Below are 48,017 nucleotides of genomic sequence, written 5' to 3'. Positions count from 1 at the left end.
TAGCTTACAGGCGTATCTGAAGTAAAATAAATATATGCAGCAAGCTGATTATCGGCCGGTGCAAGTTCAGTTTTAACATAAGTAATTGTCATGATTGTATTCCTTTTGGTTCATTCAATGAGATATAGATACGTTTTTTGGTCAGGATCATACGTTGTCGCCAATAGAAATAGCGAACATATAAATTAGTACTGTGATAATTAAAAACAGATTTGTATTAATGCTCCTCCTCTTATAAACTACGCTGAGTAAACAGGGATGTGGTTAATCATCCTGCAAATGCTGGTGTAGCGTATTCTCTACGAGAATAGATCTGCTAAATATACTAGATACTATTCAGGGTACATCTTTCGTGAGAGTTGGAAATGAACGCCATCCTTTATCTCAGTCCAATTTCCACCCCATTCGACATCAACATCCAACTCCTTGGCTGCCTGAAACACAGCCGTTGCAATGGTCTGATAATGTTTAAACTCCCATGATGCTGTACCATTGATAACGGCGAATACATCGACGGCGTGCCCCGTTAAATGCCTGCTTTTTGATATTAATGATTTTCCTGATGCCAATAGCTCAAGCTGCCGTTTTTGGTTTCTTAACCCTTCTGAAATACCGAAATCAATAGGTGATAATTTCAATGCCTTCCTCATCACAGCAGAAAGGTCCTTATGTACGTCTTTAAGATTATTTTCAGTAGTTTTACTAAATTCATGATTTATCATCATTATCTCCAGATATTTTTTTCCAGTAATAATTAAGGGCAACAACACCCATTGCACCTGATATACCGCTGACTGCAAGCGAAGTATGAAATACGGTTCCAAGACTTTGTGACATCAATCCAGAAAGTACGCCGGTAAATCCTGAAACAACTATTTGTGTTAATGCCGAAAATAAACTCCTTCCCGATTGGCCAGACTTTACGTCAAGGAGATATCTAACAAGGCCTCCCCACGCGCCGAATAATATTATGTAAATCCAACTAAAAAATGCATTTGATGATGGGTCTTTCCATGGCAAAACAATTACCTCCAAAGGTTGTATAAGTAAAAAATTACCGCATGATGAGATTATTTTTTCGTAACAGAACTATTGCTTTTGCTATGTAGTAAATAATAAACGTTGAGTGCTCCCATTTTGTGATGAATATCACACGGAATGTAATTAATAGCTTTTGTCGATCGATTTATGAATAATGATAGCTATGTGTTATTGGTGTTGATAATTCTATTTATTAGTGGAATGCATAATGGGGCTAGCGGGAGAGGGCGTAATCCAATAGCAAAACGACTACCGGGTTTCAGAAGGGAATTATGCTGTAACCGTAACGCTATGACCCGTGACGATTTTGCAGTACCTGCGGGTTTTCATCGCGCCGTCGCACGCCTGAGCGACATATCAACACAGATAATCTCGTGCGTTGCACTGTCTGCGGCCAGATGGATACGGATACTCGTCTAACGCAATTCTGGATTCTTTTTGATTGAGCGATATTTGAGATACCGAAGGAGTGAACCCACCTGGATTGGCAGGCAGCTATAAACCATGGGAGTCGGGAAAGTTTGTCACACTAACTTATTGAAATCTGGCCATATAAGTATTCGTAAGTAAGTCTGAAAACAAAAAGCCCACTTAAGTTTCCTTAAGCGGGCTTCTTAAATTTGGCTCCTCTGACTGGACTCGAACCAGTGACATACGGATTAACAGTCCGCCGTTCTACCGACTGAACTACAGAGGAATCGGTGTGGAGGCTTATCTTAGCGGCGAAAAATTTTTTGTCAAATCCCATTTCCCCCAATACGTATCAATTGGTGTTTCTCTCGGCACTTTGTTGCATTTACAGACATTTTATATGGAAAAAACTTTGCAGCTTTTTTGATTCTCCCTCATCATTTGAAATGAGGTTTCAACTTTCTTCATTAAGGTCCACTTTGAACGTCTCCGCTGCCTTACACCAGGTCGTTTCCCGCACGCCCTGGTACGCCAAACGCAAGAGCTATAAAGTTCTTTTCTGGCGCGAAATCACCCCGCTTGCCGTGCCCATTTTTCTGGAAAATACCTGTGTACTCTTAATGGGGGTACTGAGTACCTTCCTGGTTAGCTGGCTGGGCAAAGAAGCTATGGCAGGTGTTGGTCTCGCTGACAGTTTCAATATGGTCATCATGGCATTTTTTGCCGCTATCGATCTGGGTACCACGGTAGTAGTAGCCTTTAGTCTGGGGAAGCGTGACCGTCGCCGAGCCCGAGCAGCGGCCAGACAGTCGCTGGTGATTATGACAATTTTTGCCGTCGTGCTGGCCGCAGTCATTCACTATTTTGGTGAACAGATTATTAATGTCGTTGCCGGAGAAGCGACACCTGAGGTCAAAGCGTTGGCGCTAACGTATCTGGAACTGACGGTGCTCAGTTATCCTGCGGCAGCCATTGCATTGATTGGCAGTGGAGCGCTACGCGGTGCCGGAAACACCAAGATACCGCTGCTGATTAACGGCGGTATGAACATACTGAACATCATCATCAGTAGCATTCTTATCTACGGCATTTTTTCCTGGCAAGGACTGGGGTTTGAAGGCGCTGGGCTGGGGCTGACTATTTCTCGTTATATCGGTGCCGTCGCCATTATCTGGGTATTGATGATTGGTTTTAACCCTGCGCTGCGTATTCCCCTGAAGAGTTATTTTAAGCCGTTGAATTTCCCAATTATCTGGGAGGTGATGGGAATCGGCATTCCTGCGAGTATCGAATCGGTACTGTTTAACGGCGGTAAGCTGCTTACGCAGATGTTCGTCTCCGGGATGGGGACCAGTGTTATTGCAGGTAACTTCATCGCTTTCTCTATTGCGGCGCTGATTAATCTGCCTGGTAACGCTCTGGGATCTGCCTCCACTATTATTACCGGTCGGCGTCTGGGAAATGGACAAATTGCCCAGGCAGAAATTCAGTTGCGGCACGTATTCTGGCTTTCCACGATTGGTTTGACCGCCATTGCTTGGCTAACCGCGCCCTTTGCCGGATTAATGGCCTCGTTCTATACCCACGATCAGGATGTAAAAGAGGTCATAGTCATTCTGATTTGGCTCAACGCGGCGTTTATGCCGATATGGGCTGCATCCTGGGTTCTTCCGTCCGGGTTTAAAGGGGCACGTGATGCCCGTTTTGCGATGTGGGTTTCCATGCTGGGAATGTGGGGCTGTCGTGTGGTGGCAGGTTACACCCTCGGAATCGTCTTAGGTTGGGGTGTTGTCGGCGTCTGGATGGGGATGTTCTTCGACTGGGCAGTACGCGCTGCGCTGTTTTACTGGCGCATGGTCACTGGGCGATGGTTATGGAAATATCCACGATCGAAGCGAGAAAAGTGTATAAAACAACCCATTGCGTCTGAATAAACGCCGAAATGAGGAAAAATTCGGCAAACGATCGTATTTATCCATTCAGGCTTTGACAACGTGGACGGGCATCGCTAATATTCGCCCCGTTCACACGATTCCTCTGTAGTTCAGTCGGTAGAACGGCGGACTGTTAATCCGTATGTCACTGGTTCGAGTCCAGTCAGAGGAGCCAAATTTAAGAAGCCCGCTTAAGGAAACTTAAGCGGGCTTTTTGTTTTCATGCTTTTGATTCCCTCCTTCATCGCACCTTGTGCGAATGTCTGAAACTGACTTTTTTCACAGTTAATCCGGATATTGCGCGGGTAATTGACTTTCCCGAACGACGGGCGCAAATGCAAAAATCATCACCAGCATGACCGCCATTCCTGTGTACACAACAGGAAAACTTGTCATTTCAGCGATATAACCCACAGGTGCTGGTGCCAAAAGTGTGCCAAGGTATCCGATTGTTGTTACGATACTCATCCCCGTGTTGGTGGATATTTTGGGTTGGTTTCCAGCAGCAGAAAATGCGACAGGGACCAGGTTGGCGATACCTATCCCGGTAATCGTGAAAGCGACAATAGCCTGCCAGGGGTGGTTGGCCATTGCAGCCGCAAGAAGGCCAGTCGCTGCTAGCAGGCTGGATAAGCGCAGAACAATTACTGCACCGAAGCGATTACGGATGGCATCCCCTGTAAAGCGAAAAATGGCCATAGTCCCTGCGAAGCACGCAAATGCCAGACTCGCCGTTGCAGTTGTTGCATTGAGGTTCTTCAGTAAGTAGCTTGACGACCAGTCAACGACCGCACATTCAGGGATCATTGCGAGCAGTGCTATAACACCAATTAAATAAATGGTGCATGAGCGAGGCGGGTGTTTCTTACTAATTGTTCGCTCTATTTTATTTTCGCTGTCTTTAATTATGTATGGATATACTGATGATGTTATCACTAAGGACATAACACTAATTAAATATACATGTACAAGAAAACCAAATTGTTTAACCAGATATCCACCAATCAGACCAGAAATGAAAAGACCAATGCTCCAGAAACAGTGACATGAAGAGAGTACAGCACGAGATAAGGCCTTTTCTACTGCCACCGCATTCGAGTTCATCGCAACATTCATCGCCCCGATCATGGCCCCAAGAAAAAATAATGCGGGTGTGAGTAGGAAAAGATTGGAGGCTACGCCGAGAGGAATGAGGGCCATTGATGCAGCAATGGAAAAAATACGCACGATACGCCGTGAACCATATTTTTCCATTGCCATACCTGACAGCGGCATCATGAATAATGCGCCAAGCCCGAAGATGAGAATCAAATGGCCTATCACTTTATCCGTGATGTGGAAACGTGAAACAAGCTGGGCAATTTGCACCGCCCAACCGCCTGTCACGAATCCATTGATACAGAACAGTGTTGCAATCGCCCAGCGTCCCTTTAGCGCTGTGTTCATGTGTTCATCCTTTCAATACAGCCGAAGATGGAGATTTCTTCCCGATGACCAAAACATGGCCCGGACAAAATGAAATCGCGGTATCTCCGTCCAGTCTTGGCATCACTTCAACCCTGGTAAAGTCAGGAATAGCAAGCTTAGCGCCGCACGTTGTCAACTCAACACCACCGATTCCAACGCAAAAAGCGCCTGCGGCAACGGCTGATGTGACGCCACTTTTAGAGTCTTCAAACACGATTGTGTTCTCAGCGGGCAGGCCAAGACGTTCAGCGGCGAGAAGATACGGGTCCGGGAAGGGCTTTCCCCGGACTACGTCATCACGTTCAACAATAACGGAAATGCAGGACTGGACCTGGAGCATAGCCGTTACACGATCGATTTTCTCTCTCCAGCCGCTGGTGACAATGCCTACCGTAATTCCTGCTGCATCCAGCGAGGTGATAAGTTGGGCAACGCCGGGGATAGAATTGTAGTCGGCAGTATTTTCAACATGAATAATATGAGCCTGAACTTTTTGCTGGTCAATAAGCGGCAGGTCACTGAAAAGCGCCTGGATAGTATGTGGTCCTGGCTGTCCGTGAATATGTTTAACAATATCTTTATCGGATATTGTCTTGCCATACATTTTAGCTGCTTCGCGCCAGGCTTTTTCTATAACTTCATTTGAATCAATAAGCACGCCGTCCATATCAAATAATACGGCAGCAGGTTTGTGGGTAAGATTATACATATTCCATTTCCTTATTATTCATATTTCGTGTTTGGCTTAGACTGGATGCAACAACGATTTGCCCCAAAGAAATACCCCCATCATTCGTAGGTACACGTTGATGGCAATAAGCGTTAAGCCCAGCCGCTTGTAATCTGTCCAGGGTATTGATCAGCAGGAATTCATTACAAAAAACACCCCCGCTCAATACAACTTGCTGGGTTTTTGCGTGGGTAGACAGTTGACAACAGACTACGGTAATAATCTCTACGAGAGTTGAGTGAAAGCGGCGGCTTAATTCAGGCAAGTTGAGGGGCAAGGAGGTCAATGCCGAAACCAAATCTTGTATCATCGGGCGATAATCCACTTCGACATGATTATCGTATTCCACGAGAGCGAAGCCAAAGGGTTTTGCCATATGAAGGTCGTGCTGCAATAGTGCTTCTAATTCAATGGCTGCCTGCGCTTCATACTCAATATGTGTACATACCCCCATTAACGCAGAGATGCCATCGAATAGCCTGCCTATGCTACTGGTGACGGGAGAATTGATCCTTCGTACTGCCATTTTGGTGAATACATTGAGCTGCTCAACCGATAAAGTATCCAGTACAGGAATAGGCAGATTGGGGACATGTTCAGCGTAAATTTCCGTTAATAACGAAATTGCCACCCTTATAGGTTCTTGAACTGCACTGTCGCCTCCGGGTAAGGCGATGTGGCGAAGATGCGCTGCGCGTTCAACACTCTTTGTGTCCCCAATAAGGAATTCGCCACCCCAGATTGTGCCATCCGTACCGTAGCCCGTGCCATCGAAAATTACCCCAATAGTTTGACCGCTGAGCCCATTTTCCGCCATGCACGATGCCATATGAGCATGGTGATGCTGCACCTGGATGACCCGCAATTGTGATTGTTCCAGTGCGCTGCGCGTTGAGCGAAATGCCGGATGGAGATCGCAGGCCACAATAGTTGGTTCAATATCGAGAAGCGTTTGCAGATGTTTAATACACGCAAGGTGCGATTTAAAGGTCAGATCATTTTTGAGATCGCCAATGTGCTGACTCATAAATACCTTATTATCTCTGGATATGCTGACGGTTGTTTTGAGTTCAGCGCCAAGTGCAATGATCGGATCGATAGCAGAGGAAAGATAGATGGGGTAGGGGGCGTAACCTCGCGAGCGACGAAGGTATGACAGGTGGGAATCTCTGCCGTCATGACGTGTCATAACACGGACCACGGAATCATCGACACGTGTATGAATATCACGATCGTTCAGAATAAAATAATCCGCAATGGCGCTTAACTGAGCAATTGCGCTTGCATTATCAAATACGATGGGATGGCCTGAAGTATTACCACTGGTCATGACCAGTGCTGGCATTGTTGCATCTTCCAGCAGCAAATACTGAAGGGGGGTTGATGGAAGCATGATACCAATATTGGGGTTGTGCGGCGCGATGATATCTGGAAGAGCATGTGGGCGCTTATGCAGCAATACAATAGGGCGTTCTACGCTTTCCAGAAGGGCTTTTTCATGGGAATTAATAGTGGCAATGCGTTCAGCGTTTTCGACATCTGCTACCATAATGGCAAACGGCTTGGCATCTCTGCGTTTGCGCATTCTCAATTGTTGAATGGCATTCTCATTATTCGCATCCACAACCAGATGAAAACCACCAAGGCTTTTGACTGCCACGATAGCCCCTTCACGTAACCTTGCGATTGCGTAGCTGACAATATCTTTTGTGGCTATTATCGACCCATTATGAGATCTCAGTTCCAGTTTAGGTCCGCATTCCGGGCAAGCATTAGGTTGCGCATGGTAGCGGCGGCTTTCAATGTCTTCATATTCATGTTTACAGGCTGAACACATCGTGAAGGTACGCATAGTCGTTTGTGAACGATCGTAAGGCATCGCCTGGATAATTGAATATCGAGGCCCGCAATTTGTGCAATTAATAAAAGCGTATCGAAAACGTGAGTTCCAGGGGTCCAACATTTCGTTAAGGCAATCACAACAGACATTAGAATCTGGCGGAATAATAGTATCCATTCTCGCGTATTGAAGACTCTTACGGATACTGAACTCTTCGTAACGGTGATCGGTCTGTTCCCGCTGCACTTCCTCAATGCTAATGATGCGGGCCATCGGAGGAGGGGTTGCTACCAGTTCATTAATGAACTGGGTTATATTTCCAGATGTGGCCTGTAATTCAAGTAACACACCTTCTGAGTCATTGAGCACCCAACCTGTGGCTTCGAAGGTTCGAGCCAGTCGATGTACAAAAGGGCGAAATCCCACCCCTTGTACAATACCGCAAATGCGATAACGCCGGGTTTCCCAAGCGCCGCATTGCTCAGCAGAGTCTTGGAAGTTCTGCACCATAGAGCTCCTCTATTGTAGATACCTTTCCATCCGGTTCGAGCATGCGGACTTGCGCTCCAGGTGTGGTAAGTACTTCTCCAATAATTGCTGCCTTTTGACCGAGAGGATGAGCCTGCAATAGTTTGACGACTGTTTCTGCAATGTCGGATTCGACAAATAAACAGAGGCATCCTTCGTTGGCCAAATTAATGACGTCGACACCGAGCATATCGGCAGCCATCGCTGTTTCAGGTTGGATGGGTAAGGATTGTCGAACGCAACGAATCTCATGATTTGCGGCGCGGGCATGTTCATGAAGCACTGCAGAGAGTCCGCCGCGAGTTACGTCCCGCATTGATGCTATTTTTTCGACGGGAACGGCGTTGAGGAGCTGGCGAATCATGTGGTTCAGCGGCGCGCAGTCGCTGAGAATATTTCGTTCAAACCCAAGACCTTCGCGTATTGATAACAGATGAATTGAGTGATTCCCGATATCGCCACTGAGTATTATTTTCTGTCCAGGACGAACGTTTTTAATTGAAACAGGCGTTTTTTCGATAACACCAACACCAGCAGTATTGATAAACAACCGATCGGCCTCGCCCTTGCCGACAACTTTGGTATCTCCGGCAACAATTTTGACGCCTGCGGCAATGGCGGTATCGCGTACTGACTCAATAATGGTGAGCAGTTCGGATATCAACATACCCGCTTCAATAATAAGACTAAGTGTCAGATACAGTGGGCGTGCGCCGCTCACAGCAAGATCGTTCACGGTACCGCAAACAGCAATTTTACCAATATCACCATTCCCAAAGATGAGGGGAGTGACAACAAAAGAGTCAGTGGTAAATGCTATCTTCTGGGAGGGGATCTCAAGGATGGCGCTATCTTCCATCATGCCCAGATAGGTCTCACCCAGAATCTCAGCGATTTTCTCAACCAGTTCGCGACTAAGTCGGGCTCCTGTTCCATGGTCCAGGACAACCGTTTCTGCGGATAATGCCGTTGGCGCTAATTGGCTCTTCATGCGGTTTTCCTTTCGTCACGTTCAGGAAGATCATCATGTTTTGCTAACAGCGACAGAATTTCAGTTGAGGAGGCAATGGTCGCGCAGTAGCTGGAGAGCCATTCCAGAGCACGATTGGTGTCGTCCGTTGAAGGGGCAAAAACACAATCATCAGGAACCCAGACATTGTATCCGCGGAAAAAAGCATCAGCGGCAGTGGTTTGAACACAGACATGCGTTTGCAAACCCGTCACGATTACCGTTTTTACGTTTAGTTTTTGCAGTGTTTCGTCGAGATTATTGTTGAAGAAACCGCTATCCCTACCTTTGACAACAATAAGGTCGGAAGGATGGTAAATACTGCTGATTATTTGGTTTTCAGGGCGACCTGCGAGGGCGGGAATACCGGCTTCGCGATTTTTATAGCGGCGTTGTACAGCGGGATCGTTGGGATCATTAATAAGCTGCAAATGTATTACGGTCTGATGTAGGTTTCTTATTCCGTCAAGGAAGTGATTAAATCTAACGAGTTTTTGTTCTAATTCTTGGGGTGAACGGGTTATTTTATATGTAAATTCATACTGCAAATCATTTGTTAAAACGGCTACATTTGGCATATTTATATCCATTTGTATATTTATAATGTTGATTAATGTGAAGAAAATCAATGTAAGTTATCGATGAATACCGATATTTATCACCTTCTCTTGCTATAATGTGCTGGTTAAGGGTACTTGTATAATTCCATTTTTTTCAAGGTTCTATAAATGAAAGGAATAGATGTAAAACTGCTGCGTGCTTTTGTGACATTGGCAAAAAAAGGAAGTTACAGTAGCGCAGCAAAAGCACTTTTTCTGACGCAGCCGGCACTATCAAAGCAGATACAGATGTTGGAACAACTGACCGGAGGCGAGCTTTTCCTGCGCGGACGTCATGGCGCAAGTTTGACCATATTCGGGCAGCAGCTTTTTTCTAAAGCCAATGAGTTGTTACAATCCCACGTTGACTTCCTGACGTATGCAAAAGAAATAAATACAAAAAACCGTGAGAAATTATTTATGGGATTTGGTATTTCATCTTTTCATCAGGTTCCAAGATGGATAAATCAATTTCATCAGCAATTCCCTGAATGTGAAGTCATCATTAGCCACCTTCCCTCAAGTGTGCAAATGAAAATGCTATTAGAAGGGAGCCTGCATATCGGTTTTGTGCGAATGCCGGTGAGTAAGGGGCTGTCGTCGCATATTATTTTTGAGGAAACACTGGCGCTCGCCGTGCCAGCGAATAGCAATATTGAGTTTATGAATATTCGAAGCGCGATATCGGCATATTCTTTACTTCAGTTAGATCCGTCTACCAGCCCTTGCCTTGCGGAACAAACCGCAGTTTTTTTGCAGCACAATCAGCTTAGCGCTAACCCAGTCACCGTGACAGAGGATATAACGACGATTTTGGCATTGGTTGCTGGTGGTAATGGCGTAGCTTTTGTACCTGAAAGTGTCAGGCATTTTCTACCTGCCGAAGTAAGATTACTGATGTCCGTAGAAAGACAGAACCGTTGGAATATTGGCGTGGTATGGAATGCAAAAATTACCAGCAGCAGGCGTGATGATTTCTTACGACTGGTGATGGCAAGGAATACAGATATTGTGCTGTAAGCGTACGTATAATCTGCGTACTGCATCCACCTGGCGAGCAGATGGATGCAGTGTACAGGCCTGAGAATTATCAGAACTGATAGCTGGCGGTGACGCTGACGTTACGCGGTTCACCGTAGACGATAGAACCATCAATGTTAGTGTCGTAAGTCTTATCGAACAGGTTGTTCAGGTTGCCCTGCAGGGAGAAGTTTTTCGTCACCTGGTAACGGGTGAACAAATCTACCAATGCGTAGCTACCCTGTTCGGCACGGAACGTCCCGTAAGGCGTTACGGTATCGCTGTAAACGCGATTCTGCCAGTTAACACCACCGCCGACGGTCAGCTCCGGCATCGCCGGCAGACGATAACGGGTGAACAGTTTCACCGTGGTACGTGGCAGGTTTGGGTTTACCGCATTGCCTTCGTTATCTTCGGCAACGTAACGCGTTGCGCCAAACGTCATCTGCCAGTTATCGGTGATTGCACCGTTCACTTCGAATTCAACCCCTTTGCTGACCGTACCGTTGGTCGACTTATAGGCCGTTTCGCCATTGCTGCCAGCAATTGGCGTACCGGTAGACTGTGCCAGGTTATCCTGCTCGATACGGAATACCGCAAGGGTGGTAGTCAGGCGACTGTTCATCCAGTCCGACTTTAACCCCATCTCATAGTTGTTACCGGTGATCGGTGAGAGGTATTTACCTGAGCTGTCACGTTTGTTCTGTGGCTGGAAGATAGAGGTATAGCTGGCGTAAGTTGACCAGTTATCATCAATGTCATACACCAGACCGGCATACGGTGTGGTGTGATTTTTTTCCATGCTGTAGGTTAGGGTGTCGATACGCCAGTTGGTATAACGCGCGCCGAGGATCAAGTGCAGTGGGTCGGCCAGCGATACACGCGTCGCCGCGTAAAGCGACTTCATGTGTGTGGTATCGTCCTGGGCCAGCGACTGTGGACGCCAGTTGGTCTCAGGAATATTACCGTCGAAGTTATTAAAATTCCCTACCTCGTTCGGATACACATTGTCCCAGGCGTTGATATAACGGTTGTTCTGTTTGCTGTAGCTGCCGCCGAGCATCAGATTATGTTGACGACCAAACAGGTCGTAGCCACCGTCGGCGAACAGATCGACAGCATCGATCTTACGCTTGCCGCTGTTCCACCCAGTGCCGCCGACGTTGTCGAAGCCAGGTCCATAATTAGCATAAGGGCCGACCAGCATACCGGTGTTTTTGTCGACATAGGCATCGATGTACATTGTTTTGCTGTCGAACTTAACTTCAGAATGGGTAGCGTTCAGGGTTGTCTGCCAGGTATCGGCAAAACGCTGTTTTAGCGTGACAAAGACTTTGTTGATGTCTTTGTCATTGTAGGCCCAGTCCGGAGCCGTGCTGCGTGAACGGTCATAGCTGTTTTTGCTGCCGTCGGTGTTCCAGCGCGGCAGGCCACCCCAGGTTGGGCTGTTAACATCAATACGCTGGTATTCATAACCGGCAGACAGGCTGGTGGTGTCACCCAGATCCGCATCGACAATCCCGGAGAAGAACATTTTTTCGCTGTTGTAGCGGTCAAGCCAGGAGTCGTTATTCTGATATCCTGCGACGATGCGGGCGCGCACATTACCATCTTCGGTTAATGGACTCTGTAAATCAGTGACATAGCGCTGTTTATTCCAGCTGCCGTATTCTGCCGACACATTACCGGTGAACTCGCGACTGGTGGCGTGTTTACGGATCATATTAATGGAAGCCGAAGGGTTACCCGTCCCGGTCATCAAACCGTTCGCCCCGCGCACCACTTCTATGCGTTCAAACAAGGCGGTGTCGGAAAGTGCATCACCGAGGTTCCAGCGGGATTCAAAATAGGTCGGGATCCCGTCGACCATATAGTTATCAATTTCAAAACCGCGGGAAAAGTAGCTGTTACGATCGGAGTCAGCCTGGCTTTTGCTGATGCCTAGCGTATTGTCCATCACATCACCGAGGGTCTGTAGCTGCTGATCTTCCATGCGTTGCTGGCTAACGATAGTGACCGACTGGGGTATATCTCGCTGGGTCATCTGCATTTTTGTACCCGCAGTCGTCGACTTAACGCTGTAATCCTGTTCTTCGCCGGATGCCGAGTCTGCGGTGGCTGAACCATCAACGATCACCGTATCTTCGCTGGCGGCGAAGCCTGAAGCGGGAATAAAAGCCATGGCAATACAGACAGCAAGCAAGGAAGGGGCGACTGCGGGTTGACGCTGAAAATCCCGGTTGTATGTTGTGAAAGACATCAGAAAGTCCTTGATAATTATTAATATTAAGTTCGAATCACTGTTGCGGGTGATGAACCCTTTTGTTGTTAACTATTAAATTTGTATGTAAATGCAAATGCGAAATATACGCATTCATATTCAAGGTGTAAACAGATGCTACAGAGATAAATGAAATATTGTTTCAGTACTCTGCAGGAGCCATAGCGTGGGTAAATGGTTATAAGAACAGTGGAGGGGTAGCTTTTTGCTTAAAAAATCGAGGGTTAAAGTTGAAAGAGCGTGAGTAACTCGCTCATACTCTATACTCGCAGAGTCGTCCGGCGTAGCATGGCACAACGCATGGGCTCTTAATGAAAAAGGAAAATGTCGTGGCAGAAGAAACTATATTCAGCAAAATCATTCGTCGTGAAATTCCCTCAGACATCGTGTACCAGGATGAACTGGTTACCGCGTTTCGTGATATTTCACCTCAGGCACCTACGCATATCCTGATCATTCCTAATGTTCTGATCCCAACCGTTAACGATGTAACGGCAGAGCATGAGCAGGCGCTGGGCCGAATGATTACGGTTGCCGCCAAAATCGCCGAGCAGGAAGGTATTGCCGAAGATGGATACCGTTTGATCATGAATACCAACCGCCACGGTGGACAGGAGGTGTATCACATACATATGCATCTGTTGGGTGGCCGTGCATTGGGCCCAATGCTTGCACATAAAGGTCTGTGATAATGACCAGAGGATGCATCGCGCTGACGCTAGGCTTTCTGTTGCTGGCTGGCTGTCGTTCACACCCCGAAATTCCGGTCAGTGATGAACAGTCTCTGGTGATGGAATCAACGATACTGGCCGCGGGCATAACAGCAGAACAGCCTGCGTTAACCACGTCTGATATTCAACCCTCGGCATCCTCACGACTCTATAACGAAAGGCAAGAACCCGTCACCGTTCATTATCGGTTTTACTGGTATGACGCCAGAGGGCTGGAAATGCACCCTCTGGAAGCGCCACGTAGCGTTACCATTCCGGCACGTTCGTCGGTAACATTGTATGGCAGCGCCAATTTTCTGGGGGCGCACAAGGTTAGACTTTATCTTTATTTGTAAGAGGTGAATCTTGATGATCAAATTGAATCGCTACGCCGTGATTGCTGCGCTGGCGATATTTCTCTCTGGCTGTGTGGCGCAACGTGAGCCAGCACCGGTAGATGAAGTAAAACCGGTACCGGAACAGCCCGCGCAGCCGCAACAGCCAGTACCGGTTGTACCGACGGTACCGACTATTCCGCAGCAGCCGGGTCCGATTGAACATGAGGATCAAACGGCGCAGCCCGCTCCGCGAGTACGTCATTATGACTGGAATGGTGCGATGCAGCCGATGGTGGGCAAAATGCTGCAGGCAGATGGCGTAAAAGCCGGGGGCGTACTGTTAGTCGACAGTGTGAACAACCGCACCAACGGTTCTCTTAACGCAGGGGAAGCCACCGAGACGCTGCGCAATGCGCTGGCGAATAACGGGAAGTTTACCCTGGTTTCGGCGCAGCAATTGGCGTTAGCGAAGCAGCAACTGGGCTTATCACCACACGATAGCTTAGGTACGCGCAGCAAAGCGATTGGTATTGCCCGTAACGTCGGAGCCCAGTATGTGCTGTATTCCAGCGCATCCGGAAACGTCAATACGCCATCACTGCAAATGCAATTAATGCTGGTACAAACGGGTGAGATAATCTGGTCAGGTAAAGGTGCCGTTCAGCAACAATAAGCCATTGACGCGCGATGAGGTGTTGTCGCGCTATTTCCCGCAGTATCGTCCCGTCGCAGCGGGTAAGCTTGGCTTGAGCGGCGGGAGCTGCGTCATTGAACATCATTCCCATCGACTCGTCCTGCGCTGTCATCACGATCCTGACGCGCCAGAGTCGCATTTTTTGCGCCACTATCATGCGCTAAAGCGCCTGCCAGTCAGTCTTGCCCCCAAACCCCGTTTTTATACACGAGGATGGATGGCCGTCGACTATTTTCACGGTAAAGTCGATTCCAGATTACCGGAAGCCGACGAACTCGCGCGCTTACTGTATCATCTTCACCAACAACCCCATTTTGGCTGGCGAGTGAGTCTGCTGCCGTTGTTGGAACAGTACTGGCAGTGTTGTGACCCGGCGCGTCGCACGCCACGCTGGTTACGTGTGCTAAAGCGGCTCAGAAAACAACGGGAGCCTCATCCCTTGCGTTTGGGGCCCTTGCATATGGATGTCCACGGCGACAACATTGTGCATACGGCGTCAGGCCTGCGGTTGATTGACTGGGAGTATGCCGGAGACGGCGATATTGCTCTCGAACTGGCGGCGGTGTGGGTCGCAGACGAGGCGCAACATCGGCAGTTGGTCAACGCCTATGCCAGCTACGCGCATATTGACCCAGACGCTCTGTGGCGACAGGTCAGAAAGTGGCATCCCTGGATGCTGATGCTGAAGGCGGGGTGGTTTGAGTATCGCTGGCAACAGACCAGCGATCGACAATTTATCAGGCTGGCCGATGAAACATGGCGGCAGCTAATCAGGAAAGGATAAGGAGAGCAGTGTGGGTCCAGTAATGTTGGATGTTGAAGGGTATGAGCTGGACGCGGAAGAACGTGAGATTCTGGCGCACCCGCTGGTGGGTGGTTTGATCCTCTTTACCCGCAATTACCACGACCCGGAACAGTTACGTGAATTAGTGCGTCAGATCCGCGCAGCGTCACGTAATCATCTGGTGGTGGCGGTGGATCAGGAAGGCGGACGCGTGCAGCGTTTTCGCGAAGGTTTTACCCGCCTGCCAGCGGCACAATCCTTTGCCGCACTGCACGGTCTGGAAGAGGGTGGAAAGCTGGCTGAAAACGCCGGATGGCTAATGGCCAGCGAGATGATTTCGATGGACATCGATATCAGTTTTGCGCCCGTTCTGGATGTCGGTCATATCAGCGCCGCGATTGGCGAGCGTTCGTATCATGCTGATCCGCTAAAAGCGCTGGCGATGGCGACGCGTTTTATCGATGGTATGCATGCGGCTGGCATGAAAACCACTGGCAAACATTTCCCAGGACACGGGGCGGTGACGGCGGACTCGCACAAAGAAACGCCCACCGATCCGCGACCGGAAGCTGAGATTCGTGCTAAAGATATGTCAGTGTTCCAGACGCTCATTACGGAAAATAAACTCGACGCGATTATGCCTGCGCACGTGATTTATAGCGAGGTAGACTCCCGCCCGGCGAGTGGTTCACCGCACTGGCTAAAAACGGTACTGCGTCAGGAGCTTGGCTTTGACGGTGTGATTTTCTCTGACGATCTGTCGATGGAAGGTGCGGCAATCATGGGGAGCTATGCAGAGCGTGGCCAGGCATCACTGGATGCAGGTTGCGATATGATCCTGGTCTGCAATAATCGTAAAGGGGCAGTCAGTGTGTTAGATAATCTGTCGCCGATCAATGCAGAACGTGTTACACGTTTGTATCATAAAGGTTCATTTTCGCGTCAGGAACTGATGGACTCGGATCGCTGGAAAACAATCAGCGCCCAGCTCAACCAGCTTCATGAACGCTGGCAGGAAGAGAAAGCAGGTCATTAACGCAAGTTTGCGAGGATGCGATGATTATCTATTTACACGGTTTTGACTCTAACAGTCCGGGCAACCACGAGAAAGTGTTGCAATTACAGTTTATTGACCCGGATGTCAGGCTGATTAGCTACAGTACGCGGCATCCTAAACATGATATGCAGCATCTGCTGAAAGAAGTAGATAAAATGTTGCAGCTTAATGTCGACGACCGACCACTGATTTGCGGTGTGGGTCTGGGGGGATACTGGGCGGAACGTATTGGTTTCCTGTGTGATATTCGCCAGGTGGTGTTTAATCCTAACCTGTTCCCGTATGAGAACATGGAAGGGAGAATCGACAGGCCGGAAGAGTATGCCGACATTGCCACAAAATGCGTGACCAACTTTCGTGAAAAAAACCGCGATCGGTGCCTGGTTATCTTGTCACGTCATGATGAAGCGCTGAACAGCCAACGATCGTCCGAAGAGCTGCATCACTATTATGAAATTGTATGGGATGAAGATCAGACCCATAAATTTAAAAATATCTCCCCGCATTTGCAGCGAATCAAAGCCTTTAAAACGTTAGGTTAGTTATTCACTCGCGTTTAACAAAGCCAGCCTGCGGGCTGGTTTTTTTGTCTTTAAAGTTCCGGTTGTCTATCTTTTCAGCATCAAAACTTGATGCACATCAAATTTGGTATGACCAATGCACCGTTCGTGTTATTCTCAATCTCGAAGAACATTTTCATTATCGTAACGTGTTGTTAATTAAAGGCTATGTTAATAACTTTTAATTAACAATTGGTTAATAAAATTTAAGGGGGTCACGTTGACTACACCATTGAAAAGGATCGTGATTGTTGGCGGCGGTGCCGGCGGACTGGAAATGGCGACGCAGCTCGGTAAAAAGCTGGGGCGTAAGAAAAAGGCCAAAATTACGCTGGTAGACAGAAATCACAGCCATCTATGGAAACCGTTGCTGCACGAAGTAGCAACCGGATCGCTGGATGAAGGTGTTGATGCACTGAGCTATCTGGCGCATGCCCGTAACCACGGTTTTGAATTCCAGCTGGGTTCGGTAATGGATATCGATCGCGAAGCAAAGACCATTACCATCGCTGAACTGCGTGATGAGAAAGGCGAATTGCTGGTGCCTGAACGTAAAGTGGCGTATGACACGTTAGTGATGGCATTGGGAAGTACGTCTAATGATTTCAACACGCCGGGCGTCAAAGATCATTGCATCTTCCTCGATAACCCACATCAGGCGCGTCGTTTCCACCAGGAAATGCTGAACCTGTTCCTGAAATATTCGGCGAATTTGGGTGCCAACGGCAAAGTGAATATCGCTATTGTCGGCGGTGGTGCGACGGGCGTGGAGCTTTCAGCTGAACTGCATAACGCGGTGAAACAGCTACACAGCTACGGCTACAAAGGGTTAACCAACGAAGCGCTGAACGTGACGCTGGTGGAAGCAGGTGAGCGCATTCTACCTGCGTTGCCACCGCGAATTTCCAGCGCGGCCCATAATGAGCTGACTAAGCTGGGTGTGCGCGTGCTGACCCAGACGATGGTGACCAGCGCTGATGAAGGTGGTTTGCACACCAAAGACGGCGAATACATTGAAGCCGATCTGATGGTCTGGGCGGCAGGCATCAAAGCGCCAGACTTTATGAAGGACATTGGCGGCCTGGAAACGAACCGTATTAATCAACTGGTGGTCGAACCGACCCTGCAGACGTCGCGCGACCCTGACGTGTACGCAATTGGTGACTGTGCCTCCTGCGCTCGTCCGGAAGGGGGCTTTGTCCCGCCGCGCGCTCAGGCTGCACACCAGATGGCATCGTGCGCAATGAGCAACATTCTGGCGCAGATGAACGGCAAGCCGCTGAAGGCGTATCAGTATAAAGATCACGGTTCGCTGGTTTCACTGTCTAACTTCTCTACCGTTGGTAGCCTGATGGGCAACCTGACGCGCGGTTCGATGATGGTGGAAGGGCGTATTGCGCGCTTTGTCTACATCTCGCTATACCGTATGCACCAGATTGCGCTGCACGGTTATTTCAAAACCGGTCTGATGATGCTGGTGGGCAGTATCAACCGTGTGATCCGCCCGCGCCTGAAACTGCACTAATTATTGACCTGTAATGCCGGATGACGCTGTTCATCCGGCTTCTTCCTTCAGAGTTCTCTGAATCCTGCTGCTTTACTTCCTCGTTCCGCTATTTTCATCCGTAATCTGATTGGCATTCGTCATCTCTTGTTGCAAAGTTGTTGCTAATAGCAAAAAAGGAGGAAGTCCCGTGAATAAATCAATGTTGGCGGGTATAGGGATTGGCGTAGCTGCTGCGCTGGGTGTGGCAGCGGTGGCCAGTCTTAATGTGTTTGAGCGTGGCCCACAATATGCACATGTTGTCTCTGCGACCCCGATTAAAGAAACGGTAAAAACACCGCGTCAGGAATGCCGTAACGTGACGGTTACCCACCGTAAGCCGGTGCAGGATGAAAATCGTATTGCGGGCTCGGTGCTCGGTGCTGTTGCGGGTGGGGTTATCGGTCATCAGTTTGGTGGCGGACGCGGTAAAGATATTGCCACCGTCGCCGGTGCTTTAGGTGGAGGTTATGCCGGTAACCAGATCCAGGGCTCGATGCAGGAAAACGATACCTACACCAGTACTCAGCAGCGTTGTAAAACGGTGTATGACAAATCGGAAAAAATGCTGGGTTACGACGTGACCTACAAAATTGGCGATCAGCAGGGCAAAATCCGTATGGATAAAGACCCTGGCTCGCAAATACCACTGGATAACAACGGCCAGTTGGTGCTGAATAACAAAGCGTAAAATAGTTTTACTCTGTACATCAATTAGCCCCCCAATCGCTCAGGCTGGGGGGCTTTTTTTATCAGAAAGTTAACGCGTAATTCAGACTAAAGGTGCTGTTTCTTCTTTGAGCAATTCAGGCCACAGACGCAGGGTGGTCTGGGTTATCTGCATCAGTTTTTCGAATGTAGCGCCTTCGCGGGCGCTGATCGACATTCCTTGTAAAATACAGTTCAGAAATTCGGCCAGTTTCTGCGGATTGCAGTGTGCCGGAATTTCGCCATGTTCCTGGCGCTGGCGAAGAAATTGGGTCAGCGTTTGCTCCTGCATGGCATGGCGGGATTTCACCGTGTGCGCAATATCTCGGGAAGAGGCGGCAAGCGTTGCAGAGGTATTAATCATAAAGCATCCCGCCGGTGTGTCTTTGCTGGTGAAGCAGGTAGCTATTGCCGTGAAATAGTCTTCCAGCGCGGCGGTGAGACTTTTTTCCTCGCAAAAGAGTTGAGCTTCGTGTTTTGCGGCGAAGCAGCTGATGTAACGGTCCAGCACGGCCCGAAATAAACCTTCCTTATTGGTGAATTCCGCATACAGCGTTGGCGCTTTGGCGCCGGTTGCCTCCACGAGATCGGCGAGCGATGTCGCTTCATATCCGTGCTGCCAGAAGAGTGTCATGGCCTTATCAAGCGCGGCTTCCCTGTCGAACACTTTTGGTCGGCCACGGCTTTTTTTTGCACAACCTGTAGTTTCAGTTGTCATGGTGCCGTCGTACCTGGTTGGGTTTATAGAACAATCATTATAAAAATATTCGGTCATACTCTCCAGTGTATTCACGATAAAAATAATTTGTTTCTATTGATATGAAAAATAAGACCTTTGCATTTTATATAACGATCGTTATAAAAAAATGTTGACGTGTGACCTGGATCACATCTATCATTTACCTATCGATCGTTAAGTTAATCTTTTCGACACATATTCATCTGCATAAGGTCACTATTATGAAAAATGTAAAAACGCTGCTGCTTGCTACTGTTCTGAGCTCACTCTCATTTGCCAGCTTTGCTGCTGTAGAAGTTCAGGCCACGCCTGAAGGCCAACAGAAGGTAGGTATTATCACTGCCAATGCGGGGACTAACTTAGGTTCCCTGGAAGACCAACTGGCGCAGAAAGCGGATGAAATGGGGGCGAAGTCGTTCCGTATTACCTCTGTTAGTGGTCCTAACACCCTCCATGGCACAGCGGTAATCTATAAATAAGTTTTAACCCATCGCAATGCCACTGCGAGTTAACTAAAAAACCCCCGCGGAATAACATCCAGCGGGGGTTTTTTATGGGCAACTGTTTACAGTGACTGCTGACTGACGTCGTGATGACGCGTTACGTCTACCGGCATCCCGGAACGCAGTTCCATAGCGTGTTCCATGACGGAGGCATCCGTTTGTGCTGCATTCTTAAACGTCTTCATCGACGCGTTCAGTACGATCGGCAGCACCTGCGGATCGTCATCAATATTTTCCGACAGCGGCTGATGCACTTCTACGAGGCGCACGCCGTTGGGTTCAACAGAGGCTTTGATTGGCGTGTTGATAATATTGACCTTGGTACCAGGTGTGACCTGGCGGAATAAGGTTTCAATATCACCGTCGCGCAGGCGAATACAGCCAGAGCTGACGCGCATACCGATACCAAAATCAGCGTTGGTACCGTGAAGTAAATAGACTCCACCGTAAGCCGCCAGGCGGATGGCATGATGGCCCATCGGGTTTTCCGGACCCGCAGGGACGACGGCAGGCAGGTCGATACCATTGGCTTTGTAACGGGCGCGGATATTGGCCGTTGGGGTCCAGGTCGGGTTGGCACGTTTATCAGAGATACTGGTTACCATGGTGGGAGTCAGGGTATCTCCGCCCAGTTGACCAATACCAATCGGATACACGGTCACCGAATTTTTACCTGGGTGATAATAGTACAGACGCAGCTCGGCAAGATTAATCACAATCCCTTCGCGCGGGGCATCCGGTAGCAGGGTTTGCAGCGGAATGGTTAATACGCTACCGGCTCTTGGCACGAAAGGGTCGACGCCAGGGTTAGCCTGTAGCAGCGCTAAAAAACCCACATTGTACTTTTTCGCAATGGCTTCCAGTGAACCGCCGTTATCTTCGACAACGTGTACGGTATTTTCACCCACCAGTCTGCTTCCTGGCGGAGGCAGCGGCCAGGTGTTGGCCTGGGCCGGAAGCGCCAGAGCAAGAGACGCGGCAAGCGTAAAAAACGTCAGCCAGCGAGAGAATTGCTTATTGTTTAACATCGCCATAAGTCCATTGTTTTTACGTGGTTTTTATCATGTAAAGGTAATCAGGAATTATGGCGGTTTGCTGTGTCGGGAAGTGCAGGGAAGTGCAAAGAGTTTGTAAATTCATCGATCGGGTGAGTATTGCGCTCACCCGACCTGATGACTATGCCACGGCGTTTTCTTCCAGCTGGCGCATAAACTGGCGAACCCACTCCATGCGCGTTTTACGGTCAGCAAGATCCTGAATAAACTTCAGGCGAGTTGGACCGTCCAGGCGGAAGTGCTGCGGTTGTTTTTGCAGTAAACCAATCAGCCACATTGGGTTGACGTGGTTTTTCTCAGCAAATTCAATGGTACCGCCTTTTTCATTGCCCTCAAGCTTTCTGATGCCCAGTTTTTGCGCCTGCTGGCGCAGACGGGCAATATCGAGAAGCGTGCGGGCTGGATCGGGCAGCAGGCCAAAGCGGTCGATCAGCTCGACCTTGATCTCTTCCAGTTCGTTTTCGCCCTTAGCACTGGCAATGCGTTTATAGAACGAAAGTCGCGTGTTCACATCGGGGATGAAATCATCCGGCAGCAGCGACGGCATGCGCAGTTCCACTTCGGTTTGCTGACTGGTGAGATCTTCCAGAGACGGCTCACGCCCTTCTTTGAGCGCATCCACCGCATTCTCCAGCAGCTCCATATACAGCGAGAAACCGATGGTCTCCATTGAGCCACTCTGGTCTTCGCCCAGCAGTTCGCCTGCCCCGCGAATCTCGAGGTCGTGGGTTGCCAGCGCAAAACCTGCACCCAAATCTTCCAGTGAGGCAATGGCTTCGAGGCGTTTTTGTGCGTCGGTGGTCATGGCTTTTGGGTGCGGCGTCAGCAGCCAGGCGTAGGCCTGGTGATGCGAGCGTCCCACGCGACCGCGCAACTGGTGCAGCTGTGCCAGACCGAAGTGGTCCGCACGTTCGATGATAATCGTGTTGGCGGTCGGAATGTCGATCCCGGTTTCGATAATGGTGGTACACACCAGCACGTTAAAACGCTGGTGGTGGAAATCGTTCATCACGCGTTCCAGCTCACGCTCGCGCATCTGTCCATGCCCAATGGCAATACGCGCTTCCGGCACCAGTTCTGCCAGCCTGTCGGCAGTTTTCTGGATGTTCTCAACGTCGTTGAACAGATAATAGACCTGACCACCACGTAATACCTCACGCAGGATCGCCTCGCGTACCACCAGATTGTCATATTCACGTACAAAGGTTTTGACCGCCAGACGGCGGGCAGGTGGCGTGGCGATGATCGACAGATCGCGCATACCGCTCATTGCCATATTCAATGTGCGCGGAATCGGTGTTGCTGTTAGCGTCAGAATATCCACGTCAGCGCGCATCGCTTTGATACGCTCTTTATGCCGCACGCCGAAGCGGTGCTCTTCATCGACGATCAGCAAACCCAAATCTTTTAGCTTCACATCGTTTTGTAGCAGTTTGTGGGTACCGATAAGAATATCGATTTTACCCTCGGCGACCTGCTCCAGGATCTGCGCTTGCTCTTTGGCGCTGCGAAAACGAGACAACATCTCAATGCGTACCGGCCAGTTGGCAAAGCGGTCGCGGAAGTTGTCGAAGTGCTGCTGGGCAAGCAGGGTGGTCGGCACCAGTACGGCGACCTGTTTGTGGTTCTCGACGGCGAGGAAGGCGGCACGCATCGCGACTTCGGTTTTACCGAAGCCAACGTCGCCGCAGACCAGCCGGTCCATCGCCAGCGGCTGACACATATCACTGAGTACCGCGTTAATGGCCTGCGCCTGATCGGGCGTGGTTTCAAACGGGAAGCTGTCGCAAAACAGCTGGTACTGCTCGCGGTCATGTTTAAAGGCAAAGCCTTGTTTCGCCGCACGCTGGGCGTAGATATCCAGCAGTTCTGCTGCTACATCGCGCACTTTCTCGGCGGCTTTCTGCCGCGCGCGCGACCAGGCGTCACCGCCGAGTTTATGCAACGGTGCATTTTCTTCTGCGCCGCCGGCGTAGCGGCTGATCAAATGTAATGACGATACTGGTACGTACAGTTTGGCATCGTTGGCGTAGGTGAGCATCAGGTATTCACCGGTGATGCCGCCTGCTTCCAGCGTGGTCATACCTGCGTAGCGACCCACTCCGTGCTCCAGATGCACCACCGGCTGACCAGGATGCAGCTCCGCCAGGTTGCGGATTAAGGTGTCAGGGTTGATGGTGCGACGCGAATCCTGACGACGGCGGGCCACGCGCTCGCCGAGAAGATCGCTTTCACAGATCAGTGCCAGGTTTCGTTTACTGTCAATGAACCCGTGTTCCGCCGAGCCAATCATCAGATAACGGCCGCTATCGACCGCTTCATCGAGGCGCAAAATGCGCTTCGGCGCAATCTTGATACGGGCAAGCAGTTCACCAAGCGCTTCGCGACGACCTTCACTTTCTACCGAGAAAATCACCGGACCGGTAAAGGCTTCAAGGAACTTACGTAATGCATCCAACGGCGCTTTTTGCTGCGCCTGGACGGCCAGGTCCGGCAGCTTCTGGAACCCGAGGTTGGTATTCGCTGCTTTTTTCGGCAGGCTCTCGGTTTTCAGCTGAACGCGCGGCCAGCGTTTAAGTTCAGAGAACAGCTCATCCACCCGCAGCCACAGTGATTCCGGCGGCAGAAGTGGACGCATCGGGTCAACGCCCCGATTCTCAAAGCGCGATAGCGTGTCGGCCTGAAAGCGCTCGGCGCTGGTTTCCAGGTCGCCGGTATTCACCAGCAGTGTATTGGCCGGGAAGTAGCTGAATAGCGGCGGCAACGACTCGCTGAAAAACAGCGGCTGCCAGTATTCGATCCCGGCAGGCAGCGTGCCTTTACTGACCTGCTGATAGATATGTTCAGCGTCGCGTTTCACCTCAAAGTTGTCGCGCCACTGACTGCGGAACAGTTCGATGGCCGTTTTATCGGTGGGGAATTCGTGTGCGGGTAGCAGATTAATAGCGTCGACTTCTTCCAGAGTGCGTTGGGTATCGGTATCAAACAGACGCAAACTGTCAATTTCATCATCAAAGAAATCAAGACGGTAAGGCAGTTCGCTGCCCATCGGGAACAGGTCCAGCAGCGCACCGCGTGTGGCATATTCACCGTGTTCCATGACCTGATCAACGTGGCGATAACCGGCACTTTCCAGTTGCTCACGCAGGGCGTCACGGGATAAACGCTGACCTTTTTTCATCACCAGCGCGTGACCGTGCAGATAGCTGTGTGGGCACACACGTTGCATCAGCGTGTTGACCGGCACGATCAGCACGCCGCGCTGCATAGAAGGCAGTTGATATAGCGTGGAGAGCCGCGAGGAGATGATTTCCTGATGTGGAGAAAAACTGTCGTACGGGAGCGTTTCCCAGTCCGCGAGGTTCATCACCATCTGGTCGGTAAACTGGCGAATTTCGTCATGCAGGCGCAGGGCATTTTGCATATCCGGTGCGATGAGTACCACAGGACCTTCGTGGTGTTCGGCAATGTCTGCCACCAGCGTGGCGCAGGCAGCACCGGTAAGTTCACCTAACTGGCGCTGATCGCCGGCTTTTGCCGGGAGCGTGTAACGATGTTGTTCAGGCATTCGGTTGTCAGGATCTCGTTTAGATATACGTCTGATAAGCAATGTTCTTATTATCCGCAAACGTTTCTCATAAGCAAATTGATTCGCCCCCTGACGGGGGCAAAAAGCGCGTTAGGGTTAGCGCGAGGCGGTCGATAAAGAGGGTGGGGAAAAGAGCAGGTCGGCAACGGTTTTTTGTGAAATTTTGCGTACCAGCAGGCCAAACAAGGTACACAGCAGCAAACAGACAAACGGATAAATCAGCAGCAGGGCCAGTTCTGCATGTGCAGACCATTTAGCATGATTGATGACGGGAATCAGCGTTAAGCTGAACAGTTCGACCAAAATTCGGTGGGTTGTGTAGATGGCGATGGTGTTAGAGCCGATCACGCTTAATGGGCTGGCCGCTCGCATACCGAAGCGTTGCTCGAACTGATAAAACAGCTTCATGATTAGCACAATGGAAACCAATGAAAGCAGCAGCGAAACGTTGGCCAGCCATGCGATGACCGCCAGAATCATCGTCAACGAGAACAGGATCGGGTGGCGGCGCAGTGGAACCTCTTTAATCCCTGCCATCAGCGTGCTGCCAAACCATGCCCCGAGACTGTAGTACGCCAGATTACGTATCACGCTGTTCATTCCCCACCATGGTGTAGGGAAAAAATTCACCGCCACACTGAGTAATATGAACAGAGCCAGCAGCGGCAGCGCCCAGCGGCTGAACAGTTTGCACAAGATGAAGTAGACAATCAGCGCATACAGATACCATAAGCTGGTGCTGGCGGTCAGCATGCCCCAGGAAAAGTCACCGACGGAACCGGCATACGCGGCGTTGGCGGCCTGGCTCAGATCGCGTTCTGGTGCCAGCCAGTGATTGAGCATGGTGAGTGCCAGCCATTGCACCATTCCCCACAGCAGCAGCACCCAGGCAATATTCCAGATCCGTTTATCTACGCAGGTCGTCCAGCCCACGCCATCGATGTATCGACGGATCAGATACCCCGAAATAAAGAAAAACACCGGCATGCGAAAAGGAGCCAGGTAAAGATTGAGGTAAATCCAGCACTTGGTCAGCAGTTCTGACAGTGGATGCTGAAAACTGGTGAGATGGGGATAAAAGGTAATGACTGAATGGTAAATGACCACCAGACAAATACATAACCCTTTGATTTGGTTAATCCATAGCTCTTTTTTAATCATTACGTCGACGTATCCGTAGTGTGAAACATAATCTACTATCCTGCGTATACCAGGCATCGCTGTAATGCGTAACCGTCTGCATTTTTGTTTTTTAAGATAAAGATCAGGTAGCAGGGCTGACAAGCAGGGAGTTAACTTTAGCGAATTGATTTGTTTATACTTTTAAGAATAATGCTGACGAACACTTACGGTTCAGTCATTTACCCATTCCGCTTTCGCTTATATACTCGTGACTTTGCTAACAGCAACCAGACGGATTTCATGTATCAACCTGTCGCTCTATTCATCGGCCTGCGTTACATGCGCGGGCGTGCAGCAGATCGCTTCGGTCGTTTTGTTTCCTGGCTTTCCACCATTGGCATTACTCTTGGGGTAATGGCGCTGGTCACGGTATTGTCGGTAATGAACGGTTTCGAGCGTGAGCTGCAAAACAATATTCTTGGTCTGATGCCTCAGGCCATTCTCTCGTCAGAGCAGGGTTCTCTGAACCCGCAACAGCTGCCGGAAAACGCAGTGAAACTGAGCGGCGTTAATCGCCTCGCTCCCCTGACAACCGGTGATGTGGTCCTGCAAAGCGCGCGCAGCGTGGCGGTTGGTGTCATGCTGGGCATCGACCCGACGCAAAAAGATCCGCTGACACCGTATTTGGTCAATGTGAAGCAAACCGATCTCGAGCCAGGTAAGTATAATGTCATCCTTGGCGAGCAGCTTGCTGGTCAGTTGGGCGTGAACCGTGGTGATCAAATTCGCGTGATGGTGCCGTCAGCCAGTCAGTTCACGCCGATGGGACGGCTACCAAGCCAGCGTCTGTTTACGGTGATTGGCACCTTTGCTGCCAACAGCGAAGTCGATGGCTATCAAATGCTGACCAATATTCAGGATGCGTCACGCCTGATGCGCTACCCGGTGGGCAATATCACCGGCTGGCGCTTGTGGCTGAATGAACCGCTGAAGGTTGACACCTTGAGCCAGCAAACGCTGCCGCAAGGCACCAAATGGCAGGACTGGCGTGAGCGCAAAGGGGAATTGTTCCAGGCGGTGCGGATGGAAAAAAACATGATGGGGCTGCTGTTGAGCCTGATCGTGGCGGTCGCGGCGTTTAACATTATTACCTCGCTGGGCCTGATGGTGATGGAGAAGCAAGGCGAAGTGGCGATTTTACAAACCCAGGGACTTACGCCGCGGCAAATCATGATGGTGTTTATGGTGCAGGGGGCCAGCGCCGGAATTATTGGCGCGCTGCTGGGTGCCGTGCTGGGGGCATTACTTGCCAGCCAGCTGAACAACCTGATGCCGATCATTGGGGCATTACTGGATGGCGCTGCGCTGCCGGTTGCCATTGAGCCGTTACAGGTTGTCGTCATCGCGCTGGTGGCCATGGCCATTGCACTGCTGTCTACGCTTTATCCTTCCTGGCGCGCCGCCGCCACTCAACCCGCAGAGGCTTTACGTTATGAATAAGATCCTGTTGCAATGCGACAACCTGTGCAAACGCTATCAGGAAGGCACCGTGCAAACTGATGTGCTGCACGATGTCAGTTTTAGCGTCGGTGAGGGTGAAACAGTGGCGATTGTCGGCAGTTCTGGATCCGGTAAGAGTACGTTGCTGCATCTGCTGGGCGGGCTGGATACCCCGACCTCGGGCGACGTTATTTTTAGCGGTCAGCCGATGAGTAAACTCTCTTCGACGGCAAAAGCAGAACTGCGTAATCAAAAGCTCGGCTTTATTTACCAGTTTCACCATCTGCTGCCGGACTTTACCGCGCTGGAAAACGTGGCGATGCCGCTGCTTATCGGCAAGAAAAAACCGGCTGAAATTACCGAGCGTGCGCGCAATATGCTGAAAGCGGTAGGGTTGGATCATCGTGCCAGCCATCGCCCGTCTGAGCTGTCGGGCGGTGAGCGCCAGCGCGTAGCGATTGCCCGTGCGCTGGTCAACAACCCACGACTGGTGCTGGCGGATGAGCCCACCGGTAACCTTGATGCGCGCAACGCTGACAGTATTTTCGAGCTTCTGGGTGAGCTGAACCGTTCTCAGGGCACGGCATTTCTGGTGGTGACCCACGATTTGCAACTGGCGAAGCGCATGAGCCGCCAGCTTGAAATGCGCGATGGTCGTTTGACGGCCGAATTGAGCCTGATGGGAGCCGAGTAATGGCTGCGCCTTTATCGTTATTGATTGGCTTGCGCTTTAGCCGGGGTCGGCGGCGTGGGGGCATGGTCTCGCTGATTTCTGTGATTTCCACCATCGGCATCGCGTTGGGTGTGGCGGTCTTGATTGTCGGTTTGAGCGCGATGAACGGATTTGAGCGAGAGCTGAACAACCGTATTCTGGCTGTTGTGCCACACGGCGAGATTGAAGCGGTTAACCAGCCGTGGAACAACTGGCAGGAAGCACTGGATAAAGTACAGAAGGTGCCGGGTATTGTCGCCGCGGCGCCCTATATCAACTTTACCGGGTTGGTGGAAAGTGGCGCAAATTTACGCGCGGTGCAGGTGAAAGGTGTCGATCCTAAGCAGGAACAACGTTTGAGCGCGCTGCCTACGTTTGTACAGAACCATGCCTGGGATAATTTCAAAGCCGGTGAGCAGCAGATAATCATTGGCAAAGGGATTGCCGATGCGCTGAAGGTGAAGCAGGGTGACTGGGTGTCTATCATGATCCCTAATGCCAGTGCCGATCACAAGCTGATGCAACCTAAGCGCGTGCGGTTACACGTCATCGGTATTCTGCAACTGAGCGGTCAGCTCGATCACAGCTTTGCAATGATCCCAATGGAAGATGCGCAGCAGTATCTGGATATGGGCTCCAGCGTGTCGGGTATTGCGCTGAAGGTTAATGACGTCTTCAATGCCAATAAGCTGGTCAGAGATGCCGGTGAAGTGACCAATAACTACGTTTACATTAAAAGCTGGATTGGTACTTACGGCTATATGTATCGTGATATTCAGATGATCCGCGCCATTATGTACCTGGCGATGGTGTTGGTGATTGGCGTGGCCTGTTTTAATATCGTTTCGACGTTAGTGATGGCGGTAAAAGACAAGAGTGGCGATATTGCGGTATTAAGAACATTGGGTGCGAAAGACGGGCTGATCCGTGCCATTTTTGTCTGGTATGGCTTGCTGGCGGGTCTGTTTGGTAGCCTGATTGGTGTCGTGATTGGCGTTGTCGTTTCGCTACAACTGACGCCGATTATTAACGGTATTGAGGCGCTTATCGGCCATCAGTTCCTGTCGGGTGATATCTATTTTATTGACTTCCTGCCATCTGAACTACATTGGCTGGACGTTTTTTACGTGCTGGTTACAGCATTATTGCTGAGTCTGTTGGCGAGTTGGTATCCGGCTCGTCGCGCCAGTAATATTGATCCTGCGAGAGTGCTAAGCGGCCAGTAACAATAAAAAGGAGCGGTGATGTACTACGGGTTTGATATTGGCGGGACAAAAATTGCGTTAGGCGTCTTCGATAATCAACGTCGTTTGCAATGGGAAAAACGTGTTCCTACGCCGCGCGATAGCTATGACGCTTTCCTCGATGCGGTGTGTGGCCTGGTGACGGAAGCCGACCAGCGATTTGGCATTAAAGGTTCTGTGGGAATTGGTATTCCCGGTATGCCAGAAACCGAAAATGGTACGCTGTATGCCGCCAACGTTCCCGCAGCCAGTGGTAAGCCACTGCGTACCGACCTCAGTGCGCGACTGGATCGTGATGTGCGTCTGGACAACGATGCTAACTGTTTTGCCCTCTCCGAAGCCTGGGATGACGAGTTCACCCAGTACCCGTTAGTGATGGGGTTAATCCTCGGCACGGGGGTTGGCGGCGGCCTGGTGCTGAACGGGAAATCCATCACCGGACGCAGCTATATTACCGGTGAGTTTGGTCACATTCGCCTGCCGGTAGATGCGTTAACGCTGATGGGATTTGACTTCCCGCTACGTCGCTGTGGATGCGGTCAGTTAGGCTGCATCGAGAGCTACCTTTCTGGTGGCGGATTTGCATGGTTATACCAGCATTACACCCATCAACCGCTGGACGCCCGTGAAATTATCGCGCTCTGGGAGCAGGGTGATGAACAGGCGCTGGCCCACGTCGAACGCTATCTTGATTTGCTGGCGGTGTGCCTGGGGAATATTCTGACTATCGTTGATCCGGATTTAGTGGTGATTGGCGGTGGTTTGTCGAATTTTACCGCGATAACGGCGCAACTGGCGGATCGCCTGCCACGCCATTTGCTGCCGGTTGCCCGCGTGCCGCGTATTGAACGGGCACGCCATGGTGATGCGGGGGGAATGCGTGGAGCTGCTTTCCTACATCTTACCGATTAATACAAAGAGGTTGATATGCTGTCGCGTCGGGGTCATCGGTTAAGCCGTTTTCGTAAAAATAAACGCCATATGCGCGATCGCCTGCGTCAACGGATCTTTTTCAGAGACAGAGTGGTGCCTGAATTGATGGAAAAACCAAGAGTATTAGTTCTGACCGGGGCGGGGATCTCTGCCGAGTCAGGTATTCGTACCTTCCGTGCTGCGGATGGCCTCTGGGAAGAACATCGGGTGGAAGACGTGGCGACCCCGGAGGGATTTTCGCGTAACCCCGGACTTGTGCAGTCGTTCTATAACGCTCGCCGTCACCAACTGCAACAGTCTGAGATCCAACCCAACGCGGCGCATATCGCGCTGGCAAAACTTGAAGCGGAGCTGGGCGACCGCTTTTTACTGGTGACGCAGAATATCGATAACCTGCATGAGCGCGCCGGTAGCCAGAACGTCATCCATATGCATGGCGAGTTGCTCAAGGTACGATGTTCGCAAAGCGGGCAGATTCTGGACTGGATGGGCGATGTCACCCCGGAAGATAAATGCCATTGCTGCCAGTTTCCGGCGCCGTTACGCCCGCACGTCGTATGGTTTGGCGAAATGCCCTTGGGGATGGATGAAATCTATATGGCGCTGGCGATGGCAGATGTGTTCATCGCGATCGGTACGTCCGGGCATGTTTATCCGGCTGCAGGATTTGTGCACGAAGCACGTCTGCACGGGGCGCATACGGTGGAGCTTAACCTTGAGCCGAGCCAGGTAGGCAGCGAGTTTGAAGAGAAGTATTACGGTCCGGCAAGCCAGGTGGTACCTGAGTTTGTTGATAAGTTATTGAAAGGACTGTAATCGGTTTAAACACCTCTTTGTTAAGCTTGTGTCAGGTGGCGGTTCTCACGCAGAGCCGCCAGAATCAAAAATCCAATAATGTAAAAACAGCAGATCAATGCCAGCCCGCTCAGCCACATGGGCAACCGGGTGATGTAGACCATGCTGCACGAAATAATTACCAAAATAATTCCGGTGTACATTGGATGAGAAATCCAGGCAAAAATGCCGCGTGATACGCGTTTTGCTCTCGGTAAAAAATAGCCTGTCCATGTATGGCTCCCGCCCAGATCCCATTTCCCTTTGATGACTAACACGTTGCCGATAATGGCTATCGCCAGATATACCCAATCCACAGCGCTAATCAGGTGCTCGAAAAACAGGCTGTAACCAAACGCCAGAATTGGTATAAAAAAAGTGAGCCGTAATAGTCGGGTCGCGGTGAGAGGCAGCAAAGGACGAGCGTCTGCTGGCTGCCGACGGGGCAGTATAAAAAGGGTGAATACGATGAGGTTAACCAGCTCAAGTAGCATCCATAGCGTTGCCATTGGGGGCCTCAAAGCAGAGTTGGGATAGTGTAAGCGTAGCCGTTGGCAGGGGAGGTAACATCAGTCAAAAGGCGTAGAACGTGTATCTGCCCCGGAGACTGGGTGTGATTTAGTCGACACAGGAATGCAGGTAATAACCCGGCGCGGTTAGGTGTCGCCGGGTTATAAGGGGATTAGCGTCCTGCTTTCAGCTTCTGATAGTACTCTTCATAAATTGCGCTGGCGGAACCGACATCATTCTGCCATTCGCCTTTGTTGATGGTGTCGGCGTCAGGATAGAGCGTTTTATCATTGGCCACTTCCGGGCTGAGCAGTTTACGTGCTGCCAGGTTTGGTGTCGGATAACCGATGGTTTCGGCCACTTCTTTCGCGACATCCGGGCGCAGCAGGAAGTTAATCAGCTTCAGCGCACCTTCTTTGTTTTTGGCGTTCGCCGGAATAGACAGACTGTCCATCCAGAAAATGCCGCCTTCTTTCGGCCACACGACTTCCAGCGGCGTGCCTGCTTGGCGCGCGACGAACGCCGAGCCGTTCCACACCATACCGAGGTTGACTTCACCTTCCATATACGGGTTTGCCGGATTGTCTGAGTTAAACGCTGCGACATTAGGCATCAGTTTCTTCAGCTCGTTATATGCGGCTTCAATCTCTTTCGGGTCGGTGGTGTTACCGGAGTAACCCAACTTGCGCAGCGCTATCTGGAACACTTCACGAGCGTCATCGGTTAACAGCAGGCTGCCTTTGTATTCCGGTTTCCACAAATCGGCCCAGCTGGTCACGGTTTTCGGATCGATGACATCGCTGTTGACACCAATCGCCGTTGCACCCCAGATGTAGGGAATGGAGTAGTCGTTGTTCGGGTCAAACGGCTTGTTGAGCATGTCCGGATCGAGATTGTTGAAGTTGGTGAGCTTGGTCTTATCAATCTTCTGGATCATGCCTTCTTTGCGCATTTTATCCACGTAATAGGTGGAGGGAACCACCAGATCGTAGGCGCCGTCTTTATACGTTTTGAGCTTGGCATACATGGTTTCGTTCGACTCGTAGGTCGAATAGATAACCTTAATGCCGGTCTCTTTAGTGAACTGTTCCAGCAGCCCAGGCGGAACATACTCGGTCCAGTTGTAGAAATAGAGCGTGTTGTTGTCGGAAGCTGTGGCGGTGTTCATACCCAGTGCCAGAGCACCCGCGGCGAGCAGGTGGCGTGACCATTGTTTCATCATTTAACGTCCCCTGAATAACATACCCGTCGTCTTTCAAGCCGCATTTTTGTTGGCTACGCTAGTTCACCCCAGTCACATAGTTATCTATGTTCCTGGGGACTCACGAGCTTGCCGCCTCAATGCAACTCGAAATCCATAGGGTATGGGCCTGTTAGCGGCCTTTAGTTTTATCACGTGCGATAAGCTGGCTGGCGATAACCATGACCAGCGACAGAACCAACAAAATGGTGGCCAGCGCGTTTACTTCCGGTGAAACGCCGACCTTAACCATTGAGTAGATTTTTAACGGCAGAATTTCATAACCCGGCCCGGTGACGAACGATGAAACCACCACGTCGTCCATCGACAGGGTAAAGCTCAGCAACCAGCCAGCAGCGACCGCCGGCATCGCCAGCGGCAGAATGATTTTGCGCAGAATGGTGACTTCGCTGGCGCCCAGGTCTTTTGCGGCTTCCAGCATCCGCACATCGAATCCTTTCAGTCGTGAGTACACCGTCACCACCACAAAAGGCAAACAGAAGGTGATATGCGAGAACAGCAACGACCAGAACCCCAGTTGAATACCGATAAGCATAAACAGTACCAGCAGTGAAATCGCCATCACGATATCCGGCGACATCATCACCACGAACAGCATGCCGCTGACAAACGGTTTACCGCGAAAACGGTAGCGGTAAAGCGCAACCGCCGTCAGTGAGCCGATCAGGGTGGCAAAGGTTGCGGATAATACGGCCATCGTCAATGAGTGCTGCGCCGCCTGCAACAGGCTGTCGTTGTTCATCAGCAGGCCGTACCATTTGGTGGTAAAGCCTTGCCAGTTGATGCCAAAGCGCGAGCTGTTAAAGGAGTTCACAATCAAAATAATGATTGGAATGTACAGATACGCGTAGATGGCGGTCATGAAACCACCGCGAAGCAGTCGACCGATCATTCGAGTTCCACCTTTTTATTCAGCAAGCGGGAGGCACGCCAGTAAATCAGCAGCATCAGCCCCATCACGATGGTCAGGGTAATGCTGGTGGCGGCGCCAAACGGCCAGTCACGAATGTTCAGGAACTGAACTTTAATCACGTTACCAATCAGCAGGTTTTTCGCGCCGCCCATCAGATCGGACACGTAAAATAACCCCATGGCTGGCAGCATTACCAGCAGACAACCGGCGATAATTCCCGGCATGGTCAGCGGAATGATGATGCGGGTGAAGGTCTGAAATTTGCTGGCACCCAGATCGCGCGCGGCTTCCAAAAGCGGTTTATCGAGCTTCTCAATGCTGGAATAAAGCGGCATCACCATAAATGGCAGCAGGATATAAACGAGGCCAATAATCACCGCGCTGGGGGTAAACATGATGCGAATCGGTGTATCAATGACCCCGAGCCACAGCAGAAACTCGTTGAGATAGCCTTTGGTACTGAGGAAAATTTTGAGTCCGTAGATGCGAATAAGTGAGTTGGTCCAGAACGGAACAATCAGCAGGAACAGCAGCAGTGGACGCACCTTCTCCGGCAATTTTACCAAAAACCAGGCAAACGGATAGCCGAGCACCAGGCAGGCGAACGTGGCAATCAGCGCCATATTGAGGGAGTGAACCAGCACCTCAAAGTAGAGCGGATCGAGCAGGCGAGCGTAGTTATCCAGCGTAAAGACCATTTTGACGAAATTCGCATCGTCACGGGTCAAAAAGCTGGTGCCAATGATCATCAGGTTGGGCAGAAAGACAAATAACACAAGCCAACCGACAATGGTGACGATCACCACACTCTGGAATTTACTTGTGTTCTTCATCAGCCAGTACGACCTCCCAGCTTTCTACCCAGTTAATGGCCATTTTCTGGTCCAGAGAGTGATCGAAGTCAGGGTCGTCTTCGTTGAAGAATTCGCTAACCATCACCATTTTGCCATTTTCCAGTTCGACAACCGACTCCAGCGTCATGCCTTTGTAGTTGCGCTCACGTACATAGCCGATAAGTCCTTCGATGTGGTTGTCATCGTTAATTTCATCCACGCGCAGATCTTCCGGACGCAGCAGAACATGCAGTTTCTGTCCTGGTTCAACCGCGAAGTTCACGTAGATGTTGCACTCGCGACCTTCAACGTTAGCACGAACGCGTTGTTCGTCCAGACGTTCAATCACTGTTGCGTTGAACATATTGATTTCACCGATAAACCCGGCGACGAACAGATTTTTCGGCTCTTCGTAAATTTCTCGCGGCGTGCCGTCCTGCTCAATTTTGCCGTCACGCATCACCACGATACGGTCTGACATGGTCAGCGCTTCTTCCTGATCGTGAGTGACAAAGACAAAAGTGATACCGAGCTTACGCTGCAGCGCTTTCAGTTCGTTCTGCATCTGCTTGCGCAGTTTGTAGTCCAGCGCAGAGAGCGATTCATCTAATAATAGCAAACGGGGTTTATTGACCACCGCACGGGCAATTGCCACGCGCTGCTGCTGCCCACCGGAGAGTTGATGGGGTTTACGCTGGGCAAACTCTTCCAGTTGTACCATGCGCAAGGCTTCGGTGACGCGAGGTTGAATGTCGGCTGCCGGGGTTTTTTGCATGCGCAAACCGAAGGCCACATTCTCAAATACGGTCATGTGGGGAAATAGCGCATAGCTTTGGAATACGGTGTTCACGTAGCGGTTTTCCGCAGGTACGTGAGTAATGTCCTGGTTGTCCAGCATGATATGACCGGAATCAACCGTTTCCAGACCCGCAATCAGGCGAAGAACGGTTGTTTTACCGCAGCCAGAGGGGCCGAGCAGCGTGAGAAACTCGCCATTGTTGATGGTCAAATCCAGGTCGGAAATCACCTCTTTGCCATCGAAACTTTTGCGAATTCCCGCTAATTGCACCAGTGGAGAAAGCGAACGCGGTTGTTTATTCAATTTTTTACTCTGTCCCATGTAAACGCAACGGATGGCTGACCGCTACGGGGTTTGTGGTTAACCACCTTGATGACTCTTAATGAGGGCCGTTATTCTACGGCAAACCATTGTAATCGCCAATCCTTGTTGCGAATTACTGACTTAGCCTTATAGTCAGAAGGGGTGTCGGGGACAAATATTCTCACTTGCGGGGATAAAAATGACCTGACGCAATATTTGTCTTTTCTTGCTTATTGATAATGTTGTCACGAAAAGTGAGGGTGACTGCATGGATAAACTACTTGAGCGTTTTTTACACTACGTGTCGCTGGACACGCAGTCCAAATCGGGTGTGCGGCAGGTACCCAGCACTGAGGGACAGTGGAAGTTATTACAGCTGCTCAAACAACAGCTTGAAGAAATGGGGCTGGTTGACGTCTCACTAAGTGAGAAGGGAACGCTGATGGCAACGTTACCCGCAAACGTTACCGACGGTATTCCCGCGATTGGCTTCATTTCTCATGTCGATACCTCACCAGATTTCAGTGGCAAAAACGTCAATCCACAAATTGTTGAAAACTACCGTGGGGGCGATATTGCGTTAGGTATTGGTGATGAAGTTCTGTCGCCGGTGATGTTCCCGGTGTTACATCAACTTTTGGGGCAAACGCTGATCACCACCGACGGTAAAACGCTGCTGGGTGCGGATGACAAAGCTGGTGTGGCGGAGATCATGACCGCACTAGCGGTTTTGAAGCATAAAAATATTCCCCACGGCGATATTCGGGTGGCCTTTACGCCCGACGAAGAAGTTGGCAAAGGGGCGAAACACTTTGACGTTGCGGCATTTGATGCGAAGTGGGCCTATACCGTTGACGGTGGTGGCGTGGGTGAACTGGAATTTGAGAACTTCAACGCTGCGTCTGTCAATATCAAGATCGTCGGTAATAATGTGCATCCGGGAACTGCAAAAGGTGTGATGGTGAATGCGCTGTCGCTAGCCGCCCGTATCCACGCTGAGGTTCCGGCAGATGAAAGTCCGGAAGCGACCGAAGGTTATGAAGGTTTTTACCACCTGGCGAGCATGAAAGGCACCGTTGACCGGGCTGACATGCACTACATTATCCGTGATTTTGACCGCAAACAGTTTGAAGCGCGGAAACGTAAAATCATGGAAATTGCCAAAAAGGTCGGCAAAGGGTTACACCCGGATTGCTACATAGAACTGGTGATTGAAGACAGCTATTACAATATGCGCGAGAAAGTGATCGAGCATCCCCACGTGCTGGATATTGCCCAGCAGGCGATGCGTGATTGCGACATTGAACCTGTGCTGAAACCCATTCGTGGCGGCACTGACGGCGCTCAGCTGTCGTTTATGGGGTTACCGTGTCCGAACCTGTTCACCGGCGGCTACAACTATCATGGTAAACATGAGTTTGTGACGCTGGAAGGAATGGAAAAAGCGGTGCAGGTGATCGTGCGCATTGCCGAATTGACCGCGAAACAAAAATAAAGTGTTCGTAGATGCCGGATGGCGGCTTGCGCCTTATCCGGCATCTATCTATGTCACACTGTAGGCCTGATAAGACGCACTAGCGTCGCATCAGGCACAATCGCCTATTACCCTTCGAAGAACCAGTATCCGCTGTTAACCAGCGCGGCCAGCATGGCGAGGAAAGACGGATCTTCCAGCGCATCCTCAAAGTTCTCGGCTGTCAACACAATATGGCTGGCCAGCGCCTCGAGGGCAGGGCGATGCGGTGAGTTAATCTTTTCACCGTTAACGTAAACCTCGTCGCCGACACGGATGACGCGTAATCCGCCCAGACGTACCAGCACATCCCCTTGTTTCAGGGCATCGTAGATTTCGTCAGGCTGATAAGGGGGCTCTGGTGGGGCAACATCCAGTTCATGACGCGACTGGGAAATAAACTCTCCAAACCATTGTTTGAAATGCTCTGGTTGATTAATCAGCCCAAGCATCATTTCACGCAGTTTATCCATTTCCTGCGGCAGAACATCTGCCGGATGGTCGCGCGGCGGTAGATCCGGATCGCTGTAATAGGTGCTGCCCAGCTCACGTTGCAGAACGTAATCGGCGAATCCGCTGATAAGTTCACGAGTGTTTGGCGCACGGAAACCGACCGAATAGTTCATTGCGTTTTCCAACGCGTAGCCTTCGTGCGGGAATCCCGGTGGGATATACAGAATATCACCCGGTTCCAGCTCTTCATCAATGATGGCTTCAAACGGATCAACCTGCAGCAGGTCAGGGTGTGGGCAATGTTGCTTCAGCTGGAGTTTTTCGCCTACGCGCCAGCGGCGGCGACCGGTGCCCTGAATGATAAACACATCGTACTGATCCAGATGCGGACCAACGCCGCCGCCGGGTACGGAAAAGGAGATCATCAGGTCGTCGATACGCCAGTCTGGTAATTCACGGAACGGGCGCATCAGCGCGGCGGTGGGTTCGTGCCAGTGGTTAACGGCCTGGACCAGCAGCGACCAGTTATTCTCGCCGAGATGGTCATAGCTTTCGAAAGGACCATGGCTCACCTGCCATTTACCGTCCTGGTGGCTGACCAGTCGGCTGTCGACTTCACTTTCCATCGCCAGTCCGGCCAGTTCATCTGGGGAAAGCGGATCGATAAAGTTAGTAAAACCACGCTTTAAGACCACCGGGCGCTTTTGCCAGTGGCGTTCAAGAAAGTCGGGCCAGTTGAGGTTTAATTGGTATTCCATAATGCGCATCCGCAGACAGTTGGTTGCTCCGATTATAACGGATGCTTAACCGGATAAGTGATGTCGGTACATAAATATTACAAACAACTTACTCGTCTTTATGCCCCGGATGCTGACGGCCAAAAATGACCTCCATGCGCGCGCCACCTAACAGACTGTCGCCTGCGATAATCTGTCCGTCATACTGCTCGGTAATTTCGCGTGCTACCGCTAGCCCCACGCCTTGCCCGGGGCGTAAGGTATCCACGCGCTGGCCGCGATCAAAAACCACTTCACGCTTAGCTTGCGGAATACCAGGACCGTCATCTTCCACCAGAATATGCAGGCGATCGTCAGACAGGTGAGCGGAGATCTCGACAAATTCAAGACAGTATTTACAGGCGTTATCCAGTACGTTACCCATGACCTCGACAAAATCATTCTGCTCGCCGACAAAACTGATTTCGGGTGAGATATCGAGGCTGATGGTGACACCTTTACGCTGATATACCTTATTGAGGGCAGAGGTCAGCTTATCCAGCAAAGGGGCGACCGGGTGCAGTTCGCGGCTGAGCAGGGCGTTACCGCCGCGCATGCTGGCGCGATGCAGGTAGTAGCCAATTTGCTGGGAAATGCGGCTGATTTGCTCCAGCATGACAGGTTCGGCATCCGTTACGCTCATCTTTTCATTACGCATCGAGCGTAGCGTGCTTTGCAAAACGGCCAGCGGTGTTTTCAGGCTGTGGGTGAGGTCGGTTAAGGTCGTGCGGTATTTATCGTAACGCTCACGTTCACTTTTCAGCAGCCGGTTGAGGTTGCGTACCAGACTGGTTAGCTCACGAGTGGTGGCGGGATTAAGCATCTCACGGTGATGCTCCTCGAGTTCACGGACCTCACGCGCCAGAGATTCGATAGGTCGCAAACTCCACCAGGCGGCGACCCATAACAGTGGGATCACAAGCAACAGGTTGGCTACCAGAACATAGATAAACCAGCTCCAGACCATATACGAGCGCTTTAGCTCAATGGGGATAGTGTCGACAACGACAATGGTGAGCTCCGGCATGCGGGCGGTTGCGGGGTAGACGTTCACCGCCACCGAGTGGGTCATTTCGGCGTCGTTATCATCTTCTCTGACCTCTTTTAACTGCTGTTGGGCGGAATGGTCTTCGCGCAGTAACGTGCTGGTAGCGTCGACATCGGCTTCTATTTCATGAAAACCATTCGTTTTAAGCCAGTCTGGCTGAATACTGTGTGTCAGCCAGGGGATATCGCGTTGCGCCCATAGCAATTTGCCATTTTCATTATAGATAAGTGACATGGTGGGGCTTTGCATATCGAGATGTTCAGGCAGTTCGACCTGGAGCTTGCCGTCTTCCCATTTTGCGAGGGTGTAAAACAGATTGCTTTCACCGCGCAGCAGACGAAACGTGGTCTTATCAAAGCTCACGCTGTAACCCACCAGTGCGACCATGCCATAGGCCAGCGACAGCACCAGCACAACGGCTGCGGTTGCCAACAAAAAGCGCAGCCGTAGCGATAATGGAAAAAAATGGCGCAATAATTTTTTCATTAGCGCAGTTCGAAAAGATAGCCCTGCCCGCGCACGGTGGTTATCACGTCATCCGGATATTGCGCCTGGATTTTTTTACGCAGACGTCCCATCAGTACATCGATGGTGTGACTTTCGCGCAGTTCGGCATCCGGATAAAGTTGCAGCATCAGCGAATCTTTGCTGACCACTTTACCGCTATTGCGGATCAGCGTTTCTATGATGGTGTATTCAAATGCGGTGAGTTTGATGACCTCATCGTTCACTGATAATTCGCGGCGGGAAAGATCAACCTGAAAAGGCGGCAGCGAGATAATTTGCGAGGCCAGGCCACTGTTGCGGCGCATCAGTGCCTGCATTCGGGCGACCACCTCTTCAATGTGAAAGGGCTTCGTTACGTAGTCATCGGCCCCGGCGCTGAGCACTTCCACTTTATCCTGCCAACCTTCGCGGGCGGTTAAGACCAGAATGGGGAGTGAGACCTCATTACTACGCCAGCGGCGGATCAGCGACAAGCCATCTTCATCGGGGAGCCCTAAGTCAACGATCGCAATATCTGGCAGATGTTCGTTAAGGTAATAATCTGCTTCCTTTGCATCCTCAGCATCATCAACCTGGTGGCCGGCATCCTGTAACTGAACCTTCAGGTGGTGACGTAACAAGGCATTATCCTCAACAACCAGTACGCGCATCTTCATTTCTCCCTAAATTAACGGTATGAATAGTTTAACGCTGATTATGTGACTGTGGGGATAAACATTTAATAAACCGAGGGGAATGTCGGAAGGTACTATGAACGCCATATCTGGCCTACGGCGGATAAATGTAGGCCAGATAAGCGTGAGCGCCATCTGGCGCAGGATTAATTACTTCAACTCATCAACCATGGTGATGGCACGACCAATATAGTTGGCCGGCGTCATTGCTTTCAGACGTGTTTTCTCTTCTTCTGGCAGGGCCAGTCCGTCGATAAACTGCTTCATGCCTTCGGCGTCGACGCGCTTGCCACGGGTCAGCTCTTTCAGCTTCTCGTACGGTTTTTCAATGCCGTAACGACGCATGACGGTCTGGATCGGCTCAGCCAGTACTTCCCAGTTATGGTCCAGTTCGTCCAGCAGATGGTCGCGGTTTACTTCCAGTTTGCTCACACCCTTCAGCGTGGATTGATACGCGATCAACGCGTAGCCAATTCCCACGCCCAGGTTACGCAGAACGGTAGAATCCGTCAGGTCACGCTGCCAGCGGGAAACCGGTAGTTTGCTCGCCAGGTGCTGCAACACCGCATTAGACAGGCCCAGGTTGCCTTCGGAGTTTTCGAAGTCGATAGGATTAACCTTGTGCGGCATGGTGGAAGAACCAATTTCACCGGCGATGGTTTTCTGTTTGAAGTGGTTCAGCGCCACATAACCCCAGACGTCGCGGTCAAAATCGATCAGGATGGTGTTAAAACGCGCGACGCAATCGAACAGCTCAGCAATGTAGTCGTGCGGCTCAATCTGCGTGGTGTACGGGTTCCACTGAATACCCAGCGAAGTGACGAATTCCTCACTGAACTGATGCCAGTCAACTTCCGGATAAGCGGCGATGTGGGCGTTATAGTTACCGACGGCACCGTTGATTTTACCGAGAATTTCTACCTGGTTTAACTGGCGATACTGGCGCTCCATACGGTAGGCCACGTTAGCCATTTCTTTGCCCAACGTAGACGGCGTAGCTGGTTGGCCGTGCGTACGGGAGAGCAGGGGAATGTCACGATACTGCACGGACAGGTCTTTCACCGCGTCGATAAGCTTGCGCCAGTAAGGCAGGATCACTTCATCGCGGGCGGTTTTCAGCATCAATGCATGAGACAGGTTGTTGATATCTTCTGAGGTACAGGCGAAGTGGATAAACTCGGAAACAGCGTGCAGTTCCGGGATATCCGCCACTTTTTCTTTCAGGAAATACTCAACGGCCTTCACATCGTGGTTGGTCGTGCGTTCAATGGTTTTGATGCGTGCGGCATCTTCTTCATTGAAGTTAGCGACGATCGTATCAAGGAAACCGATTGCGTCGGCAGCAAAAGCAGGAACTTCCTTGATCGCTGCGTGCGCGGCCAGTTTTTGCAGCCAGCGTACTTCAACCTGTACACGGAATTTCAGCAAACCGTATTCGCTGAAAATCCCGCGCAGCGCGCTGACTTTATCGCCGTAGCGTCCATCGACAGGGGAAACGGCGGTCAGTGAGGATAATTCCATAGATCACAACTCCGGGGTTAAATGAGCAAGAATTTGTTTTGCCTGAGTGGTCAGGCGATTACGAGAAAACATGAGTTGCAGACGACCGCCACCGACCTGGTGCCAGAGTACGGCAGCACGAATGCCGGCCAGAAGCGACGCGCGGACTTTGGCCTGAACCTGCGGGCTCTGGAGGATAGCCGGGGAACCCGTGACTTGAATACGTGGGCCGAGCGGGCTGATGACGTCAACATAAATGCCCGCCATCGCGCTCATTAACGTTTCTGACTGCAAATCGAAATGGTCTAGTTGGCGCTGCAAACCGTTAATACGGTCCCCCAGCGTGTCCATTGCGCCCTTGGCGGCTGACAGCTTGCGCTCCAGCACCATCAGGCTCAGCGTATAGCGGGTGAGTTCCGCGTTTAGCCCCTGACGACTGCTGGCGTTCAGTACGCCGAGCAGCGTTTCAAGACCCAGACGCAGATTGGCTTCACTGCCGCCAAACACGCCCAGCGTAGAATTGGGATTCATATCAATAACGCTGTTGAGTGAAACGTGCAGTGCATCGGCATCACAGTGCCCCTGGTGTGCCAGTTGTTGCACCAGGCGAGCCGACTGGCAAATGCCTGCCAGAGCGAGGGTGATGTCATAATAATTCTTTGCCACGTTCACTGCTTCCTTGTATTAGATATGTAGATAAATTATACCGGCAGAGGCAGACGCTGCTCGATAATACCGCCACCGAGGCATACTTCGCCGCTGTAAAAGACGGCCGACTGACCTGGCGTTACCGCCGCAACCGGCTCGTCAAAAATCACTTCAATACGTTCGTCATCCAGCGCCTTAACGGTGCACGGAATATCGGTCTGACGATAGCGGGTTTTCACCGTACAGCGCATTGTGCCGGCGAAGGGTTCGCGATCGACCCAGTGCAACTGTTGTGCGATCAGGCCAACGGACATCAGACGCGGGTGATCGTGACCCTGAGCGACAACCAGAATGTTGTTCTCAACGTCCTTATCGACCACGTACCACGGATCTTCGGTCCCTTCTTTGGTTCCGCCGATACCCAGACCTTTACGTTGGCCCAGCGTGTGATACATCAGCCCCTGGTGCTGGCCGATTTCTTCGCCATCCACGGTGATGATTTTTCCTGGCTGAGCCGGAAGGTAACGGCCGAGGAACTCGCGAAATTTACGTTCACCAATAAAGCAGATGCCGGTGGAGTCTTTTTTCTTCGCGGTAATCAGGCCCAGATCTTCGGCGATTTTGCGCACCTGCGGTTTTTCCAGTTCACCGACCGGGAACAGGCTTTGGGCGATCTGCTCGTGACCGAGCGTATAGAGGAAGTAGCTTTGGTCTTTATTGCCGTCGAGTCCGCGCAGCAGGCGGCTTTTTCCGTCGACGTCCGCACGGCGCACGTAATGACCGGTGGCGATGAAATCGGCACCTAAATCTTCAGCGGCAAATTCGAGGAAGGCTTTAAACTTAATTTCTTTGTTGCACAGAATATCCGGGTTTGGCGTACGACCCGCTTTGTACTCTTCAAGGAACAACTCAAAGACGTTGTCCCAGTATTCTGCGGCAAAGTTAACTGTATGCAGTTCAATGCCGAGTTTGTCGCAGACTGCCTGCGCATCCGCAAGATCGGCGGCAGCGGTACAGTATTCCTCACCGTCGTCCTCTTCCCAGTTCTTCATGAACAGGCCTTCAACCTGATAACCCTGTTGTTGCAACAGCCAGGCAGAAACGGAGGAATCGACACCGCCGGACATGCCGACGATCACTTTTTTTGGGCTTTCAGACATAGGAATACTCACGACATTGAACTTAAAGGCGGCATATTCTATCACGCAGCCCTTTACTTGACACCCTCTGTAAACGGCCAGTTAAATTCTCCGATCATTGCCAGCGGATACCGTTGTCCACTCTGATAACAGCGAATGCTCTCTGCAACCAGCGGCGAACGCAGGTTGGGTGCAGATAAAATATCTTCCGCGCTGACCCAGCGACAGCAATCTATATCGCTGTCATGCGGCTCGGTAGCGCACATATTGGCAAGCTCAAGAGAAAACAGAAAACGCAAGAACGGGGTTCTGTCCGGGGCTATCCATTGATGCATGCGAATAAAATGCTGCGGTTGCGCGGTGATGCCGGTTTCTTCCCACAGTTCACGTGCAGCGGCTTGTACCAGGGTTTCATCCGCTTCCAGATGTCCGGCAGGCTGGTTCCATAACGCTTTGCCGTTGATGGTCTCCTCAACGACTAAAAACTTATCCTCGGCATGCACAATGCAGGCGACGGTGACGTGCGGTTTGAACATGGTTCACCTCTTATTCTTCTTTAAAGCCTTCAGAAACATCTGGCCAGCTGATTTCGCCCGTGGCTTTATCGATACTGATATAGGCCACCGGAGGGGAGGTTTGTGGATCGGCGGCACCTCGGCAAAATTCGGTTTGGTGGTCTTCGCGCACGATGATTTCAATCGCATTTTTCGCATTCCAGCTCTCATAAAAAACACATTGATAGTCATAACGCAAACTGAGGGTGGCGACCCGCGTGGCTGTATCTGTAGAGAGTGGATTGATGTCGTCGCGATAGCGGTCACCGCTGTTTAAAGGTTGCAGCTGTGATTTTTTCAACCAGCCGCGCACGCTATGGCGATCGGTGGTGTAATAGACCACCTCAATAAAATCGTCTTTGGACTCTTCCTGAGCAGAAACCACGTCGCCGGGAACCAGGAACACGGAACTGTTGCGGCACTGCGCATTTGGCATTGAATAGAACTCAGCGCGCGTGCGGCCGATGACCTGATAATGGTTGCTGGCGGCGGGGGGCATTTTATCACGTTGTGACATCGCTTTATTGGCCCATGTCTGGCAGGCAGGGCTAACGGGAAGCGAGTTAGCTAACGGCGTAAGTCCGTCAGCGGTAACCCAACCGGTAGCGAAAGTGCCGTTTGCGCCCCGGTAGCGGACGTAACGAAAAGGTTCGTCTTTGGACAGCATGCCTGTGCTTTCATAACGCTGCGAACTTCTGAGCACCTCTACGGTGTCGCTATTGACCAAAAACGCCGGGAGCTGGCATCCGCTGGCCGGTGCAGAGTAGAAATGCAGGCGAGAGTCAGCACGGACGTTGGCAGAGGAGTAAAGATAATTTGCCTCTCCCGCCGCGATCCCGGCGAGCGTTTCACAATCCTGTTTTGCATAACAAAATGGTGAAATGCCGCACAACATGAGCGCTGCAACGATCCGTTTATCCATATGCCGTGTTCTTCCCTGTTAATAGTTGCGTTAAAAATGGATGCTACGGCTGCAGCTCACGCCATTCGCCGTTGGCGAGGTTATCCAGCGTGTAATCCCCCATGGCATAGCGGATTAACCGCAGCGTGGGGAAACCCACGTGCGCCGTCATGCGTCTCACCTGACGGTTACGTCCCTCATACAACGTGACTTTCAACCAACGGGTGGGAATGCTTTTGCGCTCGCGAATCGGTGGATTTCGCGGCCACAGCCAGTCAGGTTCGGCAACAACCTCAACGCCTGCCGGCAACGTTGGGCCATCATTGAGCGTCACGCCATTGCGCAGGGCATCCAGCGCCTCTGGCGTCGGCTCACCTTCAACCTGCACGTAATAAATTTTTCCGGTGCGCTTACCCGGCTGCGTTAATCGAGCCTGCAATGCGCCGTCATTGGTCAGTACCAGCAGACCTTCGCTGTCCCTGTCCAGGCGCCCCGCAGCATAGACGCCCTGTAAGGGAATAAAATCTTTTAACGTGCTGCGACCCGCTTCGTCAGTAAATTGTGGCAAAACATCGTAGGGTTTATTGAACAAAACCACGCGTTTTGGCTGGTTTTCTTTACGCTGCTTAGTGACTTGTCGTGAGCTGAATCGCTCAACCCGGTGATTTCTAAAAGAAGTTTTTTGCATGGTATTTTCAGATTATATCAATTGCCGCATTATAGCCTAAGAACGAGTGTCTTTCATGGCGGCGAACAATAGGGTAGTATTGACACGCTCATTACAAATCATTAACAAAAAGTTGCTCTAACGCATCCGTGTAGCAGGACGCAAATGCACATGCAGCGTGATGACAGACGAGCAGAACCAGAAGCGCTCGAAGGAGAGGTGAATGGAAAGCAAAGTAGTTGTTCCGGCGGAAGGTAAGAAGATCACCCTGCAAAACGGCAAACTCAACGTTCCTGAAAATCCGATTATCCCGTTCATTGAAGGCGACGGTATCGGCGTTGATGTAACCCCACCGATGATCAAAGTTGTCGATGCTGCTGTCGAGAAAGCCTATAAAGGCGAGCGTAAAATCTCCTGGATGGAAATCTACACCGGCGAGAAATCCACTCAGGTCTATGGCCAGGACGTCTGGCTGCCTGCTGAAACCCTTGATCTGATTCGTGACTACCGTGTCGCCATCAAAGGCCCACTGACCACCCCTGTTGGCGGCGGTATTCGCTCACTGAACGTTGCACTGCGTCAGGAACTTGACCTGTACGTGTGCCTGCGTCCGGTTCGTTACTACCAGGGCACCCCAAGCCCGGTTAAACATCCTGAACTGACCGACATGGTCATCTTCCGTGAAAACTCTGAAGACATCTACGCCGGTATCGAGTGGAAAGCCGACTCTGCTGATGCAGAGAAAGTGATTAAATTCTTGCGCGAAGAGATGGGCGTGAAGAAAATTCGCTTCCCGGAACATTGCGGTATCGGTATCAAACCGTGTTCCGAAGACGGGACGAAACGTCTGGTGCGTGCGGCGATTGAATACGCCATCGCCAACGATCGTGATTCTGTTACCCTGGTACATAAAGGTAACATCATGAAGTTCACCGAAGGCGCGTTCAAAGACTGGGGTTACCAGTTAGCGCGTGAAGAGTTTGGTGGTGAGTTGATCGACGGTGGCCCATGGGTGAAAATCAAGAACCCGAAAACCGGGAAAGAGATTGTTGTTAAGGACGTTATCGCCGATGCGTTCCTGCAGCAGATCCTGCTGCGTCCGGCAGAGTATGACGTCATCGCTTGTATGAACCTGAACGGTGACTACATCTCTGATGCCCTGGCGGCGCAGGTTGGCGGGATCGGTATCGCGCCGGGTGCAAACATCGGTGACGAATGTGCACTGTTCGAAGCCACCCACGGTACTGCACCGAAGTATGCGGGTCAGGATAAAGTGAACCCTGGTTCTATCATCCTGTCTGCTGAAATGATGCTGCGCCACATGGGTTGGGTAGAGGCCGCAGACCTGATCGTTAAAGGTATGAGCGGTGCGATTAACGCGAAAACCGTAACTTACGATTTCGAACGTCTGATGGATGGTGCTAAGCTGCTGAAATGTTCAGAGTTTGGTGACGCGATCATCGAAAACATGTAATCCAGATCCTGGGTTGTGTGAGAACGGGAGCCGAGTGGTTCCCGTTTTTTATGTCATTA

Annotated in this window: 45 protein-coding genes and 2 tRNA genes; 20 read left to right on the top strand and 27 right to left on the bottom strand. The window is 50.9% G+C overall.

All coding sequences use genetic code 11. The features are described from left to right. Window positions 1–332: 332 nt before the first annotated feature. From IMQ48_RS19835 to IMQ48_RS19825, 3 genes are all read right to left on the bottom strand, one after another. Window positions 333–722, bottom strand: a complete 390-nt coding sequence (locus IMQ48_RS19835; RefSeq protein WP_196210352.1) for a M15 family metallopeptidase — start codon at window positions 720–722, stop codon at window positions 333–335. Continuing rightward, window positions 709–1,020 carry a phage holin family protein gene (locus IMQ48_RS19830; RefSeq protein WP_370551870.1) on the bottom strand — a complete coding sequence of 104 codons (312 nt, stop codon included), beginning with the start codon at window positions 1,018–1,020 and terminating at the stop codon, window positions 709–711. The genes IMQ48_RS19835 and IMQ48_RS19830 overlap by 14 nt, the downstream gene beginning before the upstream one ends. Window positions 1,021–1,662: 642 nt before the next feature. Next, window positions 1,663–1,738, bottom strand: a tRNA-Asn gene (locus IMQ48_RS19825). 6 nt (window positions 1,739–1,744) lie between these two features. Here IMQ48_RS19825 and IMQ48_RS23240 point away from each other — a divergent pair. The 3 genes from IMQ48_RS23240 (at window position 1,745) to IMQ48_RS19815 (ending at window position 3,561) form a co-directional block, all read left to right on the top strand. Beyond that, window positions 1,745–1,879, top strand: a complete 135-nt coding sequence (locus tag IMQ48_RS23240) for a DUF5951 family protein (protein WP_370551869.1) — start codon at window positions 1,745–1,747, stop codon at window positions 1,877–1,879. Between the two features lie 19 nt (window positions 1,880–1,898). Then, window positions 1,899–3,386 (top strand): EmmdR/YeeO family multidrug/toxin efflux MATE transporter, encoded by a 1,488-nt coding sequence (locus IMQ48_RS19820; RefSeq protein ID WP_230326488.1) that lies wholly within the window; start codon window positions 1,899–1,901, stop codon window positions 3,384–3,386. 99 nt (window positions 3,387–3,485) lie between these two features. Next, a tRNA-Asn gene (locus IMQ48_RS19815) sits at window positions 3,486–3,561 on the top strand. A gap of 110 nt (window positions 3,562–3,671) precedes the next feature. On the opposite strand, the gene IMQ48_RS19810 is transcribed toward IMQ48_RS19815, so the two are convergent. From IMQ48_RS19810 to IMQ48_RS19790, 5 genes are read right to left on the bottom strand one after another with little or no spacing between them, the layout of a single operon-like run. Continuing rightward, window positions 3,672–4,832: an MFS transporter gene (locus IMQ48_RS19810; RefSeq protein ID WP_196210347.1), complete on the bottom strand. Its 1,161-nt coding sequence runs from the start codon at window positions 4,830–4,832 to the stop codon at window positions 3,672–3,674. Window positions 4,833–4,836: 4 nt separating this feature from the next. Beyond that, window positions 4,837–5,562 (bottom strand): HAD family phosphatase, encoded by a 726-nt coding sequence (locus tag IMQ48_RS19805; protein WP_196210346.1) that lies wholly within the window; start codon window positions 5,560–5,562, stop codon window positions 4,837–4,839. After that, on the bottom strand, window positions 5,555–7,933 hold the full coding sequence (gene hypF, locus IMQ48_RS19800) for a carbamoyltransferase HypF (protein ID WP_196210345.1): 2,379 nt from the start codon (window positions 7,931–7,933) through the stop codon (window positions 5,555–5,557). The genes IMQ48_RS19805 and hypF overlap by 8 nt, the downstream gene beginning before the upstream one ends. Next, a complete protein-coding gene (gene hypE, locus IMQ48_RS19795; protein WP_196210344.1) occupies window positions 7,905–8,942 on the bottom strand; it encodes a hydrogenase expression/formation protein HypE in 1,038 nt (345 codons plus the stop codon). Before hypE ends, hypF begins: the two co-directional genes overlap by 29 nt. Continuing rightward, the gene (locus IMQ48_RS19790; protein WP_196210343.1) at window positions 8,939–9,538 is read right to left on the bottom strand and encodes a cysteine hydrolase; all 600 of its coding nucleotides are present in this window, start codon (window positions 9,536–9,538) and stop codon (window positions 8,939–8,941) included. Before IMQ48_RS19790 ends, hypE begins: the two co-directional genes overlap by 4 nt. A gap of 150 nt (window positions 9,539–9,688) precedes the next feature. On the opposite strand from IMQ48_RS19790, the gene IMQ48_RS19785 reads away from it, so the two are divergent. Further along, window positions 9,689–10,579 carry a LysR family transcriptional regulator gene (locus IMQ48_RS19785; protein WP_196210342.1) on the top strand — a complete coding sequence of 297 codons (891 nt, stop codon included), beginning with the start codon at window positions 9,689–9,691 and terminating at the stop codon, window positions 10,577–10,579. A 70-nt stretch (window positions 10,580–10,649) separates the two neighbouring features. On the opposite strand, the gene fhuE is transcribed toward IMQ48_RS19785, so the two are convergent. Next, entirely contained in the window at window positions 10,650–12,839 is a 2,190-nt protein-coding gene (gene fhuE, locus IMQ48_RS19780) for a ferric-rhodotorulic acid/ferric-coprogen receptor FhuE (protein ID WP_196210341.1), read from the bottom strand. 350 nt (window positions 12,840–13,189) lie between these two features. Between fhuE and hinT the strand changes: the two genes are divergently transcribed. The 8 genes from hinT to IMQ48_RS19740 all read left to right on the top strand — a co-directional run bounded on the left by hinT (window position 13,190) and on the right by IMQ48_RS19740 (window position 19,237). Then, the gene (gene hinT, locus IMQ48_RS19775) at window positions 13,190–13,549 is read left to right on the top strand and encodes a purine nucleoside phosphoramidase (protein WP_005121105.1); all 360 of its coding nucleotides are present in this window, start codon (window positions 13,190–13,192) and stop codon (window positions 13,547–13,549) included. A 2-nt stretch (window positions 13,550–13,551) separates the two neighbouring features. After that, entirely contained in the window at window positions 13,552–13,926 is a 375-nt protein-coding gene (locus tag IMQ48_RS19770; RefSeq protein WP_196210340.1) for a YcfL family protein, read from the top strand. 13 nt (window positions 13,927–13,939) lie between these two features. After that, the gene (lpoB, locus tag IMQ48_RS19765) at window positions 13,940–14,581 is read left to right on the top strand and encodes a penicillin-binding protein activator LpoB (RefSeq protein WP_196210339.1); all 642 of its coding nucleotides are present in this window, start codon (window positions 13,940–13,942) and stop codon (window positions 14,579–14,581) included. Beyond that, window positions 14,562–15,386: a thiamine kinase gene (thiK, locus tag IMQ48_RS19760; RefSeq protein WP_196210338.1), complete on the top strand. Its 825-nt coding sequence runs from the start codon at window positions 14,562–14,564 to the stop codon at window positions 15,384–15,386. Before lpoB ends, thiK begins: the two co-directional genes overlap by 20 nt. A 10-nt stretch (window positions 15,387–15,396) precedes the next feature. Next, window positions 15,397–16,422, top strand: coding sequence for a beta-N-acetylhexosaminidase (nagZ, locus tag IMQ48_RS19755; protein WP_196210337.1), 1,026 nt, complete (start codon window positions 15,397–15,399; stop codon window positions 16,420–16,422). 20 nt (window positions 16,423–16,442) lie between these two features. Next, window positions 16,443–16,985, top strand: a complete 543-nt coding sequence (gene ycfP, locus IMQ48_RS19750) for an alpha/beta hydrolase YcfP (protein ID WP_196210336.1) — start codon at window positions 16,443–16,445, stop codon at window positions 16,983–16,985. 238 nt (window positions 16,986–17,223) lie between these two features. Beyond that, window positions 17,224–18,528, top strand: a complete 1,305-nt coding sequence (ndh, locus tag IMQ48_RS19745) for an NADH-quinone dehydrogenase (RefSeq protein ID WP_117341953.1) — start codon at window positions 17,224–17,226, stop codon at window positions 18,526–18,528. Between the two features lie 169 nt (window positions 18,529–18,697). Beyond that, entirely contained in the window at window positions 18,698–19,237 is a 540-nt protein-coding gene (locus IMQ48_RS19740; RefSeq protein WP_196210335.1) for a glycine zipper 2TM domain-containing protein, read from the top strand. 81 nt (window positions 19,238–19,318) lie between these two features. Here the strand turns inward: IMQ48_RS19740 and comR are convergent, their stop codons facing one another. Beyond that, a complete protein-coding gene (comR, locus tag IMQ48_RS19735; RefSeq protein WP_196210351.1) occupies window positions 19,319–19,972 on the bottom strand; it encodes a TetR family copper-responsive transcriptional repressor ComR in 654 nt (217 codons plus the stop codon). 242 nt (window positions 19,973–20,214) lie between these two features. Between comR and bhsA the strand changes: the two genes are divergently transcribed. Next, a complete protein-coding gene (bhsA, locus tag IMQ48_RS19730; RefSeq protein ID WP_196210334.1) occupies window positions 20,215–20,472 on the top strand; it encodes a multiple stress resistance protein BhsA in 258 nt (85 codons plus the stop codon). A gap of 86 nt (window positions 20,473–20,558) precedes the next feature. On the opposite strand, the gene IMQ48_RS19725 is transcribed toward bhsA, so the two are convergent. The 3 genes from IMQ48_RS19725 to IMQ48_RS19715 all read right to left on the bottom strand — a co-directional run bounded on the left by IMQ48_RS19725 (window position 20,559) and on the right by IMQ48_RS19715 (window position 26,301). Further along, window positions 20,559–21,524, bottom strand: coding sequence for a L,D-transpeptidase family protein (locus IMQ48_RS19725; RefSeq protein WP_196210333.1), 966 nt, complete (start codon window positions 21,522–21,524; stop codon window positions 20,559–20,561). Between the two features lie 148 nt (window positions 21,525–21,672). Continuing rightward, window positions 21,673–25,119: a transcription-repair coupling factor gene (mfd, locus tag IMQ48_RS19720; protein WP_196210332.1), complete on the bottom strand. Its 3,447-nt coding sequence runs from the start codon at window positions 25,117–25,119 to the stop codon at window positions 21,673–21,675. A 117-nt stretch (window positions 25,120–25,236) separates the two neighbouring features. Beyond that, window positions 25,237–26,301, bottom strand: coding sequence for an acyltransferase family protein (locus IMQ48_RS19715; protein WP_196210331.1), 1,065 nt, complete (start codon window positions 26,299–26,301; stop codon window positions 25,237–25,239). A 261-nt stretch (window positions 26,302–26,562) separates the two neighbouring features. Here IMQ48_RS19715 and lolC point away from each other — a divergent pair, with 261 nt between their 5' ends. From lolC to cobB, 5 genes are read left to right on the top strand one after another with little or no spacing between them, the layout of a single operon-like run. Beyond that, window positions 26,563–27,762, top strand: coding sequence for a lipoprotein-releasing ABC transporter permease subunit LolC (gene lolC / locus IMQ48_RS19710; protein ID WP_196210330.1), 1,200 nt, complete (start codon window positions 26,563–26,565; stop codon window positions 27,760–27,762). Beyond that, entirely contained in the window at window positions 27,755–28,456 is a 702-nt protein-coding gene (gene lolD / locus IMQ48_RS19705) for a lipoprotein-releasing ABC transporter ATP-binding protein LolD (RefSeq protein ID WP_115258741.1), read from the top strand. The genes lolC and lolD overlap by 8 nt, the downstream gene beginning before the upstream one ends. Beyond that, window positions 28,456–29,700, top strand: a complete 1,245-nt coding sequence (gene lolE, locus IMQ48_RS19700; RefSeq protein ID WP_196210329.1) for a lipoprotein-releasing ABC transporter permease subunit LolE — start codon at window positions 28,456–28,458, stop codon at window positions 29,698–29,700. The genes lolD and lolE overlap by 1 nt, the downstream gene beginning before the upstream one ends. An 18-nt stretch (window positions 29,701–29,718) precedes the next feature. Further along, window positions 29,719–30,630, top strand: a complete 912-nt coding sequence (gene nagK / locus IMQ48_RS19695; RefSeq protein WP_196210328.1) for an N-acetylglucosamine kinase — start codon at window positions 29,719–29,721, stop codon at window positions 30,628–30,630. 15 nt (window positions 30,631–30,645) lie between these two features. Beyond that, window positions 30,646–31,467 carry a Sir2 family NAD+-dependent deacetylase gene (gene cobB / locus IMQ48_RS19690; protein WP_196210327.1) on the top strand — a complete coding sequence of 274 codons (822 nt, stop codon included), beginning with the start codon at window positions 30,646–30,648 and terminating at the stop codon, window positions 31,465–31,467. A gap of 20 nt (window positions 31,468–31,487) precedes the next feature. Here cobB and IMQ48_RS19685 read toward each other — a convergent pair whose 3' ends face one another. The 5 genes from IMQ48_RS19685 to potA all read right to left on the bottom strand — a co-directional run bounded on the left by IMQ48_RS19685 (window position 31,488) and on the right by potA (window position 36,122). Next, the gene (locus tag IMQ48_RS19685) at window positions 31,488–31,994 is read right to left on the bottom strand and encodes a methyltransferase (protein WP_196210326.1); all 507 of its coding nucleotides are present in this window, start codon (window positions 31,992–31,994) and stop codon (window positions 31,488–31,490) included. 173 nt (window positions 31,995–32,167) lie between these two features. Beyond that, complete coding sequence (gene potD / locus IMQ48_RS19680) at window positions 32,168–33,214, bottom strand: spermidine/putrescine ABC transporter substrate-binding protein PotD (protein WP_196210350.1); 1,047 nt, start codon at window positions 33,212–33,214, stop codon at window positions 32,168–32,170. 154 nt (window positions 33,215–33,368) lie between these two features. Next, a complete protein-coding gene (gene potC / locus IMQ48_RS19675; RefSeq protein WP_003030794.1) occupies window positions 33,369–34,148 on the bottom strand; it encodes a spermidine/putrescine ABC transporter permease PotC in 780 nt (259 codons plus the stop codon). Further along, window positions 34,145–35,002, bottom strand: a complete 858-nt coding sequence (gene potB, locus IMQ48_RS19670) for a spermidine/putrescine ABC transporter permease PotB (RefSeq protein WP_196210325.1) — start codon at window positions 35,000–35,002, stop codon at window positions 34,145–34,147. The genes potC and potB overlap by 4 nt, the downstream gene beginning before the upstream one ends. Continuing rightward, the gene (gene potA, locus IMQ48_RS19665) at window positions 34,986–36,122 is read right to left on the bottom strand and encodes a spermidine/putrescine ABC transporter ATP-binding protein PotA (protein WP_196210324.1); all 1,137 of its coding nucleotides are present in this window, start codon (window positions 36,120–36,122) and stop codon (window positions 34,986–34,988) included. Before potA ends, potB begins: the two co-directional genes overlap by 17 nt. A gap of 250 nt (window positions 36,123–36,372) precedes the next feature. Between potA and pepT the strand changes: the two genes are divergently transcribed. Next, window positions 36,373–37,599 carry a peptidase T gene (gene pepT / locus IMQ48_RS19660; RefSeq protein ID WP_196210323.1) on the top strand — a complete coding sequence of 409 codons (1,227 nt, stop codon included), beginning with the start codon at window positions 36,373–36,375 and terminating at the stop codon, window positions 37,597–37,599. Between the two features lie 107 nt (window positions 37,600–37,706). Here pepT and roxA read toward each other — a convergent pair whose 3' ends face one another. From roxA to rluE, 9 genes are all read right to left on the bottom strand, one after another. After that, a complete protein-coding gene (gene roxA, locus IMQ48_RS19655) occupies window positions 37,707–38,828 on the bottom strand; it encodes a [50S ribosomal protein L16]-arginine 3-hydroxylase (RefSeq protein ID WP_196210322.1) in 1,122 nt (373 codons plus the stop codon). Window positions 38,829–38,916: 88 nt separating this feature from the next. Then, on the bottom strand, window positions 38,917–40,380 hold the full coding sequence (gene phoQ / locus IMQ48_RS19650; RefSeq protein ID WP_196210321.1) for a two-component system sensor histidine kinase PhoQ: 1,464 nt from the start codon (window positions 40,378–40,380) through the stop codon (window positions 38,917–38,919). Beyond that, a complete protein-coding gene (gene phoP / locus IMQ48_RS19645; RefSeq protein WP_196210320.1) occupies window positions 40,380–41,051 on the bottom strand; it encodes a two-component system response regulator PhoP in 672 nt (223 codons plus the stop codon). Before phoP ends, phoQ begins: the two co-directional genes overlap by 1 nt. A 174-nt stretch (window positions 41,052–41,225) precedes the next feature. Further along, window positions 41,226–42,596, bottom strand: a complete 1,371-nt coding sequence (gene purB, locus IMQ48_RS19640; RefSeq protein WP_196210319.1) for an adenylosuccinate lyase — start codon at window positions 42,594–42,596, stop codon at window positions 41,226–41,228. Between the two features lie 3 nt (window positions 42,597–42,599). Then, complete coding sequence (hflD, locus tag IMQ48_RS19635; protein WP_117343114.1) at window positions 42,600–43,241, bottom strand: high frequency lysogenization protein HflD; 642 nt, start codon at window positions 43,239–43,241, stop codon at window positions 42,600–42,602. Window positions 43,242–43,276: 35 nt separating this feature from the next. Beyond that, window positions 43,277–44,383 (bottom strand): tRNA 2-thiouridine(34) synthase MnmA, encoded by a 1,107-nt coding sequence (mnmA, locus tag IMQ48_RS19630; protein ID WP_196210318.1) that lies wholly within the window; start codon window positions 44,381–44,383, stop codon window positions 43,277–43,279. Window positions 44,384–44,436: 53 nt separating this feature from the next. After that, entirely contained in the window at window positions 44,437–44,898 is a 462-nt protein-coding gene (locus IMQ48_RS19625) for an NUDIX hydrolase (protein ID WP_196210317.1), read from the bottom strand. A 10-nt stretch (window positions 44,899–44,908) separates the two neighbouring features. Further along, the gene (locus tag IMQ48_RS19620; protein ID WP_196210316.1) at window positions 44,909–45,838 is read right to left on the bottom strand and encodes a hypothetical protein; all 930 of its coding nucleotides are present in this window, start codon (window positions 45,836–45,838) and stop codon (window positions 44,909–44,911) included. Between the two features lie 43 nt (window positions 45,839–45,881). Next, window positions 45,882–46,505 (bottom strand): 23S rRNA pseudouridine(2457) synthase RluE, encoded by a 624-nt coding sequence (gene rluE / locus IMQ48_RS19615; RefSeq protein ID WP_196210315.1) that lies wholly within the window; start codon window positions 46,503–46,505, stop codon window positions 45,882–45,884. Window positions 46,506–46,707: 202 nt separating this feature from the next. Here rluE and icd point away from each other — a divergent pair, with 202 nt between their 5' ends. Further along, window positions 46,708–47,958 (top strand): NADP-dependent isocitrate dehydrogenase, encoded by a 1,251-nt coding sequence (gene icd / locus IMQ48_RS19610; RefSeq protein ID WP_115258716.1) that lies wholly within the window; start codon window positions 46,708–46,710, stop codon window positions 47,956–47,958. Window positions 47,959–48,017 lie beyond the last annotated feature (59 nt).

The sequence above is a fragment of the Citrobacter sp. Res13-Sevr-PEB04-36 genome (genome assembly GCF_015672735.1).
Lineage (GTDB): Bacteria > Pseudomonadota > Gammaproteobacteria > Enterobacterales > Enterobacteriaceae > Citrobacter.
Note: the sequence above shows the minus strand (reverse complement) of the source record. Positions and strands in the feature narration are given on the sequence as shown.

Coding starts and splice junctions, on each gene's coding strand:
- IMQ48_RS19835 (WP_196210352.1), bottom strand. CDS start 722: ATGATAAATCATGAATTTAGTAAAACTACTGAAAATAATCTTAAAGAC.
- IMQ48_RS19820 (WP_230326488.1), top strand. CDS start 1,899: ATGAGGTTTCAACTTTCTTCATTAAGGTCCACTTTGAACGTCTCCGCT.
- IMQ48_RS19810 (WP_196210347.1), bottom strand. CDS start 4,832: ATGAACACAGCGCTAAAGGGACGCTGGGCGATTGCAACACTGTTCTGT.
- IMQ48_RS19805 (WP_196210346.1), bottom strand. CDS start 5,562: ATGTATAATCTTACCCACAAACCTGCTGCCGTATTATTTGATATGGAC.
- hypF (WP_196210345.1), bottom strand. CDS start 7,933: ATGGTGCAGAACTTCCAAGACTCTGCTGAGCAATGCGGCGCTTGGGAA.
- hypE (WP_196210344.1), bottom strand. CDS start 8,942: ATGAAGAGCCAATTAGCGCCAACGGCATTATCCGCAGAAACGGTTGTC.
- IMQ48_RS19790 (WP_196210343.1), bottom strand. CDS start 9,538: ATGCCAAATGTAGCCGTTTTAACAAATGATTTGCAGTATGAATTTACA.
- IMQ48_RS19785 (WP_196210342.1), top strand. CDS start 9,689: ATGAAAGGAATAGATGTAAAACTGCTGCGTGCTTTTGTGACATTGGCA.
- fhuE (WP_196210341.1), bottom strand. CDS start 12,839: ATGTCTTTCACAACATACAACCGGGATTTTCAGCGTCAACCCGCAGTC.
- IMQ48_RS19770 (WP_196210340.1), top strand. CDS start 13,552: ATGACCAGAGGATGCATCGCGCTGACGCTAGGCTTTCTGTTGCTGGCT.
- lpoB (WP_196210339.1), top strand. CDS start 13,940: ATGATCAAATTGAATCGCTACGCCGTGATTGCTGCGCTGGCGATATTT.
- ycfP (WP_196210336.1), top strand. CDS start 16,443: ATGATTATCTATTTACACGGTTTTGACTCTAACAGTCCGGGCAACCAC.
- comR (WP_196210351.1), bottom strand. CDS start 19,972: ATGACAACTGAAACTACAGGTTGTGCAAAAAAAAGCCGTGGCCGACCA.
- bhsA (WP_196210334.1), top strand. CDS start 20,215: ATGAAAAATGTAAAAACGCTGCTGCTTGCTACTGTTCTGAGCTCACTC.
- IMQ48_RS19725 (WP_196210333.1), bottom strand. CDS start 21,524: ATGTTAAACAATAAGCAATTCTCTCGCTGGCTGACGTTTTTTACGCTT.
- mfd (WP_196210332.1), bottom strand. CDS start 25,119: ATGCCTGAACAACATCGTTACACGCTCCCGGCAAAAGCCGGCGATCAG.
- IMQ48_RS19715 (WP_196210331.1), bottom strand. CDS start 26,301: ATGATTAAAAAAGAGCTATGGATTAACCAAATCAAAGGGTTATGTATT.
- lolC (WP_196210330.1), top strand. CDS start 26,563: ATGTATCAACCTGTCGCTCTATTCATCGGCCTGCGTTACATGCGCGGG.
- lolD (WP_115258741.1), top strand. CDS start 27,755: ATGAATAAGATCCTGTTGCAATGCGACAACCTGTGCAAACGCTATCAG.
- lolE (WP_196210329.1), top strand. CDS start 28,456: ATGGCTGCGCCTTTATCGTTATTGATTGGCTTGCGCTTTAGCCGGGGT.
- nagK (WP_196210328.1), top strand. CDS start 29,719: ATGTACTACGGGTTTGATATTGGCGGGACAAAAATTGCGTTAGGCGTC.
- cobB (WP_196210327.1), top strand. CDS start 30,646: ATGCTGTCGCGTCGGGGTCATCGGTTAAGCCGTTTTCGTAAAAATAAA.
- IMQ48_RS19685 (WP_196210326.1), bottom strand. CDS start 31,994: ATGGCAACGCTATGGATGCTACTTGAGCTGGTTAACCTCATCGTATTC.
- potD (WP_196210350.1), bottom strand. CDS start 33,214: ATGAAACAATGGTCACGCCACCTGCTCGCCGCGGGTGCTCTGGCACTG.
- potC (WP_003030794.1), bottom strand. CDS start 34,148: ATGATCGGTCGACTGCTTCGCGGTGGTTTCATGACCGCCATCTACGCG.
- potB (WP_196210325.1), bottom strand. CDS start 35,002: ATGAAGAACACAAGTAAATTCCAGAGTGTGGTGATCGTCACCATTGTC.
- potA (WP_196210324.1), bottom strand. CDS start 36,122: ATGGGACAGAGTAAAAAATTGAATAAACAACCGCGTTCGCTTTCTCCA.
- pepT (WP_196210323.1), top strand. CDS start 36,373: ATGGATAAACTACTTGAGCGTTTTTTACACTACGTGTCGCTGGACACG.
- roxA (WP_196210322.1), bottom strand. CDS start 38,828: ATGGAATACCAATTAAACCTCAACTGGCCCGACTTTCTTGAACGCCAC.
- phoQ (WP_196210321.1), bottom strand. CDS start 40,380: ATGAAAAAATTATTGCGCCATTTTTTTCCATTATCGCTACGGCTGCGC.
- phoP (WP_196210320.1), bottom strand. CDS start 41,051: ATGCGCGTACTGGTTGTTGAGGATAATGCCTTGTTACGTCACCACCTG.
- purB (WP_196210319.1), bottom strand. CDS start 42,596: ATGGAATTATCCTCACTGACCGCCGTTTCCCCTGTCGATGGACGCTAC.
- mnmA (WP_196210318.1), bottom strand. CDS start 44,383: ATGTCTGAAAGCCCAAAAAAAGTGATCGTCGGCATGTCCGGCGGTGTC.
- IMQ48_RS19625 (WP_196210317.1), bottom strand. CDS start 44,898: ATGTTCAAACCGCACGTCACCGTCGCCTGCATTGTGCATGCCGAGGAT.
- IMQ48_RS19620 (WP_196210316.1), bottom strand. CDS start 45,838: ATGGATAAACGGATCGTTGCAGCGCTCATGTTGTGCGGCATTTCACCA.
- rluE (WP_196210315.1), bottom strand. CDS start 46,505: ATGCAAAAAACTTCTTTTAGAAATCACCGGGTTGAGCGATTCAGCTCA.
- icd (WP_115258716.1), top strand. CDS start 46,708: ATGGAAAGCAAAGTAGTTGTTCCGGCGGAAGGTAAGAAGATCACCCTG.